This is a genomic window from Massilia aquatica, from assembly GCF_011682045.1.
Taxonomy (GTDB): Bacteria; Pseudomonadota; Gammaproteobacteria; order Burkholderiales; family Burkholderiaceae_D; genus Telluria_A; species Telluria_A aquatica.
The window spans coordinates 1-57,671 of record NZ_VVIW01000010.1 but is presented as its reverse complement, the minus strand read 5'-3'; the positions used below and the strand labels follow the sequence as shown (position 1 = coordinate 57,671).

General features: G+C 65.0%; 45 protein-coding genes and 1 tRNA gene (1 of these 46 running past the window's edge). 16 read left to right on the top strand and 30 right to left on the bottom strand.

Annotated elements, in window-relative coordinates:
- The 4 genes from F1609_RS17770 to F1609_RS17755 all read right to left on the bottom strand — a co-directional run.
- Window positions 1-95 carry the 5' portion of a diacylglycerol/lipid kinase family protein gene (locus tag F1609_RS17770; RefSeq protein ID WP_167077743.1) on the bottom strand. The gene continues 796 nt to the left of window position 1, outside the view, so the window shows 95 of its 891 coding nt (coding positions 1-95); the start codon lies at window positions 93-95; the stop codon falls past the left edge of the window.
- Window positions 92-805 (bottom strand): phosphatase PAP2 family protein, encoded by a 714-nt coding sequence (locus F1609_RS17765; protein ID WP_370661639.1) that lies wholly within the window; start codon window positions 803-805, stop codon window positions 92-94. The genes F1609_RS17770 and F1609_RS17765 overlap by 4 nt, the downstream gene beginning before the upstream one ends.
- 112 nt (window positions 806-917) lie before the next feature.
- Window positions 918-1,283 carry a response regulator gene (locus F1609_RS17760; protein ID WP_167077742.1) on the bottom strand — a complete coding sequence of 122 codons (366 nt, stop codon included), beginning with the start codon at window positions 1,281-1,283 and terminating at the stop codon, window positions 918-920.
- Between the two features lie 11 nt (window positions 1,284-1,294).
- Entirely contained in the window at window positions 1,295-1,615 is a 321-nt protein-coding gene (locus F1609_RS17755) for a hypothetical protein (RefSeq protein WP_167077741.1), read from the bottom strand.
- A 465-nt stretch (window positions 1,616-2,080) separates the two neighbouring features.
- On the opposite strand from F1609_RS17755, the gene F1609_RS17750 reads away from it, so the two are divergent.
- The 3 genes from F1609_RS17750 to F1609_RS17740 all read left to right on the top strand — a co-directional run bounded on the left by F1609_RS17750 (window position 2,081) and on the right by F1609_RS17740 (window position 4,554).
- Window positions 2,081-2,293, top strand: coding sequence for a hypothetical protein (locus F1609_RS17750; protein WP_167077740.1), 213 nt, complete (start codon window positions 2,081-2,083; stop codon window positions 2,291-2,293).
- A gap of 91 nt (window positions 2,294-2,384) precedes the next feature.
- A complete protein-coding gene (locus tag F1609_RS17745) occupies window positions 2,385-3,392 on the top strand; it encodes a sulfate ABC transporter substrate-binding protein (protein WP_167077739.1) in 1,008 nt (335 codons plus the stop codon).
- A gap of 277 nt (window positions 3,393-3,669) precedes the next feature.
- Window positions 3,670-4,554: a dienelactone hydrolase family protein gene (locus tag F1609_RS17740; RefSeq protein ID WP_167077738.1), complete on the top strand. Its 885-nt coding sequence runs from the start codon at window positions 3,670-3,672 to the stop codon at window positions 4,552-4,554.
- A gap of 142 nt (window positions 4,555-4,696) precedes the next feature.
- Here F1609_RS17740 and F1609_RS17735 read toward each other — a convergent pair whose 3' ends face one another.
- The 4 genes from F1609_RS17735 to F1609_RS17720 all read right to left on the bottom strand — a co-directional run bounded on the left by F1609_RS17735 (window position 4,697) and on the right by F1609_RS17720 (window position 9,128).
- Window positions 4,697-5,134, bottom strand: a complete 438-nt coding sequence (locus tag F1609_RS17735) for a hypothetical protein (protein WP_167077737.1) — start codon at window positions 5,132-5,134, stop codon at window positions 4,697-4,699.
- A 115-nt stretch (window positions 5,135-5,249) separates the two neighbouring features.
- Window positions 5,250-6,092 carry a response regulator gene (locus F1609_RS17730; protein ID WP_167077736.1) on the bottom strand — a complete coding sequence of 281 codons (843 nt, stop codon included), beginning with the start codon at window positions 6,090-6,092 and terminating at the stop codon, window positions 5,250-5,252.
- Window positions 6,085-8,187, bottom strand: coding sequence for a PAS domain S-box protein (locus tag F1609_RS17725; protein ID WP_229421940.1), 2,103 nt, complete (start codon window positions 8,185-8,187; stop codon window positions 6,085-6,087). Before F1609_RS17725 ends, F1609_RS17730 begins: the two co-directional genes overlap by 8 nt.
- 206 nt (window positions 8,188-8,393) lie before the next feature.
- Entirely contained in the window at window positions 8,394-9,128 is a 735-nt protein-coding gene (locus F1609_RS17720; protein WP_167077735.1) for a Crp/Fnr family transcriptional regulator, read from the bottom strand.
- Window positions 9,129-9,335: 207 nt separating this feature from the next.
- Between F1609_RS17720 and F1609_RS17715 the strand changes: the two genes are divergently transcribed.
- Entirely contained in the window at window positions 9,336-12,188 is a 2,853-nt protein-coding gene (locus F1609_RS17715) for a bifunctional diguanylate cyclase/phosphodiesterase (protein ID WP_167077734.1), read from the top strand.
- Between the two features lie 56 nt (window positions 12,189-12,244).
- Here the strand turns inward: F1609_RS17715 and F1609_RS17710 are convergent, their stop codons facing one another.
- Complete coding sequence (locus F1609_RS17710; protein ID WP_167077733.1) at window positions 12,245-13,054, bottom strand: porin; 810 nt, start codon at window positions 13,052-13,054, stop codon at window positions 12,245-12,247.
- Window positions 13,055-13,189: 135 nt separating this feature from the next.
- On the opposite strand from F1609_RS17710, the gene F1609_RS34670 reads away from it, so the two are divergent.
- Window positions 13,190-13,627 (top strand): hypothetical protein, encoded by a 438-nt coding sequence (locus F1609_RS34670; RefSeq protein ID WP_229421932.1) that lies wholly within the window; start codon window positions 13,190-13,192, stop codon window positions 13,625-13,627.
- An 11-nt stretch (window positions 13,628-13,638) separates the two neighbouring features.
- On the top strand, window positions 13,639-14,139 hold the full coding sequence (locus tag F1609_RS17700) for a protein-tyrosine phosphatase family protein (RefSeq protein WP_167077732.1): 501 nt from the start codon (window positions 13,639-13,641) through the stop codon (window positions 14,137-14,139).
- 160 nt (window positions 14,140-14,299) lie between these two features.
- Here F1609_RS17700 and F1609_RS17695 read toward each other — a convergent pair whose 3' ends face one another.
- Window positions 14,300-15,760 (bottom strand): FAD-dependent monooxygenase, encoded by a 1,461-nt coding sequence (locus F1609_RS17695; protein WP_196785454.1) that lies wholly within the window; start codon window positions 15,758-15,760, stop codon window positions 14,300-14,302.
- 103 nt (window positions 15,761-15,863) lie between these two features.
- Here F1609_RS17695 and F1609_RS17690 point away from each other — a divergent pair, with 103 nt between their 5' ends.
- A complete protein-coding gene (locus tag F1609_RS17690; RefSeq protein WP_167077731.1) occupies window positions 15,864-16,526 on the top strand; it encodes a TetR/AcrR family transcriptional regulator C-terminal domain-containing protein in 663 nt (220 codons plus the stop codon).
- On the opposite strand, the gene F1609_RS35245 is transcribed toward F1609_RS17690, so the two are convergent.
- The 3 genes from F1609_RS35245 to F1609_RS17675 form a co-directional block, all read right to left on the bottom strand.
- Window positions 16,523-18,226: a methyl-accepting chemotaxis protein gene (locus tag F1609_RS35245; RefSeq protein WP_167077871.1), complete on the bottom strand. Its 1,704-nt coding sequence runs from the start codon at window positions 18,224-18,226 to the stop codon at window positions 16,523-16,525. The two genes, F1609_RS17690 and F1609_RS35245, sit on opposite strands and share 4 nt — an antisense overlap.
- Before the next feature lie 117 nt (window positions 18,227-18,343).
- Window positions 18,344-20,131, bottom strand: a complete 1,788-nt coding sequence (locus F1609_RS17680) for a DUF885 domain-containing protein (protein ID WP_196785453.1) — start codon at window positions 20,129-20,131, stop codon at window positions 18,344-18,346.
- Between the two features lie 127 nt (window positions 20,132-20,258).
- Entirely contained in the window at window positions 20,259-21,128 is an 870-nt protein-coding gene (locus F1609_RS17675) for a TIGR02452 family protein (protein ID WP_167077730.1), read from the bottom strand.
- A gap of 139 nt (window positions 21,129-21,267) precedes the next feature.
- Between F1609_RS17675 and F1609_RS17670 the strand changes: the two genes are divergently transcribed.
- Window positions 21,268-22,005, top strand: coding sequence for an NUDIX hydrolase (locus F1609_RS17670; RefSeq protein WP_187363051.1), 738 nt, complete (start codon window positions 21,268-21,270; stop codon window positions 22,003-22,005).
- 52 nt (window positions 22,006-22,057) lie between these two features.
- On the opposite strand, the gene F1609_RS17665 is transcribed toward F1609_RS17670, so the two are convergent.
- Together F1609_RS17665 and F1609_RS17660 are read right to left on the bottom strand one after the other, a co-directional pair.
- Complete coding sequence (locus F1609_RS17665; RefSeq protein WP_167077728.1) at window positions 22,058-22,975, bottom strand: ADP-ribosylglycohydrolase family protein; 918 nt, start codon at window positions 22,973-22,975, stop codon at window positions 22,058-22,060.
- A gap of 16 nt (window positions 22,976-22,991) precedes the next feature.
- The gene (locus F1609_RS17660; protein WP_167077727.1) at window positions 22,992-23,276 is read right to left on the bottom strand and encodes a hypothetical protein; all 285 of its coding nucleotides are present in this window, start codon (window positions 23,274-23,276) and stop codon (window positions 22,992-22,994) included.
- Between the two features lie 141 nt (window positions 23,277-23,417).
- Here F1609_RS17660 and F1609_RS17655 point away from each other — a divergent pair, with 141 nt between their 5' ends.
- Both F1609_RS17655 and F1609_RS17650 read left to right on the top strand, forming a co-directional pair.
- Complete coding sequence (locus F1609_RS17655) at window positions 23,418-25,217, top strand: class I SAM-dependent methyltransferase (protein WP_308609427.1); 1,800 nt, start codon at window positions 23,418-23,420, stop codon at window positions 25,215-25,217.
- Between the two features lie 72 nt (window positions 25,218-25,289).
- Window positions 25,290-25,697, top strand: coding sequence for a YbbD-related protein (locus F1609_RS17650; RefSeq protein ID WP_167077725.1), 408 nt, complete (start codon window positions 25,290-25,292; stop codon window positions 25,695-25,697).
- Window positions 25,698-25,723: 26 nt separating this feature from the next.
- On the opposite strand, the gene F1609_RS17645 is transcribed toward F1609_RS17650, so the two are convergent.
- Complete coding sequence (locus F1609_RS17645; RefSeq protein WP_167077724.1) at window positions 25,724-26,107, bottom strand: ferredoxin; 384 nt, start codon at window positions 26,105-26,107, stop codon at window positions 25,724-25,726.
- Window positions 26,108-26,115: 8 nt separating this feature from the next.
- Window positions 26,116-26,847, bottom strand: a complete 732-nt coding sequence (locus F1609_RS17640) for a hypothetical protein (RefSeq protein ID WP_167077723.1) — start codon at window positions 26,845-26,847, stop codon at window positions 26,116-26,118.
- A gap of 146 nt (window positions 26,848-26,993) precedes the next feature.
- On the opposite strand from F1609_RS17640, the gene F1609_RS17635 reads away from it, so the two are divergent.
- From F1609_RS17635 to F1609_RS17625, 3 genes are all read left to right on the top strand, one after another.
- Window positions 26,994-28,052 carry an AI-2E family transporter gene (locus F1609_RS17635; RefSeq protein WP_167077722.1) on the top strand — a complete coding sequence of 353 codons (1,059 nt, stop codon included), beginning with the start codon at window positions 26,994-26,996 and terminating at the stop codon, window positions 28,050-28,052.
- Window positions 28,053-28,166: 114 nt separating this feature from the next.
- Window positions 28,167-28,751 (top strand): TetR/AcrR family transcriptional regulator, encoded by a 585-nt coding sequence (locus F1609_RS17630; RefSeq protein ID WP_167077721.1) that lies wholly within the window; start codon window positions 28,167-28,169, stop codon window positions 28,749-28,751.
- Window positions 28,752-28,970: 219 nt separating this feature from the next.
- Window positions 28,971-29,543 carry a DUF308 domain-containing protein gene (locus tag F1609_RS17625; RefSeq protein WP_167077720.1) on the top strand — a complete coding sequence of 191 codons (573 nt, stop codon included), beginning with the start codon at window positions 28,971-28,973 and terminating at the stop codon, window positions 29,541-29,543.
- 260 nt (window positions 29,544-29,803) lie between these two features.
- Here the strand turns inward: F1609_RS17625 and F1609_RS17620 are convergent, their stop codons facing one another.
- From F1609_RS17620 to F1609_RS17565, 12 genes are all read right to left on the bottom strand, one after another.
- Window positions 29,804-30,016, bottom strand: a complete 213-nt coding sequence (locus tag F1609_RS17620) for a hypothetical protein (protein ID WP_167077719.1) — start codon at window positions 30,014-30,016, stop codon at window positions 29,804-29,806.
- Window positions 30,017-30,282: 266 nt separating this feature from the next.
- Window positions 30,283-30,372: transfer RNA gene (locus tag F1609_RS17615), tRNA-Ser, on the bottom strand.
- Between the two features lie 48 nt (window positions 30,373-30,420).
- Complete coding sequence (locus F1609_RS17610) at window positions 30,421-32,415, bottom strand: calcium-binding protein (protein WP_167077718.1); 1,995 nt, start codon at window positions 32,413-32,415, stop codon at window positions 30,421-30,423.
- Window positions 32,416-32,482: 67 nt separating this feature from the next.
- Window positions 32,483-34,471 carry a calcium-binding protein gene (locus F1609_RS35070; protein ID WP_167077717.1) on the bottom strand — a complete coding sequence of 663 codons (1,989 nt, stop codon included), beginning with the start codon at window positions 34,469-34,471 and terminating at the stop codon, window positions 32,483-32,485.
- Between the two features lie 156 nt (window positions 34,472-34,627).
- On the bottom strand, window positions 34,628-38,488 hold the full coding sequence (locus tag F1609_RS17600) for a calcium-binding protein (protein WP_167077716.1): 3,861 nt from the start codon (window positions 38,486-38,488) through the stop codon (window positions 34,628-34,630).
- A 124-nt stretch (window positions 38,489-38,612) separates the two neighbouring features.
- Complete coding sequence (locus F1609_RS17595; protein ID WP_167077715.1) at window positions 38,613-42,413, bottom strand: calcium-binding protein; 3,801 nt, start codon at window positions 42,411-42,413, stop codon at window positions 38,613-38,615.
- Between the two features lie 149 nt (window positions 42,414-42,562).
- The gene (locus tag F1609_RS17590; protein WP_167077714.1) at window positions 42,563-46,327 is read right to left on the bottom strand and encodes a calcium-binding protein; all 3,765 of its coding nucleotides are present in this window, start codon (window positions 46,325-46,327) and stop codon (window positions 42,563-42,565) included.
- Between the two features lie 147 nt (window positions 46,328-46,474).
- The gene (locus tag F1609_RS17585; RefSeq protein WP_167077713.1) at window positions 46,475-48,262 is read right to left on the bottom strand and encodes a calcium-binding protein; all 1,788 of its coding nucleotides are present in this window, start codon (window positions 48,260-48,262) and stop codon (window positions 46,475-46,477) included.
- Between the two features lie 125 nt (window positions 48,263-48,387).
- A complete protein-coding gene (locus tag F1609_RS17580; protein WP_167077712.1) occupies window positions 48,388-50,439 on the bottom strand; it encodes a putative bifunctional diguanylate cyclase/phosphodiesterase in 2,052 nt (683 codons plus the stop codon).
- A gap of 1 nt (window position 50,440) precedes the next feature.
- Window positions 50,441-51,622 (bottom strand): HDOD domain-containing protein, encoded by a 1,182-nt coding sequence (locus F1609_RS17575; protein WP_167077711.1) that lies wholly within the window; start codon window positions 51,620-51,622, stop codon window positions 50,441-50,443.
- Between the two features lie 119 nt (window positions 51,623-51,741).
- A complete protein-coding gene (locus F1609_RS17570) occupies window positions 51,742-52,374 on the bottom strand; it encodes a response regulator transcription factor (RefSeq protein ID WP_167077710.1) in 633 nt (210 codons plus the stop codon).
- Window positions 52,371-53,744 (bottom strand): cache domain-containing protein, encoded by a 1,374-nt coding sequence (locus tag F1609_RS17565; RefSeq protein WP_167077709.1) that lies wholly within the window; start codon window positions 53,742-53,744, stop codon window positions 52,371-52,373. Before F1609_RS17565 ends, F1609_RS17570 begins: the two co-directional genes overlap by 4 nt.
- A 215-nt stretch (window positions 53,745-53,959) precedes the next feature.
- On the opposite strand from F1609_RS17565, the gene F1609_RS17560 reads away from it, so the two are divergent.
- Entirely contained in the window at window positions 53,960-56,023 is a 2,064-nt protein-coding gene (locus F1609_RS17560; RefSeq protein ID WP_167077708.1) for a carbon starvation CstA family protein, read from the top strand.
- Window positions 56,020-56,247 (top strand): YbdD/YjiX family protein, encoded by a 228-nt coding sequence (locus F1609_RS17555; protein WP_167077707.1) that lies wholly within the window; start codon window positions 56,020-56,022, stop codon window positions 56,245-56,247. Before F1609_RS17560 ends, F1609_RS17555 begins: the two co-directional genes overlap by 4 nt.
- 69 nt (window positions 56,248-56,316) lie before the next feature.
- On the opposite strand, the gene F1609_RS17550 is transcribed toward F1609_RS17555, so the two are convergent.
- The gene (locus F1609_RS17550) at window positions 56,317-56,505 is read right to left on the bottom strand and encodes a hypothetical protein (RefSeq protein ID WP_167077706.1); all 189 of its coding nucleotides are present in this window, start codon (window positions 56,503-56,505) and stop codon (window positions 56,317-56,319) included.
- A 314-nt stretch (window positions 56,506-56,819) separates the two neighbouring features.
- Between F1609_RS17550 and F1609_RS17545 the strand changes: the two genes are divergently transcribed.
- Window positions 56,820-57,596 (top strand): hypothetical protein, encoded by a 777-nt coding sequence (locus F1609_RS17545; RefSeq protein ID WP_167077705.1) that lies wholly within the window; start codon window positions 56,820-56,822, stop codon window positions 57,594-57,596.
- Window positions 57,597-57,671: the final 75 nt, after the last annotated feature.

Here is a 57,671-nt window from a genome sequence, read left to right as displayed (position 1 = left end):
CCATGGGCGGCGAACTTGTCGCGCAGCTCGGCGGCACGCTCGTCGTCGTGGCCGCTGCCGGCGCTGCCATTGATGATGACGGCGATCGGGATCATTCGCTGATCCGCGCGGAGCGCCGGCGGCGCAGGGTCGAGCAGGCGGTGATGCACACCGCCAGCCAGCCGCAGCCTTCGACCATGGCGCCGAGCACGTCGCTCAGGTAGTGGGCGCCAAGGTAGACCCGGCTCAGTGCCACCAGTGCGACCATCAGGCAGGCGAACAGCACCACCAGGATGCGCACGTTCCAGCGCGGCACCGTGCACACCACGTAGGCCGCCAGCACGCCGTAGAACACGGTCGCGCCCAGCGTATGGCCGCTGGGGAAGCTGTAGGTGGACAGGGTCAGCAGCGGCTCGTCGAAACTCGGCCGGGCGCGCTGGAAGATATATTTGAGCAGCACGTTCAGGAGTTGCCCGCCGGGCACCGCCAGCACCAGGCAGATCAGCCAGTAGCGCGCTTTTTTCAGGTAGAAATACAGGCCCAGCGCACTGGCCATGATCGACACCCCGAGCACGTCGTGGGTATGCGTGATGAACAGCATGGGATCGGTCCAGATGCTGTTCTTGTGGCCGTGGAACCAGTCGGCCAGGAACGCGTCGAGCTCGGTGATGTCGTCGTGCGAGACCACCTCGGCGGCCAGGTTGCCGAACACGGCGGCGGCGATCATCATCAGGATGGCGCCGATGGTCACATGCAGGCCGAGTTCGCCCTCCGGACTGAGACGGGCGGCGACGAAACTGCGGACACGCGGATGGACTTTGATCACGATGACGATGGACGATTGGTCTCGGCCGGCACCAGCGGCACGGCAACGTTTGCAATCTTACATGAGGCGCCCCGCTTCGTAGCGCACAGACCGCCATTGCGGCCCTGCGCGCCTATTCCAGGGTGTTGACCAGCTCCAGCAGCGCGGCATGGTCGAGCGGCTTGTTGAGGAACGCGGTCGCGCCCTGGCGCAGGGCCCAGACCCGGTCGGACTCCATATCCTTGCTGGTGAGCAGGATCACCGGAATGTGCCAGGTCGCTTCATCGGTGGTGATGGCGCGCGTGGCCTGGAAGCCGTTCAGGTTGGGCATGACCACATCCATCACGATCAGGTCCGGCAACTCGCTGCGCGCCATGGCCACCGCTTCGCGGCCGTCGGTGGCGAGGATGACGCGGTGTCCGTGCAGGGTCAGCAATTCGGAAACGATCAGGCGCTGCACCAGCGAATCGTCGACCACGAGGATTTTTTGACTAGCCATGACAAATCATTTCAGTGTGCGGAAGGGGCAGGCGCGGCCGCCTCCGCGGCTTTGTGCTCGGGAAAGTAGCGCCAGTAAAAGGCGTGCGGCTGCAAGCCGAACTGGGCCTGCAATTCCTGGCAGAGAATGGTTTCGGCCAGATAGAGGGCCTTGAGGTTGGTGGTGCGGCTGATGGTCACGTACACCCGCAGCGTCTTGGTCGAGCTCGAATGGTGCAGTTCCATTGCGGTGACGTCGAATTCCATGCTGCGCAGCTTGTGCCGGATGTGGCGCGCCACCTCCTTGCGCAAGGAGTTGTACAGCGCCGCATCGAACGCCTTTGGGTCAGGCATAAATAGAGCCCCAATCAATGAACGCGCCGCAACAGGCCTGGAGGAGCACTGCGGGCTGCATAAAAACCGTTTTCCCGGTTCCGTCTGGCATGGACGTGACAAGCTGACATCATACGCCAGATCACATGCGGCAACAGCCGGGGTGCGCGCAGTATCGCCGCGACTTGCACAGGAGTCAATCAAAATGTTGCTGCGAGCCAAATGTTATGCAGGGAGATGCCGGCGCGCGCTTGGTCGAGCCAGCGCATGCCCGCCAGTCAAGCTGCATGGGAGGAACCTGAGCACCGTGCGCAGGCACTCAACGCTGGGGGCGCCGGCTGCTGTTTCCGGGCCGAACTAAGCAGCCCCGGGCCCGATGCTCCAAAACGACAAACAACTGTTTATTCATACAGTCCTGTGGTTTTATACAGTAGTTGTGCTATTCTTGAATCACTCGATCAACGCAAACCCACAAAGGAATTTGTCATGACACCACTGAACGGTAACTTCGGCCTCGAATATGCTCCAACCCCATTCATGATGCGCCTCGGCCGCCGCGAAGTGCTGGTCACGCGCGATTTCCGCAAGCGCTTCTACGCAGTCAATCCCATCATCGAATGCGATACCGGGGTCGAACCCGGCCACATCGAAGTGCTGCTGATGCGCCGCTGGCTGCTGATCCTCTCCAAGGCACATTAAACGCATATGCAAAGCTGATTTAATTCGTGTTCTTTCCGGTGGGTGGCATTTAAGCTGAGTGCTCCCGAACTTCCCACCGAGAGAGCCCGCCATGCTGTTAAAAACAATAAGCCAGTCACTGATCGCACTGACCCTGCTGTCACAAGCTGCCATCGCCGCTGACGTCACCTTGCTCAACGTGTCGTACGACCCGACCCGCGAGCTGTACCAGGACGTCAATACCGCCTTCGCCAAGCAATGGAAAGCCAAAACCGGCGATAACGTCACGATCAAGCAATCGCACGGCGGTTCGGGCAAGCAGGCCCGCGGCGTCATCGACGGGCTGGAAGCGGACGTGGTCACGCTCGCGCTGGCCTACGACATCGACGCCATCGCCGAACGCGGCATCGTTTCGCCGCAGTGGCAAAAGCGCTTGCAGCACAACAGCGCCCCGTACACCTCGACGATCGTGTTTTTGGTGCGCAAGGGCAATCCGAAAGGCATCAAGGATTGGAACGACCTGGTCAAGCCTGGCGTTGCCGTGATCACGCCGAACCCGAAGACCTCGGGCGGCGCGCGCTGGAACCACCTGGCGGCCTGGGGCTACGCCCTGCGCCAGCCGGGCGCGACCGAAGCGACGGCCAGGGAATTCATCAGCAAGCTCTACAAGAACGTGCCGGTGCTCGATTCGGGCGCGCGCGGCGCCACCACGACCTTTGTAGAACGCGGCATTGGCGACGTGCTGATCGCCTGGGAAAACGAAGCCCTGCTGGCGATCAAGGAACTCGGCCCGGACAAGGTCGACATTGTTGCGCCATCGCTCAGCATCCTGGCGGAGCCGCCGGTGTCGGTGGTCGACAAGGTGGTGGACAAGCGCGGCACGCGCAAGGTGGCGCAGGCCTATCTGGAATTCCTGTACACCGACGAGGGGCAGGAGATCGCGGCCAAGAATTATTACCGTCCGGTGGTGCCGAAGATTGCCGCCAAATACGCCGCCCAGTTCCCCAAGGTCAAGCTGTTCACGATTGACGAAGCGGCGGGCGGCTGGACCAAGGCGCAGAAGGCCCACTTCGCCGATGGCGGTGTGTTCGATCAGGTTTATCTGACGGGCAAGAAGTAATCTCTGACAAGGGGAACACGGTGCGTGGATAGCGCGGATCGGTGCTGACGTTCGCATCATGAACGCTGCCCTGCACCGTGGTCCCTGCATCGTCCACCGTCGCCCCCGCCTTCGCGGGGGCGACGAACCTAACGGCGCTGGAGCACGCCTGAACACGCTCGCCGCATGCCTGTTTCACCATCCCGCACCCACCCTGCATCAAGCCCTCAACCAAGGTATGATCGGATTGCCATGGAACCATTCCCGGCCATACCGACACCACGAGGAGACGTCAACGATGACCCGCATGACCGCTAACGATTTCGATCCCGAAGTGCTGAAGTTATTCGACCAGTATGTCCACGGCCAGCTCGACCGCCGCGGCTTCCTGTCGCAGGCGGGCCGCTACGCGGTCGGCGGCGCCACCGCGGCCAGCATGCTGGCGGCCCTCTCCCCCAGTTTCGCGGCCCAGGTTGTCCCCCCGGCCGACCCGCGCATCAAGGCCAGCTACGTCGAATACCCCTCGCCCCAGGGTTACGGCAAACTGCGCGGCTACCTGGTCCAGCCGGTCAATCCCAAGGGCAAGCTGGCCACCATCCTGGTCGTCCACGAAAACCGGGGCTTGAATCCGCACATCGAAGACATCGCCCGCCGCGTCGCGCTTGAGAACTACATCGCCTTCGCACCCGACGCCCTGTTCCCGCTGGGCGGCTACCCTGGCGACGAAGACAAGGCGCGTGAACTGTTCGGCAAACTCGACCAGACCAAGACGCGCGCCGACTTCGTCGAAGCCACCGCCATCCTCAAGGCCATGCCGGGTGGCAGCGGCAAGGTCGGCGTGGTAGGTTTCTGCTACGGCGGCGGCATCGCCAACTACCTGCCGACCGTAGTCAAGCAGCTGGCCGCGTCAGTGCCGTTCTACGGCGCCCAGACACCGGCCGCCGAAGTGCCGAAGATCAAGACACCGCTGCTGATCCACGACGCCGAAAAGGACGAGCGCATCCTGGCCGGCTGGCCCGCGTACGAAGCGGCGCTCAAGGCCAACAAGGTCGACTACCAGCACTATATTTATCCCGGCGTCGAACACGGCTTTAACAACGACACCACGCCGCGCTACGATGAAGCGGCGGCCAAGCTGGCATGGCAGCGCACCATGGACTTCTTCAAGAAACATCTGGGATAGGAAGACCGCAGCGATTGTCCCGCGCCCTTGGCGCTACGCTGCTGCCGTGCCCTGGGCGAACGCCAGGGCCTGGTGGCGCCGGTACCAAGGCAAAGCCCGGCACGGCGCCGTCGATGCGCACCCGGCCGGGCCGGGCGTGCGTTCAGGGGTGGGTGCCCTTTTTGCTGGCTGGGGCCTGGCCCGGCGGCGCACTGGCCATGAATTCCAGGTCGTCCTCGTCGAGCGGGACCGAGGGAATCGATTCGATATGGTCGACGTCGATGTCGGCGCCGTCGCGCACCACGGTATCGCGGCCGGCGGCGGCGCGCTCGCCCGTGCCGCTGGAATCGGTATCGCTGTCGAGGTCGGGGTCGCCGATGTCCGGACCGGCGCCTGCCGCGCTGCCGGCTTCGAGGTCGGAGGTGGTGCCGCTGCCGAGGTCGAGCACGTCTTCTTGCGACATACCGGCCGCGCCGACCAGGTCGCTGCCGCTATCGGACGAATCGCTGGGGCCGAGGGCGCCCGTGCCGTGGCCGGTGCCGAGCGTACGGTCGGGGGTTTCTGGGAAATTATCGGGGTCGAGCGTGCTGGTGCCTGTCATGGTGCCTCCGGAAAGAATGGATGGTGTGTGATGACAGCGTAACCAAAATCGCAAGAAGGTGTCGCACGGACAACTCAACACCGCCTTCCAACTGACTGGGATGACGGTGTGAAGCTTAAGGGCTGACTGAAGGGGTCACCGGCGGACGCCAGTTCATGCGCTCGGTGATATCCATCCCGATCCCGCGGTAGCCGGTAAACCGGCTCGACGTATCGAACATCGGCTCGCCGCTCACTTGCAGGTACTGCACGCTGCCATCGGCGCGCGTGCGGGTGAAAATGAAATCGAGAAACGGCGTGCGGCTGGCGATGTTTTCCTGCAGCTCGGCACGTTCGTCCGGGTTCCAGCCTCCCTCGCCCTCGCCCTCGCCTTCGGCGCCGATCCCCAGCATCTCGCTGACCGGCCCCGAAAAGCGGGTCAGCTGACCCTGCGCATCCTGCTCCCAGTACCAGTCCGACGACAGCTCGGTAAAGCGCTGGAAGCGCGCTTCGCTGGCGCGCAGTTCGGCCGTGCGCTCGAGCACGGTCTGCTCCAGCTGGCGGTTGTAGTCGGCAAGGCGGCGGTACAGCAGCCGCACTTCCAGCATGTTGTGGATGCGCGTCTGCACTTCGATCAGGTCGAATGGCTTACTGACGAAATCCTTGGCGCCGGCCTTGAGCGCGCGCAGCTTGTGCCCGGGCTGGGCGGTAATCACCAGCACTGGCAGGTAGCCGCCTTTTTCGATCTCCTTGAGTCCTTCGATCACCTCGAATCCGTCCATTTCCGGCATCTGCAAGTCGAGCAGAATCAGGTCGTAGCCGTGTTCGGCGTGCGCGGCGCACACGGTGCGCGGATCCTGGGTCGTGGAAATATTGACGTAACCCGCGTTACGCAACATTTGTTCAAGCAGCATCACGTTCGCTTCCTGGTCATCGACGATCAGGATGTTGCCGCTCAGGATTTCAGAAGGGTCAAGCATGTGGTTCTTTCAAAGTAGTGCCGGGTGCGACAGGGTCGGCGAGGCTTTGTTCGGCCGCGTGCTGCATGGCCAGGTCGAGCGCATCCATGAATTCGCGTACGCGGATCGGCTTGGTGAGATACTGGAAAAATCCCGCTTCCAGTCCCTTTTCTATGTCGCGCGGCATGGCGTTGGCCGACAGCGCCACCACTGGAATGTGCGCCGTGGCCTTGTCTTCGCGCAGGATCTTGAGCGCGCCGTAACCGCTCATGCCGGGCAGGTTGATGTCCATCAGGATCACGTCCGGCTTGCAGGCGCGCGCCATTTCGACGCCGTGGTAGCCGTCCACCGCGGTCAGCAGTTGCAGGTCGCCGCGGCGCTCCATCAATTGTTCCACCAGCGCCAGGTTGGCCGGGTTGTCTTCCACGTACAGCAGGGTCGGTTGCTTGCCGGTAAGGCGCGAGGCGGCCAGGCGGTCGCGCCCCATGTCGTCGTCGTTCTCCAGCGCCAGTGCCGGTTCGGCGGCGCTGGCGAACTCGACCCAGAACACGGTACCGGAACCGACTGTGCTGTCGACGCCGATGCGCCCGTCCATCAGTTCGACCAGGCGCTTGGTGACCACCAGCCCGATGCCGGTGCCTTCCTCAAGGCTGTTTTCCTGGCCGAGGCGGTTGAACGGCTGGAACAGCTGCGCCACCTGCGACGGCGCGAGACCCGCGCCGGTGTCTTCCACGCTCACGCGCACGCGCCCGTCGGCCACCAGGTCGCAGGTGACGCTGACCGAGCCGCCTTCGCGGTTGTATTTGATGGCGTTCGAGAGCAGGTTGATCATCACCTGTTTGACGCGGGTACGGTCGGCGTGGATGAACAGCTGCTTGCTGACAACCGGGAAGTGCAGGCCCAGATTGCGGGTCGCCGCCTGCGGGCTGATCATGCCTTCGCAATCGATCAGCACGTCGCCGAGCGACATCGATTCTTGCGACATCGTGACCTTGCCCGACTCGACCATCGCCAGGTCGAGGATTTCGTTGATCAGGCGCAGCAGGTACCAGCCTCCCTTGAGGATCTGATCGATCGAGCGCTGCTGGTGCGGCGCCGGCGGCGGCACGTCGGACGCCATCAGCTGGGCAAAGCCGAGCACGGCGTTGAGCGGGGTGCGCAGTTCGTGGCTCATCGAGGACAGGAATTCGGACTTGGCGCGGTTGGCCTTGTCGGCCGTGGCGCGCGCGCTTTCGAGCTCGACATTGGTTTCCTGCAGTGCGTGTTCGAAGTGCTTGCGCTCGGTGACATCGCGGGCGGCGGCGAACACGCCCTGCAGCTTGCGGTCGCGGTCGTAAAACGTACTGGCACTGTAAGACACCACGGTCCGGTTACCGTCGCGCGCCACGGCGGTCAGTTCGACATTCGTGACCTTGCCTTCGCGCAGCACGCGCGTGACGGCCTCGTGGGCCCGTTCCGGCTCCGAAAAATAGCTCTTGAACGGTGCGCCGATCAGTTCGTCGCGGGTGCAGCCGGTCAGCGCTTCCATCTGCTGGTTGACATCGCTGATGATGCCGCGCGGATCGGTGGCGATCAGGGCGTCGGTATTCGATTCGATCAGCGAGCGCGTGTAGAACTGCTGGTCGCGCAGGCGCTGGTCGAGCAAGGCTTGCTCGACCTCGACCTGCTTGCGGGCGGTGTTGTCGCTGCCGATCAGCAGGTAGCCGATCACCGTGCCGGCGGCGTCGCGCAGGGCCGTGACCGACACCAGCGCCGGAAAGCGCGTGCCGTCCTTGCGCACATAGGTCAGCTCGTAAATGTCTTCGATGCCGCGCAGGGCCTTGTAGACCATCGACTCGAAGCCGGCGGCGATCGCCTCGCCCATCTCGTGGCTCAGGTCGGCGGCGCGCGATTCCAGTTCCTGGCGGTCGGAAATGTCGGCCGGGGTCATCTTGTCGACCACTTCGGCGGCGGCGTAGCCCAGCATGCGCTGGGCGCCGACGTTGAAAATCTGGATCACGCCCTGGGCGTCGGTGGCGATGCTGGAAAAGTTGGCGCTGTTGAAAATCGCATCCTGCAAGGCGCCGGACTTGAGCAGCGGCACCGCATGGCGCGCCCGTTCAGCCTCGGTACGCATGCTGATGGCGCGCTGGACGCGCACGAACAGCAGCGCCAGGAAGATCAGCAGCAGGATGATGCTGGTCTTGATCAGGTTGACGGCGCCTTCCGAATCGACCGCGTAGTTCAGGGCGATCCCGCCGACCAGCAGCAGCACCGTCAGGGTGGCGCCGAAGCCGATCACCATCAGCCGTTCGACCGAGGTGTTGTGCATGAAGCCGGTGCTCATTTCACATTTCCCTGGCGGTGACGCACATCCGACAGCAGGCGTCCGAATTCCTTCTTGACGACCGCGTAGCATTCGCACACGTCGTCTTCCAGCCCGGCGCGGTCGAGCACGGTGATGTGGCCGCGCCGGTAGCTGATGTAGCCGTAGCCCTGCAGGCGTCCGGCCGCTTCGGTCACGCCTTCGCGCCGCACGCCGAGCATGTTGGCGATCAGTTCCTGCGTCATGGTCAGCTCGTTGGTGGGCAAGCGGTCGAGCGTCAGCAGCAGCCAGCGGCACAGTTGCTGCTCGACCGAATGGTGCCGGTTGCACACGGCCGTTTGCGACATCTGGGTCAGCAGGGCCTGGGTGTAGCGCAACAGCAGGCGCATCACGTGGCCGCCGCGGTTGAATTCTTCCATCAGGATCGCGGCCGGCAAGCGGTAGGCGTGGCCGCGCGTCTGCACCACGGCGCGGCTGGGCGTGCTGTCGCCGCCCATGAAAATCGACACCCCGAGCACGCCTTCATTGCCGACGCCGGCAATCTCGGATGAGCCGCCGTTTTCGAGCAGATAGTGCAGGGACACGATGGCGCTGGTCGGAAAATATAAATGATGCAACTTGTCGCCCGATTCAGACAAGACGTCGCCAAGAAGCAAGGGAATCAGTTCGAGGTGCGGGGCAAGACGGTCGAATTCGGCGTCGAGAAGCGCGGCCAACAAGTGGTTCTGATTTGGGTCGTGCTTACTGGACATTGGAAACTGCCCCTTCTTCCAGTGAATACTGCGTTGAGTTAGTCCGACAGAATATCACGCAGTCATTCTTGGGCGCAATTCTATTCCAATTCGGCATATCGATCCGTACGGAACCGAACATACTTCCGCCAGTAAACCATATACTGTGATCATCCGGCCAGCCCAGATCGTCGATCACCCGGACGCGTGCACGCAGGAGGTTCGCCGATGGGAAATTTGTTACGCCGGGTACGGATATCGGTTTCGGTCTCGGCCGCGCTTGCGCTGGTGGTCGGCCTCGGCTTGACGGCGCTGCTGTTCGCCTCGGTGCGGCGCGTGGAATCGCAGGCGCACGCGCTGCAGTTCAAGCAGCATGCCACCTTGCGCATCAATGCCGTCTCGGGCGGGCTGTCGGACGCGATCGAGCAGCTGATGGTGGTCAACCAGCTGTTCAACACGGTCGGCGTGGTCAGCCGCGAACAATTCCATACCTTCACCGCGCCTCTGCTGGCGCGCTACCCCGAGCTGCACGCCCTCAGTTTCCAGCGCCTTATCAGCGACGCCGAACGCCCGGCCTACGAAGCGGCCATGCGCCGCCGCCAGCCCGGTTTTACCATCACTGAATACATCGACGAGCGCCAGGGGCCGGCACGCCGGCGTGCCTCCTACAACGTGGTCGACTACATCGAACCGGCGCAAGGCAATGAGGCCGCGCTCGGGCTCGACACGGCCGCCCTGCTGACCTACGACGACGCCCGCTCGCGTTCGCGCCGCAATGGCCGCGCCACCGCCACCGGCCTGCTGTCGCTGGTGCAGCAGCAGGGCTTTCATACGGGCTTCCTGGTGCTCGCGCCGATTTACCAGCGCCAGGCGCCGCAAGCGAGCAGCCGCCAGCGCGAGCAGGCCGTCATCGGCGAGACCGCCGCCGTGTTCCGGGTCGACCACCTGATCCACACCCTGCTCGGTGCCGCCCGCCTGCTCGACCGGCCGGGCATGTCGATCAATATCTACGCCGCCCCCTCGGCCGCGCCGGCGCAACTGGCGTTTTCGAACGGCGCGCCGCCCCCGGCCGCCAGCGCCGGCACCAGCGCCCTGCTGCCGTCCTGGCTGGTGGTCGACCATCCGGCGCCGGTGGCCACCGTGTTCTACGTGGCCGGCGAGCCCTGGTTCATCGAAGTGGCGCAGCAACCGCGCTCCTTCATCGACAACCACGCCGGCTCCTGGTACGCGCTGCTCGGCGGTGTTCTGTCGAGCCTGCTGGCGGCCGCCTATATCTACAGCCTGGTCTCGCGCCACTCGACCATCGAGCGCGTAGCCGGCGAGCGTACCGCCGCACTGCAATTCGCCAACCTGCGCTTGAGCGAAGACCTGGCCCTGCGCAAGCGCACCGAGAAAGCCCTGCGCCTGCGCGAAAAAGTCATCGAGGTATCGGCCAACTCGGTCATCATCTGCAATGCCGAGGGACCCGATTACGCCGTCGAATACGTCAATCCCGCATTCGAGGCGATTAGCGGCTACAGCGCGGCCGAGGTGATCGGCAAAGGCCTCAAAACGCTGCAGGGCGCCGGCCACGACCAGCAGAACATCGCCGAAATCAGCGCCGCCCTGCGCGAACAGCGCGAAGGCCACGCCGTGCTGCGCAGTTACCGCAAGGATGGCAGCGGCTACTGGAACGACCTGTTCATCGCCCCGGTGCGCGACGACGCCGGCCTGATCAGCCATTTCGTGGTGGCCCAGTACGACATCAGCGCGGTCATGCGCTTCGAGGCCGAGCTCCAATACCAGGCCGGCCACGACGCCCTGACCGGGCTGGCCAACCGCCACCTGCTGGCCGAACGCTTGTCGAACGCGATTGCCGACGCCGCGCGCGCCGGCGCCGGCCTGTGGGTCGTGTTCGTCGACCTCGACCGCTTCAAGTTCGTCAACGACACGCTCGGCCACGAAGCGGGCGACGCCATGCTGCGCGTGCTGGGCGAGCGCCTGAAAAGCGCGGTGGGCGAGGCCGACACGGTGGCGCGCATGGGCGGCGACGAGTTCATGGTGGTGCTGCCGGGCGACCAGGGCAATGGCGCCGGCCTGCGCGTGCTGCAGCGCATCACCGAAGCCATCGCCCAGCCGCTGCTGATCCAGGCGCACGAATTCTTTGTCACGTGCAGCCTGGGCGTGGCGGTCTATCCGGACGACGGCGCCACGGCCGAGACCCTGACCAAGCACGCCGACATCGCCATGTACCGGGCCAAGGAACTGGGCCGCAACAACTATCAGTTCTATTGCCCGGCGATGAATGCGCGCACCCTGGAGCGCCTGCAAATCGAGGCCGACCTGCGCCACGCGCTCGAACGCAACGAACTGGTGCTGCATTACCAGCCGCAGATCGACGTCATCAGCGGCAATATCGCCGGCATGGAGGCGCTGCTGCGCTGGGAGCATCCAGTGCTGGGGGTGGTCTCGCCGCTGCGCTTCATCGGCCTGGCCGAAGAAATGGGCCTGATCATCCCGATCGGCGCCTGGGTCATCCGCACCGCTTGCCTGCAAAACATGGCGTGGCAAAAGGCCGGCCTGGGCAAGCTGCGCATGGCGGTCAACCTGTCGGCGCGCCAGTTTACCGGCAAGGACTTGCTGCAATCGGTGGCCGATGCGTTGGAAGAAAGCGGACTGGCGGCGCGCTACCTGGAGCTGGAATTGACCGAAAGCATGGTCATGAACGATGTCGACAACGCCATTACCATCCTGCGCAGACTCAAGGAATTGGGCGTGCACATCGCCATCGACGATTTCGGCACCGGTTATTCGAGCCTGTCGTACCTGCGCCGTTTTCCGATCGACGTGCTGAAAGTCGACCAATCCTTCGTCGCTGACATCGCGCTGGGGGCTGACGGGGCCGCCATCGTCGTGTCGATCATTTCACTGGCGCACAGCCTGCGCCTGAAAGTCATTGCCGAAGGGGTGGAAACAGCCGAACAGCTGGCCTTCCTGCGCGAGCATGGCTGCGATGAGGTGCAAGGCTATTTCTTCAGCCGCCCGGTGGGCGCGCTGGAATTTGAACATCTGCTGGCGCACGGGACCTGCGCGATGGCCTGAACGGCCTGTGGGCGCGGCCGCCCCAAGGTGGAAGCGGCCCGCCCTTGAGGAAAGACTCAGAACGAGTGGCGCATGCCCACGTTCAGGGCCGACCAGCCCTTGCCGCCGTCGGGCGCGGTCATGGCCATGTAGCCGGGGCCGGTGCGGTGTTTTACCAGCGAATAGGCGGTGTAGAAATCGGTACGGCGCGAAATTTGATAGGTGGCGCCGAAGGCCAGCATATCGACATCGCGGTTGGCGCGGTCGCGGTCGTTCTTGCGCACGAAGGAGACCAGATAGGTCATGGCGCGCATCGGTACGGCAACGCCGACCAGGACGTCGCGGCTGTCGGTCGACGGGGTGCTGGCCATGGCGGCGCCATACGGGTTGTCGGGATTCCACAAAGGCGAATTGCCCCAGCCGCGATTGGCGCTGTAGGCGGCGTACGCCTTCATGCGGCCCAGGTCGACATTGGCGGCGGCGATGGAATTCTTGGCATCCATGCGCACGCCCAAGGCGGTCGAGGGAGCCACTTTGGCAACGCTTTTGTTCTGGTGCGCAACGCGCAGGGTGAGCGGTCCATCTGAAATGCCGACCGACAAGCCCCAAGCGCGGCTGTTCTGGCGGTCGCGCTCGAAATTACTGAGCGCAATGCCGCGCGGCTCGGTCATGTCTTGCAAGCCCATGCGCTTGCCCGGATAGCCGAACACCCTGGTGGCGGTGTCCGGACTGCCCGGTTCGAACAAGTCGCTCACATCGACCAGGGACAGGCCGTGCCTGGCCCCGGTACCGTCAATGGCGGCCCGGTACACGGAATTTTGTGTTTGAGCTTGCGCTCCTGCTGTGCAGGCGCACAAGGCAACGATGGCAAGAGAAGATGTTTTCATGGCGGCACTCCGTACAATTGATTCTACGCTGATTACGTTATCCTCTTATCGGAATATTTGTTCTGTCCGTTACCCCACATAGCGCGCTATCATCGTCAAACTCGTTTCGACCACCCGGCCCCTCAGGACGTCATAGTGACTACAAGAAGCACCAGTACCAGCAGCGCCAGCAGCAAGACATTCCGTTATCCCAAGATGCCCGGCACCCTGCGCGCCGATGTACTGGCGGTTTTGCTGGCATCGGACGACATGACAGGGATTGAGAGTATTTTCGACCAAAGAAAGCAAAGCTTGAGCACGGTGATCCGGGCGCTGATCCGCAAGTACGGCTGGCCGATCGAGCGCAGGGACTTTCCGACCAACACAGCCGATGGCCGGGCCGGCTGGGCCTCGGTGTATTGCCTGCCGCAAGAGGTGATCGACGCCGCGCTGGCCGGGTCCGGGCGCGACTGGCTGGACGGGGTGCGCGCGGCGCAAGCGGCACGGCGGCGCCGGCCCTTGCGCTCGCCCGCGGGCGCGAAAAGCAAGGCGTCCGTTGCGCCCGGCGACGGCGATGACGCGTGCCCGGAATAATCAAGGACAGCATGGGACCTGACATTTACAAAGTTGCAGCGATTGGCCAGGGAATGCTGGCCGTGATGGCAAAACCGGTTGCGGGCGAATGGATCGCGGACGAGTTTTCCGGGATCGCCAGGCATGGCATTACGGACATGGTTTCCTTGCTTGAGCGCCACGAAATCCGCGAACTGGGGCTGACCGAGGCGCCGGCGCTGTGCGCCGCCAACGGGATGGCGTTCACCTCGTTCCCGATTGCCGACCGCGGCCTGCCGGCCTCGCCGGGCGTGTTTGTACTGGTGCGGGAGATCGCTTGCCGTATCGCCGATGGCGCGCATACCGTGATTCATTGCCGCGCCGGGATCGGACGGACCGGCTTGCTGGCCGCTGCCATACTGGTGCGGCATGGATATACGCCCGAGGCGGCGTTCAAGCTGGTGTCGCGTGCGCGCGGCGTCCAGGTGCCGGACACGCCCGAGCAGGTCGACTGGGTCGTGCAGCATCGGCAGCGCCTTCAATGCACCGGGTGACGTACTTGAGACTAGGCCATCGTCGCCATCGGCTCGCTGTATGCGATCCCGCTCGCTGACGCCAAACACCTTGTTGCCGATAGCGCGCTGTAGGCAAGCGAGCATGCGCACGCATGTCATGGAAAGCTGGCATGAGCCAGCCATCCAGTCGCGCTCCACATTAAATGTTTGCAACCATAGCGCTCGCGATGGCGTGGTCCACATGGCCATCCGGCCGCACGACTAGCGCAGCCACCCCGTCGAGTTCCGCCTCCCTTCCCGGCACCGCTGCCGTGACCGTTTCCACCCAGTCGTCATCCAGCGGGCTTTGCCAACCATCCTGCGCCACCCGCAACACTACCCAGCGCCCGCCGGCCAGATGCCGGTACAGCGATGACACCGTGCCATCGGCATGCCGCAGCGGCCAGTCCGGCAAGCGCCGCCCGGTCCAGCGCGCGCACACCTCCCCGCCCTGCGCCACGGGGAGCAGCGCGGCCGCATAGCGAATGCCAAAACCCGACAAATCATGCGCCAGGGCCGCATTCAGTTCCGGGCCCTTCATCAGCTCGCTAAGCGTCGCGCGCAGGGCCTGGCCCGCAGGGTCGAACGAATTCATCATCAGCGCGCTTTGCGCCAGGGTGTTGCGGTACAGCGCCGCCCCGACCGGATGGCGCTCGGCTTCGTAACTGTCGAGCAAAGAAGCGATTCCAGATGCGCTGGCGCCACCCCGCAACACCCCGGCCAGCTTCCAGCCCAGGTTCATGGCGTCCTGCATGCCCACGTTCATGCCCTGCCCGCCGGCCGGCAAATGAATATGCGCCGCGTCGCCCGCCAAAAAAATCCGCCCTTGACGATAAGACTGCGCCAGGCAGGTTTGGTTCGAAAAGCGTGACAGCCATTGCGGCGCATGCATGCCGTAATCGTCCCCCGCCACGCGCCGCGTTGCCGCCGCCAGCCCTTCCAGCGTCAGCGGCAGCGCCACCGGCACGTCGATCTCTTGCGCATCGACCACGATTACCCGGTACAGCTCGCCACCGAGCGGCACCACCATCAAGCCACCCGCCGGATTGCCCAGGCTTAATGCACGGCCCGGCGGCGGCGAGCGCAGCAGCACGTCGCCGAGCATCGCCGTTTTGGTGGGCGGCAAGCCATCGAAGGCGATGCCGGCCTGCCGCCGCACCAGGCTGCGCGCGCCATCGGCCCCGACCAGGTAGCGCGCGTCCAGCCGGAACGGCGTGCCGTCCCGCGTGCCGGTGACCCACACGCCGTCTTCGTCCTGCCCGGTCGATTCAACCGTCGCCCCGCGCCGCACATCCACGCCCAGTTCGCCGGCCCAGGCTTCCAGCAATTGTTCCGTCACGCTCTGGGGAAGGAACAGGGTGAAGGGATAGGTGCTGTCGCAGGCGCTGAAATCGAGCCGGGTCGGCAGCCCGGCGAAGTGGCCGCTGGGAATTGGCATGCCGCGCGCCAGGAAGCGGTCGGCCACCCCGCGCAGCGCCAGCATTTCCAGGGTGCGTCCGTGCATGGTCAGCGCACGCGATTGCGGCACCGGTTCCGTACGCCGTTCAAGCACCGTCACGCGCACGCCGGCCAGCGCCAGTTCGCACGCCAGCAACAGCCCGACCGGACCCGCTCCGGACACGATTATCTCTGCATTGCTTGTCATCGTCATATAAGCTAACATCGTTAGGGAAGCTGCAAAGGTAAACCTAACAGCGTTAGATTGTCAAGAAAAAGAGGAAAACATGGGAATATCACGCGAGGTGGTGATCGCCACGGCATTGGGCTTGCTCGATGAAGTCGGACTGGAAGGGTTGACGATGCGGCGCCTGGCCGACGCCCTCGACATCAAGGCGGCGTCGCTGTACTGGCACTTCGCCAACAAACAGGTTTTGATGGATGGCATGGCCGACGCGCTGATGGCTGAGGTTGCACCGCAGACGACGGCGTTGCCGGCTGAAGGAACCGGCCCGGCCGTCTCATGGCGCGATGCGGTCGCCGGCACGGCGCGGGCGGTGCGCGCCGCCCTGCTCGCCCGGCGCGACGGCGCGCGCGTGTTTGCGGGCACCTACGTCGTCACCGACAATGTGCTGCGGGTGGCCGAGTCGATGATCGGCCCGCTGCGCAAGGCCGGCGCCAGTACCCGCATGGCGGGCTGGGGCGCGTTTTCCATTTTGTACTACGTGCTCGGCTTCGTCATGGAGGAACAGGCACTCGACCCGTCCGCCAGCGCTCCGATCGACGCCCTGGGCCGCCGTGCTCCTTTCGAAGAACTCGCGGCGCAACGTTATCCGCATGTGCTGGCGGCAATGGCAGACCTGTTCGACCTCGATTTCGACGCCCGTTTCGAAGCCGGGCTGGACCTGATCCTTACCGGCCTGGACGTCAAGATCGGCGGCGCTGTCTAGAACTCTTCCCACGCATCGGCGTCGGCGGCCGGCTTGGCGGCAGGCCTGGTGCTTGGCTTGGCGAGCCTGGTCGCCGGCTTGACGGCCGCCCTGGCGGCCGCCGCAGGCAGCGCCTTTGCGCGCACTGGCGAACGCAGCGCCGCGCCGCCCCCCTCATCGCCATGCAGCTTGAACACGCTGACCGCCTCGGCCAGGTGCACGGCCTGGCCCTGCATGCTCGCGGCGGCGGCGGCCGCCTGCTCGACCAGCGCTGCGTTTTGTTGGGTGGCATTGTCCATCGCCACGATCGCCCCGTTCACCTGGTTGATCCCGGCGCTCTGCTCGGCGCTGGCGGCGGCGATTTCGCCCATGATGTCGGCCACCTGGCGCACCGAACCCATGATCTGCTCCATCGTCGCGCCCGCCTGATTCACCAGTTCGCTGCCGGTCTCGACCTTGCCCACCGAATCGTCGATCAGCGCCTTGATTTCCTTGGCGGCGCTGGCCGAGCGCTGCGCCAGGTTGCGCACTTCGGACGCCACCACCGCAAACCCGCGTCCCTGCTCGCCGGCGCGGGCCGCCTCGACCGCCGCATTCAGGGCCAGGATATTGGTCTGGAACGCAATCCCGTCGATCACACTGATAATATCGACGATCTTGCCCGAACTTTCGCGTATCGCCCCCATCGTGCCGACCACGTCGCTGACCACCCGGCCGCCCTTGTTGGCGTGCTCGGCGGCCGATACCACCAAGGTGTTGGCCTGGCGCGCATTGTCGGCGTTCTGCTTGACAATCGAGGTCAATTCTTCCATCGAGGAAGCCGTTTCCTCCAGGCTGGCGGCCTGGTTTTCGGTGCGCGAAGCCAGGTCCATGTTGCCGGCCGCGATTTCCGACGAGGCGGTGGTGATGGTATCGGTGCCGCTGCGCACTGCGCCGACGGTGCGGGTCAGGCTCTCGACCATGTCTTTGAGCGCACTGAGCAGGCGCCCGGTTTCATCCTGGCGGGTGACGACAATGCGCGTGGTCAGGTCGCCGCGCGCAACGGTTTCGGCCAGCGCCACCGCCTCGCCGATGGGAACCGTGACCGAGCGCGTGATCAGCCAGCCCGCCAGCGCCGAGACGGCCGTTGCCAGCGCCAGCAGCAGCAACATCAACAGCGCGGCCGAGCTCGACGCGTCGGCCGCCTCCTTGCCGTCGCGCGCCATCAGGGCCGTCTGGTATTTGAGGACCGCGTCGAGGCGCCCGAAATACGCGTTCTGGATTGGAATGACTTCCTTGAACAGGAAGGCGACGGCATCCTCGCGCCCGCCCTGCCCGAAGCGCTTGACCGCTTCCGAACGCAGTACGAAATAGGCATCGAAGGCCTTGGACTGGTCCTGGAACAATTGTTTTGCTTCATCGGCGACCATCATCGCGCCCAGTTTGGACGCCGCCTCGGCGCCGGTACGGTCGGCATCGAGCATGCTGCCCAACAAGGCTTTGGACTGGGCCGGATCGGGCGCCAGCATGGCGTTGCGCAACGACTGGGCGCCACGGTTGGCGTAGCTGCGCATCACATTGGTCAGCTCGACCTGCACGTAGCGGTCGTTGACGATGTGGTCGGTCAGGGAACTGGTGTAGCGGATGCGGTTGATGCCGAGCAGCGACATCACCAGCAGGATGCAAATCGTCAAGCCGAACCCGATTGCCAGGCGCGCACCAATTCTAAGATGGGAAAACATCACGACAATCTCCTTGAGCAACGTTCACAGGGCTAACCGATGAGAACGATTGTAAGCCCGCAGCACGCATGATCGTCAAGGAGTGTTGTTAAGCGGCACATTTAGTGCCGCCGCGCTTTAACGCTGGGCCGGGACGAACTCTTGCAGCACCGCCTGGCGCAGCAGGGTCGGCGGCACCAATCCCTGCGCCAGCACGAAGTCGTTGAAGGCCTGGCGGTTGAATTTCCTGCGCAAGGCCACCTCGGCTGCCTGGCGCGTTTCCATCAGCCGCTGGTAACCGTAGAAATACGAGGTGGCCTGGCCCGGCGCGCGGAAGGTGTAGCGCTGCATTTCCTGGGTCGCCATGCCTTCCGACAAACCGACCTCGTCCATCAGAAAGGCTTTGACGCCGTCCGGCGTGATCTCGCCCAGGTTGACCATGGGATCGAGGAAGGCGCGGGCGGCGCGGTGCATGCGCGCCTGCAGCGCGAACAACTGGCCATCGAGCGGCTCGTACGGCTGCATTTCGGCTTCCGCGTACAGGGCCCAGCCCTCGACGTTGACGCTGTTAAACGCAAACACCGCGCGCGCGGTCGACACACCCGTTTCGATCATCTTGGCAAATTGCAGCTCGTGCCCGGGCCGCGCTTCGTGCGCGGTCAGGGTCCAGGTGGCAGCCTCGTGGGTAAAGTCGTCGAAGGCGAGCATTTTTCCCTTGGCGTCGGGCGGCATGCCGGCGGTCAGGACGAACTCGCCGTATTCGCCGGTATTGCCGATCAGGCGTGGGGGATTCATGTGCGGAGCCGGCTGGGCGGCGCTTTCGGCCGTGCTGGCCATGCGGATCACCGCTTTGCGCTCAGGCAGCGACACGATTTTCTGCTCGCGCACGGCCGCCTCGATCTGGTTCAAACGGTCGGCGTACAAAGGCATGACGCGCTCGGGCGCAATCTGCTGCTTTTTCAGCTCGGCCATGACGGCGCGGTAATCCGGATTGGCCAGCTTGCGTTCGCGCGCGATCAGGCCCGCCGTGATATTCATCTGGTTGCGGATTTCGGCAAACGAGGTCAGCGCCTTGGCCATCAATTCCTGCGGGCTGATATCGACGCCGAACTGGCGCAGGTTGTTCGCATACACCTCGGCCGGCAAACGGTGGTCGCTGCGGGCGCGCGGCAGGATCTGCTTTTTCACGTGCTCGTTATAGGCGGTCAGCTGCGTTTCCAGCGCGGCGAAACTCGGTTCCCAGCCTTGCAGGTCGCTTTTGGCGAGCAAGTCCCTGATACCCTTGATCAGGGTCGGGCTATCGTTGATCGCCTGCTCCACTTCATCCTTGAAAGGACCGATCAGGGTCTTGTTCGCTTTCAGGCGTTCTTGCAGGCGCTCGGCCGCCAGTTCGGTGGCCGGGCGGTATCCCTTGGCAAGGCCGGCGTATTTTTGCAGGCGCACCAGCAGGGTCTTCTGGCGCTCCTTTGGAATGCGCGGATCGAGCGTCTGGCGCACCACGCCGAACAGCTGCGCGGTCAGGTTATCGAAGGGAACAAAGTGTTTGCGGTTCAGGGCATCCGCGCGCATCTGGTCTTCGGCGCTGCCGATCAGGATATCGATATCCTGGCGGATCTTGGCGTCGGTTTCGGCCTTGCGGCGTTTTTGCAGCTCGGCGATAACGGCGCGGGTATCTTTATTGGTCTGCTCGAAGTGATCGCGCGAGAGATCGGTAATCTGCTCGTCGTAACCGTCGACGCCAAGGCCGCTGGCGCTTTCGGGCGAATACTTGGCCATCACATTGAGTACCAGCTTGGCGTTGGCATTACTTTTGGTGACCCACGCCGGCTCGGCGGCGGAAACGGCGGCGCACAGCGACAGCATGGCCAGCGCGACGGCGGCGCGCACGCTGCGAATGGTGCGAATAGGGGTTGGGGACTTCGGCATGACGCTCCTTGTTTTATACATATGCGGCGCGGTCGATAAGCGACCGGACGCGCGGAGCATACTTTTACCAGATTGCGGCCGATTGATCAAAGCTTCCCTCATCGACTATCCGCGAACAAGCTGGAAATCAACCGCTATTGCTCGCCTTTTGGATCGGGCTGCCGAATACCTCATCGAATGCGGCGAAGGTCCCGCGGTTGTTTCGGTCGAGTACCGCAAACGTCACGTGGCCGAAGGCATTCTTGTAGCGCGGGTTATGCAGCAGGTGCGCCGCAAACCAGCCGGCCATTTCTTCGGGCAGGTTGCCGAACACGCCGCAGCCCCAGGCGCCGAGAATCAGGTCGCTATGGCCATGGTGCAGGGCCAGCGCCAGCAGCTTGTCGATCCGCTGCAGCATGCATGATTCCACATCGCGCATCCGTTCCGGTTCATTGCGGGCCAGCGCGCCACGGTTGACGGCGGGCGCGGTGACGAAGCTGGCCAGATACGGCGCGTCGAGAAACCCGTAGGCATCGTCGCGAAACACCGGCACCTTGGGCGAATAAATCATGTCGTCGTTATAGATGCACGAGCGCAGTGCGCGGTTGGCGTTGTACATGTCCGTCATCTGCACAATGCACGCATACAGGCCGGACGACTTGGCCAGGTTTTCTTCCTGCGCTTCGGCGCCGCCCAGAAAACCGCCGCCGGGGTTTTTCGCGGAGGCGAAATTGAGGCACAGCGGATCCGGACGTCCCCCGCCGGCAATGCGGCGCGCGGCGGCCAGGCTCGATTCGTTGCGCACCTCGAACTGCGTGACCTTCGCCTGGCCGGGAACCAGGTCCTGGCTCAATTGCGACAGGCGGTCGGACGTATAGTGGCGCGACTGCGCCACGGCCAGCGCCAGCGCATCGGCGATCGACACGTCCTCCCCGCGCGCATTCTGGTAACTTCCCCGTTCCATGACCGCCAGGGTCTCTTGCGCAATTGATGCGCGACGATCTCGATTGATACTCATGATTGTTCCTTTTTTTTATGGTTGCCATCGGCTGACGCAGCATAAATCACTTAGTATAAAATTACAACTAACTTAGTTGTAATTTTCTACTAACGCAGCAACAGTGATAGAATCCGCGTTTGCGACAATGGGGACAACAATGGGTAACGCCGATCTCACCGAACAGGAATATCTCGCCAGCTACAACATCCACGCATTCGATGTGCCATTGACCAGCGTCGACCTGGTGATTTTCACGGTCCGCGAGCAGGCCTTGCACGTGCTGCTGGTGCGCCGTGGCGCGCACCCGGCCAAAGGGCAATGGGCGCTGCCCGGCGGGTTTATCGATATCCGCAACGACCCCGACCTGGATGGAACCGCCTTGCGCAAGCTGCGTGAAAAGACCGGCGTGACGGCGCCTTATCTGGAGCAATTGCAGGGCTTCGGCAGCAGCACGCGCGATCCGCGCGGCTGGTCGGCCACGTTTGCCTATTTCGCGCTGATCGGTTCGGACCATATCGAACTGCAGCACGGCTCGGGAGCCGATGCCGCCTCCTGGCACCCGGTCGGCGCGGCCGGGGTGGACATGGAACTGGCGTTCGATCACGGCGCGATCCTGGCCACGGCAATCCAGCGGCTGCGCAACAAGGTCGAATACACCTCGCTGCCGGCGCACCTGCTGGCGCCTGAATTCACCCTGTCCGATTTGCAGCGCGTGTATGAAATCGTGCTGGGGCGGGCCATCGATAAAAGCGCTTTTCGCAAACGCGTGAAAGAAGGCGACTTTCTGGAAGAAATCACCGGCAAGCAGCGCCATGGCAGCAATCGTCCGGCCCAGCTGTACCGCATTCGCAGCGGCCAGCCGACCGTGTTTTTCAGCAGGACAATGGGGGCGTAATGGTCATGCCGGCGGCGATTCGGTAAAAATCCTGCGCCAGTTACTGTTGCGCTCAGCGCACGCCGTGCTCCGTCCCGGTTGGCAGATGCCAGTGTGGCAGTGGCTCGCGCCGGCTTGTCCACTCCTGCGGAATGGCTGCCGCCCCGGCGCTACAGGCCACGATCCCGCCCACGATGGCGCAGATGGTGTCGCGGTCGCCGCCGGCGCTGACGGCCAGCCACAGCGCCTCTTCATAATTCCCAAGATGGTGGCTGCAACACCACAGCGCAAACGGCACGGTATCCTGCGCCGACATGCCGATGCCGTTGCCGAGAATCGACACCGCAAACTGCAGCGAGTTCACGCTGCCGATCGACTGCGCCCGCACGATGCGCGAACGCACTTCGCTTGGGGGCAGCAGCGCCACCACGCTCTCGAGAAAATCGCATGAGGCCGGCAACGTGGCGCATCCGCGCAGACGGCTCGCCTGCGCGGCGGCCAGCGCCACAGCCACGGCGCCGGCCACCCCTTCGGCGTGCGCATGCGTGACTTCGGCCGACAGCGCCGCCTGCGCAGCCGCCAGCGCCAGGTCATCGGCAAAAAACGCGCCTAGTGGCGCGGCGCGCATGGCCGCCCCATTGCCCCAGGAACCCTGCCCCTCGAAAGTGCTGGCGGCGACCTCGCGCCAATCCTCGCCCTTGCCGATGCGGGCCATTACCCGGTGCATCGACGGACCGTAGGCGCGGTCGTAATCGTAGCGTGCGGCCATGCTGCCGGCCAGCAGGTCCTGGTCGATCCGGCCGCGCCGCGCGAGCACGGCCAGGATCGACAGCGACATTTCGGTGTCGTCGGTGTAATGCCACGGCGCCGGCGGCAAGCGGCGTTCGGCCACATTGGCTTCCGGATCGACCAGCTGGAAAAAGCACTGGCCGAATGCGTCGCCGGTAGCGAGGCCGTCAAGCGATTCAAGTGCGCGGGAAAATGGACTCATCAGAGACGACCAATAACTAAACAAGGAACACGCGTACCGCCAACTGTGCGACAGGAATCCAAGTGGCGATGACAAACACCGCCACAGTAGCGGCAAACTTGCGCGTGCAGTTCGCTGCCAGGATGGCAAAAATGACTAGTTGAGGAAGACATCCATACAGAAGAACGAAGCGCAGCAGCTGACGGTAATCGAGCGCAGTGGCTTGGGCGAAAATGCCCGTCAAAATACAAAGCAACACAACTGAGCCCGTCAATATCATCGAGGCAGCGAGCGGAAATCCAGCTCGGAATGGCATTTCCATCTATTTTTATCCTGTCGCTGCGGCTAATGTAATAGTTCCATATTTTACAGTACATATTCTTCGATTAAATCCCGCAGATGCCGTCAGCCGCCACATGAAATATGCACAAACTTCCCGCTGAGCCGACCAGTTCATTGCCGCATGGCTGAGATGTTATTATCAGTAAAACGACGACAATCACCAGCGAGCCCAATGACCGAGTTCACGCACTACGAGCGAAACGCCAAGGAACTGGTCACGCAATACGAATCGCTGTCGTTCGAGGAAGTTCATGCCGGGTTGATCGACTTGCTGCCGGAACCCGGAGCGACGATTCTCGACGTCGGCGCGGGCTCCGGGCGCGATGCCGCCTGGCTGGCCAGGCGCGGATACGACGTCGTCGCCGTCGAGCCATCGGACGCCATGCGCACCCAGGCGCGCGCGCTGCACCGGGCACAAAACATTCACTGGCTGGCCGACTCGCTGCCCGACCTGCCCCAGGTCAGGCGGCTGGGACTGACGTTCGACCTGATCCTGCTGTCGGCCGTGTGGATGCATGTGCCGCCCGCAGCACGCGCGCGGGCCCTGCGCAAACTTGCCACCATGCTTGCGCCGAGCGGGCGCATTGCGATCAGCCTGCGCCTGGGCGAACCGGATAGCGAGCGCGCCATGTACCCCGTCTCGCTGCACGAATTATCTGGCCACGCCCAGCAATTCGGACTACGCCTGCTGCGCGCGACCGACAGCGCCGACCGGCTTGGACGGCCCGGCATCGCATGGACCAGCGCCGTCTTCGGCCTGCCGGACGATGGCCTCGGCGCCCTGCCCCTGCTGCGCCATCTGGTGCTGGTCGACGAAAAGTCGTCGACCTACAAAATCGCGCTGCTGCGCATTGTGGCGCGCATGGCCGATACGGCCGGCGGCTGCGCGCGCCATGAAGCCGATTATGTGGCGGTGCCGATGGGACTGGCCGCGCTGTTCTGGATGCGCATGTACAAGCCGCTGATCGAAAACGGCCTGCCGCAAATGCCGGCCTCGCGCGCCGGCACCAAACCCGGTTTTGTGACGGACAGTTTCAACGCCCTGCGCCTGATCCAGCCTGCCGAACTGCGCGTGGGCGCCCTGTTCGGTGGCGACTCGGCCAAACACCTGCACCGCAGCCTGTGGGAGATTGCCGGCACCATTCGCCGCATGCCGGCAAAGTATTTGTGCTGGCCAGCCGGCAGCGAACCGATCTTCGCTATTCATGCGCTGCGCCAGACGGCAGCGCCATCGACGCTGCTGATTGACGAACCATTCCTGTGGAGCTTCGGCGAGTTGCGCGTGCCGCTCCAGATCTGGCAAGCGCTCACCCGCTACAACGTCTGGGTCGAGCCGGTGCTGGTAGCGGAATGGGTACGGCTGATCGAGTCGTATGCGGGCAAGCGCCTGCCCGATATTCCACAACGCGCGCACGCCTTGCTGGCCTGGGCCGATCCGGAACGCGACACGCGCATTGCACGCGCCGCCGTCGCGCGTATGCGGGAAGCGGGAAAAGCCGTGTATTGCGTCTGGTCCGGCCAGCGCCTGCGCGACGATTACGATGTCGACCACTGCTTCCCGTTCGCCGCCTGGCCTTGCGGCGACGCCTGGAACCTGATGCCCGCCTCCAAAAAGATCAATAACGAGAAATCCAACCGTTTGGTAACGCAGGCCGCTCTGGAACGCGCCGGCGACTGCATCACGGCCTGGTGGCGCGATGCGTTTCTGTCCGGCGAGAGCGAGGCCAGCAAGCGTTTTTTTCTCGAAGCGGGGCAAACCCTGCCCATGCTGAGCGATAGCGCGCAAACCTCGGATATTCTCGACGCGATGAAAGTGCATCGGATTCGCCTGGCAAAAGACCAGGGCTTGCGGCCATGGGAACCGAGGCGCGTAGAATCGGCGGCACCCATTGGAATTGCGGACCCGGCATATGCGAATTGAATGACAGGGCGGCGATGGCGGCGGTAAAAACATGACAGGTTTCTGCGTATTCTACTCACGGTGATCGTCGCCTTGACGGCGCTCCTGGCGCTCTTCCTGTATATCATGCCCGGCAGTGAAGTGGGAATTCGCTATCCAACGCTGCTGGCGGCGCGTGCTGATAAACCGCTCGACCGGGGATGGTTACCCGCTATCCTGCCGCCCTCCACCACCGGTATCCGGATCATCAATAACCCTGACCTCAACACTTCAAGCGGCGACGTCGACGTTCATCCCGCCGAATACCGCCTGATCATGGCGCGCTCCGGACCATATCGGCCCATCGCCGCACCTTACGACAGCGCGGCAAAGACAGTGGAGAACATGCGCGAAGACGATGATGAGGTGCGCATACTGGAAGACGAGGAATCGCTCTGGGTCTTTTTTTGCAAGGGAGCCGCCGGACACTGCAACTACATGATGTGGTCGCGCGGGATCTGAGCAGCACGTCTTCTGCTACCGTTTGATCATATGGCGCTGCGCTTTGAAAAAAGCAGCCTGACAAGCCTGTGCAGATAGCCCGGCTTGCGGTAATCGCAGCTCGCCGCGGGCAGCTTTGCCAGGATGCGCGGGTCGCGTCCGCCGTAGCGAAGCGCCCCGACGCAGCAAGCGTCGATGGCCTCACACGCCTGCTCGATTTCTTCGGCGGTGGCTGGTTGACGCACAAAGTAGGTATTGGCGTCCTCGCCGGTCACGGGCGAGAGCAAGGTCGGCGCCGCCATTTCAGGCGTGCCGCAGAACATGCAGTCGCCGTACCATGTGCCGTCGTCGAGCTGATAGCCGGTCGTATAGAAAGGCCCGTCTGCATTACCGGGGAAGCGCTCGGGGTGACGGTAAAAGTCGCGTTCCATGACGGCTGTCAGTGCTCGGCCAGACGGGCGCGCGGCACCCAGCCCTGGACTTTGCGTCCGCTCCTGGGGTTGGTGTAATTGGCATACACGAAGGCGCCGGAAGCCAGGCTGGTGCTGACGCTGTCGCCCGGTACCACGAACACGCCGGGCATGGCGCAGACGGGGTCGGGCGCGCTCAGGAACTGCAAGCGTCCGGTGCCGGCAACATGGCTGGACAGCGGCGCGCTCAATGGCTGCGCATTTTTCTGGGCCAGGAAGCCGTTCGCGCTGCACAGGCTGGGCGACTCGAACGCCATGATCACCTCCCCCTCCTTCCACTGATAACTTTCCACGCCGGCTTGCGGGTCCGCCCGGTTGTTCAGATGAACCACCGGCGCGGCTCCGGCATTGCCAACGCCGGCAAGGTCGCGGCAGCTTCCAAATTCCTTTGACAGCATCGGCGCGGCGTCGGACAGTTCCAGCAGCAGATAGGCATTCTTGCAGCTCGTCCCGGCGCGCTGCGCCTGCACCACGACATAGTCGCGCTCGCCCACGGAGGCGATGGGAAACAGGGAGGCGCCGGCAGCGCCGAGGCTGGCGATTTTCTTGCCGGCGACGAGCAGATCGGCGCCCTGCGCGCCCGCCACCACATCCACCCTGCCATGGCGCGCGTCGATACCGGTGGCGGGCGCCGCCGCAAACGCCAGCAGCGGGGCGAACAGGAACGCGGCGGTGAGTTTTCTGATGTGTTTGTTGGTCATGTGTGGGCCCGAAAGTTGGCTATATTCTATCAGTGATGCCAACGCCGGCCCGCCGCGGGTGCGCTTGCGTATCCCAACGCACGCACCCCGGCGCCGGGATAGATTATGATGGGCCTACAATAATTATCGAATTCATATCACCAACTATGCAACAGTTCACGCTTCAGCAAAAATCGTTTCTGCTTCTTCTCGCCATGGTCACCATCGGCTTCGGCTGGATCCTGGCGCCCTATGCCGGCGCCGTGTTCTGGGGCGTGGTGCTGGCGATCCTGTTCGCGCCCCTGAACCGCTGGCTGCTCAAGAAAACCAACAACAAACCCAATCTATCCGCCTTGCTGACCTTGCTGTCGATCGTGGTGATGGTGATATTGCCGCTGGCGCTGATCACGGTGTCGCTGGTCGACCAGGCCGCCACCGTGTACGAGATGGTACGCTCCGGCGACATCAGCGTGGGCACCTATTTCAAGAAGATCATGAGCGCGCTGCCCCAGTGGGCCGTCAACCTGCTGGAACGCTTCGACCTGAGCACGCTGTCGAAGTTGCAGCAGAAAATGACCGAAGGCGCCTCGCAGGTCAGCCAGACCGTCGCGCGCCAGGCCATCCATGTGGGCAGCTATACCTTCGACCTGATGGTCAGCATGTGCATCATGCTGTACCTGCTGTATTTCCTGCTGCGTGACGGCCAGTCGCTGGCGGCGCGCATCCGCGGCGCCGTGCCGCTGAGCCGCAAATACAAGCAGCGCCTGTTCAGCAATTTCACCGCCGTCACGCGCGCTACCGTCAAGGGCAATATCCTGGTGGCGATTGCGCAAGGTGCGCTGGGCGGGCTGATTTTCTGGTTCCTCGACGTGCAGGCGCCGGTGCTGTGGGGCGTGGTGATGGCCTTCCTGTCGCTGCTGCCGGCCATCGGCGCGGCGCTGGTGTGGGCGCCGGTGGCGGTGTATTTCCTGGTCACCGGGTCGGTGTGGGAAGGCATTACCCTGATCGCCTTCGGCGTGATCGTGATCGGCCTGGTCGATAACATCCTGCGCCCGATCCTGGTGGGCAAGGACACCAAGATGCCCGATTATGTGGTGCTGCTCTCCACGGTTGGCGGCATGGCGCTGTTCGGCCTGAATGGTTTCGTGATCGGGCCTGTGGTGGCGGCGCTGTTCATCGCATCGTGGGATTTGTTTGCCTCGGCCAGCGAGTTTCATACCGATTGATCCCGGCCCTGCGAATACAAGGGGATGCACGGACGCGCAGTCGCTTGCATGCCCCTTGCTCGGCGATTGCGCCGCGACTTGACTTACCTTCCTACTAGAAGGTAATATTGGGTCATGAAAAAAATGTCCACGACTGCCGACGATATCCTGGCCTGCGCACGCGTCCTGATCGTTGCAGGCGGCTACAACGGCTTCAGCTATGCGGACATCGCCGGCGTGGTCGGCATTCGCAAACCCAGCATCCACCACCATTTTCCGAACAAGGTCGACCTGGTGCAGGCGGTGGTGTTGCAACATCGCGCCGCGACGGAAGACGGACTGCGCAATCTGGCGCAGGCGATATCGGACCCGCTGGAACAGCTGCGCGCCTACCTCAACTATTGGGAACAATGCATCGAGGACTTGAGCGCGCCGTTCTGTGTGTGCGCCTTGCTGGCCGGAGAGCTTCCCATGTTGCCGGAAGAAGTGGCGCTTGAAGTGCGCTCTTATTTCCGTTTTCTCTCCACCTGGATGGCGTCGGTGCTTGAGCGGGGCGTCGAACAAGGAACCATCGGCTTGACGAACACGCCCCGGATCGAAGCGGACATGTTGATGGCTGTCGTACACGGGGCAATGCTGTCGGCGCGGGCATACGGCGATACCAGCGTATTCGGCACGATCACCAGGGCGCACTTGGAACGGATCTCCAAGCACCGCTAGTGCCATCAGTCACGGTCCTGGTATTCACTTCACCCTGAGCATGATCTAAACAATCCCACGCCCGATCCGGACAACGCATGGCGCACTGCTGGAGAGGGTTTTTTGCTGCACCATCAACCTACCAACCAGTAGGTTGATGAAAGATTTGATCGTTCCATGCCGGTAGCTGAGGGTATGCCCCCCGCGATGCAATCGCTTATTCAATAGATGGAGAACTACATGACTGACCAAACGCCCGTTTCCGCTCGCCCCGCCCAGGAAGACTGGCTCAAAGGCTATTACTTTACCCGGGCCGGTTTTTCTTTTCTATGGCTGATTGCCGTGCTCACCGTGGCGCCGCGTTCACCCGGCGCCGCCGCCTTCCTGCTGGTTTGCTATCCGGCCTGGGATGCGTTGGCCAATGGCATCGACGGTTGGCGGCACGGGGGCCTGACGAACAATCCCACCCAATTATTCAATGCTGTTGCCAGCGGGCTGGTTGCTGTCGCGCTCGCCATAGCCCTGCCTGACATGCACCGGGTGCTTGGTGTTTTTGGTGCCTGGGCCATCGTCTCCGGGCTGCTCCAGCTGGGTAGCGCCGTGCGCCGCTGGAAGCTGTACGGTGCGCAATGGGCGATGATCCTGAGCGGCGCGCAGTCGGCGCTTGCCGGCGGATTTTTCATCTTCCAGGCACAGTTGCCAGCGGTACCGACAGTGGCCAGCCTGGCTGGCTATGCCGGCTTCGGCGGTTTCTACTTCCTTGTGTCGGGCCTGTTGCTCAGTGCCGGCGCATACCGTCGCCGCCGCGCTTAGTGCCGGGATCGATTGGTTTTGCGCGGGATGCAGGCGGCGCTCGCGCATCTCAGTCGTCGGCCCCTGGAATGCCAGCGCTGCAAGGGCGGCTCGGACGGTTGAACTTGACCGCATGCGACAGCAGATGGAGCATCACCTGCGACAAGCGCTTGCGGTCGGCCAGCACAGGCACGCCGGACGATGGCGGCGTGCGCAGCTCATGGCTGGTGCGCGAGAGGAATTCGGGTCGGCATTGACCTCATACCGGTAGTCGCACTGAACTAACGTTTCATTTCCGTGCACTCAGGACATTTTACAAGCCCTGTATGGCCGATAGTCCAGCCGCAGTCTTCCGCCAGGACCACAGCCCGTGCCGACCATTCTTCCAGCGGTTCAGTAGCCACTTCATCGCACTCGAAAAATTTACGGCAATTGCTGGTCTCACATTTGAGTAAAAATTCACAGTACAACATTTCTTGCAACAGATTTTTCATGATGGGGTCCACGTGTTAATTTCCAGCTGGTAAGGGCGCGGCTGCGCGAGGGTCGGATGTGACCAAGAAGATGAACCCAGCGGTTCTGTGCCAGTTCGGTTTCAAGCTCATCACGCGTCCATATGAAAATCAAGGACCATGATTTCTGGCGCGATGCCGCCCTGATCGTCGCAGTGTAGGCCAAGCGGGCTGGACGTTAAGAAGATCAGTCAATTCTACGAGCGGTGGAAATAGAAAAAGCCCCGTCAGGGGCTTTCAGAATACGGTGGCGGAAGCGGTGAGATTCGAACTCACGAACGGCTCACACCGTCGCCAGTTTTCAAGACTGGTGCCTTCAACCGCTCGGCCACGCTTCCTGCAAACCGCGATTATACAGAAAACCCCCGGGCTTGGGCAATTTGCCCTCAGCCCAGCGCCCATTCCACGGCCGCAACGCCAACCACCGACGGTTCCACCACCATGATCAGGTTTTCCGGCGTCAAGGTGGTCGCCACTAGGCCCTGCAACTTCATCATCGTCACAAAACCCGCCTGCGGTCCCGCCGCCCCATCGGCATCGAACTGCACCAGCGTATCGCTCCCGCTCTGCAGGTAACGCAGCACGCCGCTGGCGAACGGGTCGCCCGGCGGCACCGGCCCGTTCAAGAGCGCCGACACATCGATCCGGTCGCCGCCCGCCCCCACCGCAAAATCGCGCACGCTGAACATGCTCGTCCCCACGCTGCCCACCACGCCAAAGCGGTCGCTGCCGCCTCCGCCGATGGCTGTTATCTGGTTCGAATTCTGCGTCTCGCGCGTCAGGATGATGGTATCGTCGCCCTCGCCGCCATTGGCGAGCACCCGCCCTTGCGCCAGGTAATCGCTGGCGGTGATCTCGATCCGGTCGCGGCCGGCGCCGCCGAACGCGCCGACATCGGCATCGGTCTGTACCTTGATGATGTCGTTGCCGCTGCCGCCATTGAGCAGGCCCCCGGTGCCTTCGATGACGATCGTGTCGTCCCCCGCCCCGCCGTCGGCCACGACCTGTCCACCGAAGGCGCCGATCCGGTCGTTGCCGTTGCCGCCGTTGAACACGTCGTTGCCGCCACCGCTGCCGTACAGCTGGTCATTACCGTCGCCACCGTTGACTACGTCGTCACCAATGTGGCCATCGAGCATATCGTCGCCGCCTCCGCCGTTGAGCGTATCATTGCCGTCCTGGCCGTGCAGGTAGTCGTTGCCCGCGCCGCCGTCGAGCAAATCGTTGCCACCAGACCCGCTCAGGTCGTCGTTGCCATCGCCGCCGTACACGCTATCGTTGCCGTCGCCGGCCCACACCTGGTCGTTGCCGCCACCGCCGTCGACGGTGTCGTCAAGCACGCCGCCGTAGAGGTTGTCGTTGCCGCTGCCCGCCTGGATGGTCTTGCCGTGCTGCGAGCCATCCTGGTTGTAGCCCTCCTTGAAATTGTTGGGGATCAGGTCTTGCACCTGCACGCCAGTGAGGATGACCACTGTACGGAAACTGCCGGCAGTGCCCGCCGCGCCATCGACATCGATCTGCACCAGTGTGTCGCCGCCCTGTTGCAGCAGGCGCGCATAGCCGGGCGCGCCGAAGGGATTGAGATGGGGCAATGGCAGCATGCCCCCGAAGGCGAGCTCGTCGCCGCTGGCACCGGCGCTGAAGTCGTCGATGAAAATGGCTTCGTCGTGCGTGCCGTAGGCGAAAATAAACAGGTCGCTGCCCGCGCCGCCGCTGGCATGCACCGTTGTGGCCGTGGTACCGGGAAAGATGGCGATGCGGTCGTCGCCATCGCCGCCGGACACCAGCACATTGCTGGGAATCATGCTGCCGGCTGCCGCACCGATGTTGAAAGCATCCATGCCCGCGCCGCCGTACAGGCTGTCATGGCCGGTGCCGCCTTCCAGCATGTCGTTATCCAGGCCACCTTCGAGGCGGTCGGCACCAGGGCCCATGGCGAGCAGGTGGTCGTTGCCCGCACCGCCGGCCATGATGTTGCTGCCGATGTCATCGCTCAGATAGTCGGCGCCGTCGCCGCCGCGCAGCACGTCGTCGCCGGCGCCGCCGTCAATCTGGTCCATCCCGCCCTGGCCGTCGAGCAGGTCGTTGCCGGCGTCGCCGAACAGATAATCGTCGCCGCCACCGCCGAACACGCTGTCGGCGCCGTCGCCGCCGTACAGGCGGTCGCCCGGACCGTCTTCGTCGCCGCCGTCGATGGTGTCGTTGCCGCCGCTGCCCAAGATCAGGTCGGCGCCGCCCAGGCCGAAGATCCGGTCGTCCAGCGCACCGCCGCGCAGGACGTCATTGTTGGCGGTGCCGGTCAGGTTCAGGCCGGTCACCAAAAAATTTGCCGGCCGTAACGCGTCCTCGTCGGCGTCGGACAGCAAGAAAAATGTGGACATGGCAATTCCTTAGGAGAGGTTGAAGGGCGACAAAAGGTGCGGTGCGCAAGGCGCGGCCGGCAGCAACTCAGGCCATCGCCCAGTCGGCCGCCGCAGTCCCGACCAGCGCCGGTTGCACGGAGGTAATCAGGTTTTCCGGCGTCAAGGTCGTCGCCAGCACCCCCAGCAATTTCATCATCGTCACAAAATCCGCCTGCGCACCCGCCGCGCCATCGGCGTCAAATTGCACCAGCGTGTCGTTCGCGCTTTGCAGGTAACGCAGCACGCCAGTGGCGAACGGGTCGCCCGGCGGCACCGCGCCGTTCAAGAGGCTTGACAAGTCGATGCGGTCGCCGCCGGCGCCCACCGCAAAATCGCGCACGCTGAAGATGCTCGTACCCACGCTCCCCACCACGCCGAAACGGTCGCTGCCGCCACCGCCGATGGCCGTCACCTGGTTCGAATTCTGCGTCTGGCGCGTCAGGATGATGGTGTCGTCGCCCTCGCCGCCGTTAGCCACGACCCGCCCTTGCCCCAGGTAATCGTTGGCGTTGATCTCGATCCGGTCGTTGCCGGCGCCGCCGAAGGCACCCACGTCGGCGTCGGTCTGCACACGGATGATGTCGTTGCCGCCACCGCCGTTGAGCAGGCCATCGATGCCGCCGGTGTTGATCCGGTCGTCGCCCGCGCCGCCATCGATCACGTAGCTGCCGTAGTAGGCGGAGACGCTGTCGTTGCCGTTGCCGCCGTTGAGCGTGTCAATGCCCTCGCCGAACAGCTGGTCGTCGCCATCGCCGCCATACAGCAAGTCCTTGCCCTCCTTGCCCGACAGCAGGTCGTCGCCGGCGCCGCCATACAGGGTGTCGTTTCCTTGCGCGCCAGTCAGGTAGTCGCCGCCGGCGCCGCCGTCGAGCAGGTCGTTCCCGTAAGAGCCGTCGAGGTCGTCGACGCCGTCTTCGCCGCGCAGCACGTCATCGCCAAAATAGCCGAGCAGGCGATCGTCGCCGGCCCCGCCATAGATGGTGTCGTTGAGCACGCCGCCGAGGATAAAGTCGTTGCCGCTGCCAGCCTGCACCTGCATGCCGTTGATCGAGCCATCCTGGTTATAACCTTCGACAAAATTGTTCGGCAAGACATCCTGCGCGCGCACGCCAAGCAAGGTGGCCACCGTGCGAAATGTGGCGGCGCTGCCGGCGGCGCCGTCGGCGTCGCTCTGCAACAGGGTATCGTTGCCTTGCTGCAGCAGGCGCAAGTAGCCCGGCGCGCCGAAGGGATTGTTGTTGTAGAAGGAGTGCAGGGAGCCGAGGGCAAGCTTGTCGCCATCCGGACCCACCACGAAATCGTCGATGATGATGGTTTCGCCGTGCACGCCCCCGGAAAACGCAAACGCGTCGCTGCCGGCGCCGCCGCTGGCGTGCACCACGATCGGCGCCGCCGTTGCATGAAAGCCAAGCGTGTCGTTGCCGTCGCCCCCAAGCAGCAGCCACTCGCCGGGCGCCGTGCTGCCCGCCGCCGCCCTGACCGTCAGCGCGTCGTGGCCGGCGCCGCCATACAGGCTGTCGTTGCCGTTGCCGCCTTCGAGCGCGTCGTTGCCGCTGCCGCCGTCGAGGCGGTCGGCGCCGGCGCCGGTGGCGCTCAGGCTGTCGTCGCCGCCGTCCCCGAGGAGAATGTTGCTGCCGAGATTGTCGCTCAGGAAGTCGCGACCATCGCCGCCGCGCACGAGGTCGTCCCCGGCCCCGCCGTCGATCTGGTCGGTGCCGCCTTCGCCGTCGAGGGCGTCGTTGCCGGCGTCGCCGAACATGACGTCGTCCCCGGCGCCGCCGAACACGCTGTCGGCGCCGTCGCCGCCGTACAGGCGGTCGCCCGAGCCGTCCTCGTCGCCACCTTCGATGTAGTCGTTGCCCTCCGCGCCGCGAATCAGGTCGGCCCCACCCAGCCCGAAAATGCGGTCGTCAAACGCGCCGCCGCGCAGGATGTCATTGCTGGCGGTGCCGGTCAGGGTCAGGCCGGTCACCAGGAAATTCGCCGGACGTAACAGCTCGTCGTCAGCCGCGGACAGCATGAAAAATGTGGACATGGCAATTCCTAACAGAAGGTTGAGTCGAGGCAAGAAAGGCGTTCCGTCATGCGCGGATAGCTATGATGCGCCGTTCCCTCGCCAGTGTCGAGACGCGCGCCGCCACGTCCTTGCGCGGGGCAAGGTGCATGGCGGCGCGCTGCCGGCTTGCGCCGGTCAGCCTATGAGGAAGGCGGCGGCGGGGGCATCGGCCACGCCCACCAGTTGCACCGGTGCGGCGGCGGCCCCGATCACGTTGTCGCTGGAGATGCTGCTGGCGAGCACGTTTTGCAAGCTCATCAAGGTGGCCGCCAGTTGCGGGCCGGCGGCGCCGTCGGCGTCGAAGCGCACCAGCGTGGCGCTGCCGTTCTGCACGAATTCCAGCACGCCGGCAGGCGCTGCCAGGCCAGTCAGGTCGATGCGGTCGCCGCCGGTGCCGGCCGCAAAGTCCTTCACGCTCAGGCTGCCAAGGCGCCCTTCGCCGCGCAGCACGTAGGTGTCGATGCCGGCGCCGCCGCTGGCGTTGACGGCGGTGTTATCAAACGCGCCGCGCGTGACGACGATGGTGTCGGCGTCGTCGCCGCCGGAGGCCACCACCCTGCCGGCCACGGCCTGCTGCGTTGCGACGATCTCGATGACGTCGGCGCCGCGCCCGCCCAACAAGCCGCTGTTGCCGCTGCCGGTCAGCTTGAGCACATCGTTGCCGTTGCCACCATTCAGTTGCACGCTGCCGCTGCCGCCGTCCAGGGTGTCGTTGCCGGCGCCGCCATCGAGCACGTCATCGCCCTGGTCGGCGAACAGCGCATCGTCGCCGTTGCCGCCGTTGATGGTGTCGGTCCCGGCGCCGCCGTGCAGCACGTCGTTGCCTTCGAAGCCGCCCAGCTCGTCGTTGCCGGCGCCACCGTCGAGACTGTCGTCGCCATCGCCCGCGCGCAGGATGTCGGCATCGGCACCACCGCCCAGCGTGTCGTGGCCGTCGCCGCCGTCGAGCAGGTCGGCGCCGTCCCCGCCTTGCAGCAGGTCGGTGCCCTGCCCGCCTTCGAGCACATCGGCGCCGGCGCCGCCGTCGAGATTGTCGTTGCCGTCGCCACCTTGCAGGCTGTCGGTGCCGGCATCCCCCAGCAGCGTGTCGTTGTCGTTGCCGCCTTGCAGCAGGTCATCGCCTTCGCCACCGTGCAGGGTGTCGTTGTGGCTGCCGCCGAGCAGGGTGTCGTTGCCCTGGTAACCGACCAGCACGTCAATGCCATCCGCGCCATCGAGCACATCGTTGCTGCGCCCGCCCTTGAAAACATCCTGCTCCTGGCGCGAGCCGGTCAGGTGGATGCCGTCCTCGGAGCCGTTCGGATTCATGCCGCCGACAATGTAGTTGGCGGTCAGCTGGGCGGGCGTGATGGCGTTGATGGTCAGAATGGTGCGAAAGAGCGCCGCGCTGCCGGCCGCGCCGTCTTCGTCGAACTGAATCTGTGTGCCGCTGCCGCTGGCTTGCACGCGCAGGTAGCCGAGCGCGCCGAAGGGATTGCTGACGTAGTTGGAGGCAACCTGCGGAATCAGCGCATCCAGGTCGAGCACGTCGTTGAGGTAGTCGAGGTTGAAGTCGGTAATGGTGACCTGCCCGGCGTGGGCGCCGGATGCGAACCGAAAGGTATCGTTGCTGGAGCCGCCGCTCGCCACCACATCCTGGAACGCGAGCGACGGGCCGAAGGTGAGCAGGTCGCTGCCGCTGTCGCCGGCCATGTGCAGCGAGCCTTTGGCGCCGCCCGTAAAATCGGCGGACAGGTGGTCTTCATCCCAGCCGCCGGTGAGCGTATCGCCGGCGCCGCCGATGAGGGTATCGTCGTCGTCGCCGCCGTCGACCTTGTCGCTGCCGGCGCCGGTGGTGACGATCACGTCGTTGCCGTAGCCACCCGTGAGCACGTTGTTGCCTTCGACATCGGTGAGCATGTCGTCGTTGTCGTCGCCGGCGAGGACGTCGTCGCCCGCGCCGCCGCTCAGGACATCCTTGCCCAACCCGCCCACCAGGCTGTCGTTGCCCTGTTCGCCGGCCAGGCTGTCGTCGCTCGCGCCGCCATACAGGCTGTCGTTACCGCTGCCGCCTTGCAGCAGATCGGCGTCCTCGCCGCCCTCAAGCAGGTCGTCTCCGCCGCCGCCGAGCAGGGTGTCGCTGCCGCCCAGGCCGATGAAATGCTCGGCGCGTTCGTCGCCGTTCAGGCTGTCCGCGCCGGCCGTGCCGGTCAGCACCCGGCCAAAGAAGCCGGCCGCGGGATCGTAGCCCTGCTTGAAGTTGGCGCTGGTCATGCTGGTCGCGGTGACGTTACGCAAGGTCAGCACATCGGCCATGGCGTAGTTAGCCCCGGCCGCCCCGTCCCGGTCGTAGCGCATGACCGTGTCGGCGCCGCGCTGCTCCAGGCGCAGGTAGCCGTCGGCGCCGAAGGGATTACCGGTGTAATTCGACGAGAGGCCACGCAGGGCCAGGCTGAGCTGGTCGCTCTCGGCGCCTGTCGAAAAATCGGTCAGGGTCGCGTTCGGGGTCTTCTCCGGCCTCCCATCCACCCACAGCTGGTACAGGTCTTGCCCACTGCCGCCGCTCGCGGTCACGCTCACCGTCGACGGCGCCTCGGAGATCTCGAAGTAGTCGTTGCCATCGCCGCCGGACAGTTGCACAGAGCCGAACATGACAGTGTCGTAATTGCCCGCCCTTAAGGTGTCGTTGCCTTCGCCGCCGGTGAGCAGGCTGTCGCCGCCGTAGCCAACCGTCAGCCGGTCGTTGCCCGCGCCGCCGGACAAGGTATCCGAGCCGGCGTCGCCATACACCGTATCGTCGCCCGCGCCAGCGTCGACGATGTCGTCGCCGTTTCCGGCAAACAGCAGATCGGCGCCGTCGCCGCCGAGCAGGGTGTCGCGGCCTTCATCCCCATGGATGGTGTCGTTGCCGCCGTTACCTTCGTAGCGGTCGTTCAGGTGGGTGCCGAAAATTTCGTCGTTGCGGCTGCCGGTGATGAGGGTCTCGCCGTTCTCGATGCCGGCCGGGGTGAGCACGCTGGTCGAGATGTTCGCCGCGACCGACTCGGCGGCCACGCCTTCGAGCCGCAGCACCGTCTTGAAGGCGGACGCCGTTCCCTTGGCGCCGTCGGCGTCGAATTGCAGCAGCGTGTCGGCCCCGTCCTGCACCAGTTTCAGGTAGCCGCGCGCGCTGGAAAACGGGTCGCCCAGGGACAGGTCGATTCCGGCCAGCAACTTGCTGAGGTCGATCCGGTCGCCTTCGGGGCCGGTGGTGAAATCGGTGACCACGTAGCCGGCCGGGCCGCTCTCGCGTTCCAGCAGGTACACGTCGCTGCCGGCGCCGCCGGTCACGCGCGCGGTGCCCTTGTTCAGGAACGATACGCTGAACAGGTCGTTGCCGGCGCCGCCGTCGGCCAAGGTGGTGGCGACCGCTTCGGCGGCGCGGCTGCGGAGCGTGATGCGGTCGGCGCCGCCGCCGCCGATGAAGGTGTCTTGGCCGTCGCCCAGCAACACGTCGTTGTCGTCACCGCCGTCGAGCACGGCGCTGCCACCCCGCTCGGAATACAGGAAATCGACTCCGGCGCCGCCCAGTAGCAAGTCGCGCCCTTCGTAATCGTTGAGCGTGTCGTGGCCGGCGCCACCCTGCAGGGTGTCGTTGCCCAGTTCACCCCTGAGCCGGTCGCTGCCGCCACCGCCATCGACGAAGTCATTGCCCCCATTGCCGTTCAGGTCGTCGTTGCCGCGCGCGCCGAGGAGGGTGTCGTTGCCGTCGAAGCCGAAAATCTCGTCGTAGCCGGCGGGCGTGTCGTCGTCCGGGTCGTTGCTGGTAATGTAGTCGTCGCCGCCATAGCCCCACAGCTTGTCCCCGCCGCCATTGCCCGAAATAGTGTCGTTGAGCTCCGAACCATACAGAAAATCGGCGCCGCCACCGCCCTGCATATTGCGGCCGGGGGCGGCGCTGGTGACGCGGCTGGCCTGGAGAGGCGTGCTGCTGGCCGGCTCGGCATGGTGCTCGGTGATGGCGTTGGAAATGGTCATGGGGGTCCCGTGAATGGTAAACATGTACAGAAGTTAAAATGAAAGAATATGGCGTCGTTTGCGGCAAGGTCAGCAAGGCGCCTTGCGCTTTGCCGCCCCCTTGCGCGGGTTCCCGAGCACCGCTTTAGCCGATGAGCTGCGCGGCGACAGGCAAGCCGACCAGTTCCACCGGCGCGGCGCCGGCATCAAGGGCGACCACGTTGTCGCTCGTCATGCTGGTGGCCAGCACGTTTTGCAAGGTCATCAGGGTGGCCGCCAGTTGCGGGCCGGCGGCGCCGTCGGCGTCGAAGCGCACCAGGGTGGCGCTGCCGCTCTGCACGAATTCGAGCAAGCCGGCGGGCGCTGCCAGGCCAGTCAGGTCGATGCGGTCGCCCCCGGCGCCGGCCGCAAAGTCCTTCACGCTCAGGCTGCCAAGGCGCCCTTCGCCGCGCAGCACGTAGGTGTCGATGCCGGCGCCGCCACTGGCGTTGACGGCGGTGTTATCAAACGCGCCGCGCGTGACGACGATGGTGTCGGCGTCGTCGCCGCCGGAGGCCACCAACCTGCCGGCCACGGCCTGCTGCGTTGCGACGATCTCGATGACGTCGGCGCCGCGCCCGCCGAACAGGCCGCTGTTGCCGCTGCCGGCAAGCTTGAGCACATCGTTGCCGTTGCCGCCGTTGAGCTGCACGCTGCCGCTGCCGCCGTCCAGCGTGTCGTTGCCGGCGCCGCCCTCGAGCACGTCGTCGCCCTGGTCGGCGAACAGCGCGTCGTCGCCGTTGCCGCCGTTGACGGTGTCGCTCCCGGCGCCGCCGTGCAGCACGTCGTTGCCCTCGCCACCATTCAGTTCATCGTTGCCGGCGCCGCCGTCGAAGCTGTCGTCGCCTTCGCCAGCCTTGAGGAGGTCGGCGCCATCGCCGCCGGCCAGCGTGTCGTGGCCGGCGCCGCCGTCGAGCACGTCGTTGCCGGCGCCGCCGTCGAGCACGTCGTCGCCGTCGCCGCCGAGCAGGCTGTCGGCGCCGTCTTCGCCGAACAAGGTGTCGTTATCTTCCTCGCCGTCGAGCAGGTCGTTGCCCACGCCACCGTACAAGGTGTCGTTCTCGGTGTCGCCCTTGAGCACATCGTTACCCTGGAAACCGTACACCTTGTCATCGCCCTGGGCGCCGTCGAGCGTGTCGTTGCTGCGCCCGCCGTTGATGGTCTCGCTGTAGTGCGTACCCCACATGTGGATGCCGTTTTCCGACCCGTTCGGATTCATGCCGCCGGCGATGTGGCTGGCATTGAGCTGCGCGGGCAGCACGGCGTTGATGGTGAGAATGGTGCGGAAGGTCGCCGCGCTGCCGGCGGCGCCGTCTTCGTCGAGCTGGACCAGGGTGCTGTTGCCGTTGGCTAGCAGGCGCAGGTAGCCGAGCGCGCCGAACGGGTTGCCGGTGTAATTGGCCACGACCTGCGGCACCAGGGCGTCCAGGTCGATCACCTCGCTGGTGTTGTCCAGGTCGAAATCGTTGATGGTGACCTGTCCGCGGTGGCTGCCGGGCGCGAATACGTAGGTGTTGCCGCCGTAACCGTCGTCGTTGGTGATCACGTCCTGGAATGGCAGCGAGGGGCCGAAGGTGAACACGTCGTCGCCCGAGCTGGCCAGCATGTGCACGGTCCCCGTGGCGCCGCCCGTGAAATCGGCGAACAGGCGGTTCCAGCCCGAGCCGCCGTCGAGCGTGTCGCCGGCGCCGCCGGTGAGGGTGTCGTCGCCGTGGCCGCCGTCGACCTTGTCGCTGCCGCTACCGGTCGTGACGATTGCGTCGTTGCCGTCGCCACCCGCCAGCACGTTGTTGCCTTCGACATCGGTGAGGATGTCGTCGTCGAAGTCGCCGCTGAGGATGTCGTCGCCGGCGCCGCCGGTCAGCACATCCTTGCCGGCCCCGCCCACCACGCTGTCGTTGCCCGCTTCGCCGGCCAGCGTGTCGTCGCCCGTGGCGCCGAACAGGCTGTCGTTGCCGCTGCCGCCTTGCAGCAGGTCGGCGCCATCGCCGCCTTCGCCCAGGTCGTCGCCGCCGCCGCCGGCAAGGGTGTCGCTGCCGCCCAGGCCGATGAGGTGTTCGGCGCGCGCGTCGCCCTGGATGTTGTCTGCGCCGGCCGTGCCGGTCAGCACCCGGCTGAAGAAGGAGGCCGCGGGATCGTAGCCCTGCTTGAAGTTGGCGCTGGTCAGGCTGGTTGCCGTGACGTTGCGCAGGGTCAGCATGTCGATCAGTGTGTGGGCGCTGCCGGTAGCGCCGTCGTTGTCGTAGCGCAGTACCGTGTCGGCGCCGCGCTGTTCCAGGCGCAGATAGCCATCGGCGCCGAACGGGTTGCCGGTGTAATTCCAGCTCGGGCCCGCCAGGGACAGGTCAAGCAGGTCGCCGCCGGCGCCCGCCGAAAAATCGGTCAGGGTCACGTTGGCGATGTTGTCAGGCCGGCCGTACAGCGACAGGCGGAAGCTGTCCTGTCCGCTGCCGCCGGCCGCGCTCACCGTCACCTCCGGTGGCGCCTGGGCGATGTCGATCTTGTCGTCGCCGGCGCCGCCGGACAGCTGCACCGTGCCGAACTTGACGCTCGCCCAACCGCCCGCCTCCAGGGTGTCGTTGCCGTCACCGGCGTCGAGCACGCTGTCGCCGTCGTAGTCGGTCGACAGCATGTCGTTGCCTGCGCCGCCGAGCAGGATGTTCGAGCCTGCGCCGCCGCCCAGGTGGTCGTCGCCCTCGCCACCCTCCATGCGGTCGTCGCCGCTCTCTCCGAACAGCCGGTCGGCGCCGTCGCCGCCGAGCACGGTATCGTTGCCCGCGCCGGATTGCACGGTGTCGGCGCCGCCGTTGCCTTCGTAGCGGTCGTTCAGGTGGGAGCCGAAGATGTTGTCGTTGCGCCCGTCGGCGCTGAAGGTCTCGCCATCGTTGATGCCGTCCGGCGTGAGCGCGCTGGCCGAGATGTTCGGGGCCACCGATGGCGCCGCCACGCCTTCCAGGCGCAGCACGGTCTTGAAGGCCGACGCCGTGCCCTGCGCGCCGTCGGCGTCGAATTGCAGCAGCGTGTCGGCGCCGTCCTGCACCAGTTTCAGGTAGCCAGGCGCGAACGGGTCGCCCAGCGACAGGTCGACGCCGGCCAGCAACTTGCTGACGTCGATCCGGTCGCCCTCGGGGCCGCTGGCGAAATCGGTCACCACGTAGCCATTGGCGCCGCTCTCGCGTTCCAGCAGGTACACGTCGCGCCCGCCGCCGCCGGTCACGCGCGCCGTGCCCTGGTTGAGAAAGCCCACGCTGAACAGGTCGTTGCCATCGCCGCCGTCGGCCAGCGTGGTGGCGGCCGCTTCATTGGCGCGGGTGCGGATCGTGATGCGGTCGTTGCCGCCGCCGCCGATGAAGGTGTCCTGGCCGTCGCCCAGCAACACGTCGTTATCGAGACCGCCGTCGAGCAGGGCGCTGCCGCCGCGCTCGGAGTACAGCAGGTCAACCCCGGCGCCGCCCGCCAGCGAATCGCGTCCTTCGTAATCGTTGAGCGTGTCGTGGCCGGCGCCGCCGCGCAGGGTGTCGTTGCCCAGTTCGCCCTTGAGCTGGTCGTTGCCGGCCCCGCCATCGGCAAAGTCGTTGCCCAATTGGCCATTCAGGTTGTCGCTGCCGCGCCCGCCGAGGAGCGTGTCGTTACCGTCGAAGCCGAACAGGTCGTCATAGCCGGCGTCCGAGTCGTCGTCGGGGTCGTTGCTGGTAATGTAATCGTCGCCGCCATAGCCCCACATCCGGTCCGAGCCGCCATTGCCCGAAATAGTATCGTTGAGCTCCGAGGCATATAGCGAGTCGCCGCCGCGCCCGCCCTGCAGATTCTGGCCGGGTGCGGCCAGGAGGCTGACAGGACTGGCCTGGAGGTTAGCGTTGCTGGCGAGGTCGGCGTGCTGCTCAGTGACGGCGCTGGAAGTGCTCATGAGGGTCCCGGGAATGATGTTGGTTGAAGGTGTTCAACATCAATCATGCCCGTACCCGATTGGAATGTACAGAAGATAAAATTAAAGAAAATGTAACAGTTTGCGACAAGGGCGGCAAGCTGCATTGCACCGCGCCGCCGCCCGCCGCTTTAGCCGATCAGCTGCGCCGCGACAGGCACGCCGACCAGTTCCACCGGCGCGCCGCCGGCGCCGAGGTCGACCACGTTGTCGCTGGTCATGCTGGTGGCGACCACGTTTTGCAAGGTCATCAGGGTGGCGGAGGCCAGCGGGCCGGCGGCGCCGTCGGCGTCGAAGCGCACCAGGGTGGCGCTGCCGCTCTGCACGAACTCCAGCAGGCCGTTTGGCGCCGCCAGGCCGGTCAGGTCGATGCGGTCGCCGCCGGCGCCGGCCGTGAAATCCTTCACCGTCAGGCTGCCCAGGCGCCCTTCTCCGCGCAGCACGTAGGTGTCGATGCCGGCGCCGCCGCTGGCGGTGACAGCGGTGTTATCCAGCGCGCCACGCGTGACGGCGATGGTGTCGGCTTCCTCGCCGCCGGACACCACCACGCGCCCCGCCAGCGCCTGCTGCGTCGCGGCGATCTCGATCAGGTCGGCGCCACGCCCGCCGAACAGGCCGCTGTTGCCGCTGCCGGCCACTTTCAGCACATCGTTGCCGGTGCCGCCGTTCAGCTGCACGCTGCCGCTGCCGCCATCCAAGGTATCGTTGCCGGCGCCGCCCTCGAGCACGTCGTCGCCGATATCCGCATACAACACATCGTCGCCGTTGCCGCCATTGACCGTGTCGTCGCCGGCGCCGCCGCGCAGCACGTCGTTGCCATCGCCGCCGATCAGCTCGTCGTTGCCGGCGTCGCCGCGGGCGTTGTCGTCGCCATCGCCGGCCTTGAGGATGTCGGCGCCCTCGCCGCCGCCGAGCACATCGTGGCCGATGCCGCCGTCGAGCAGGTCATCGCCGGCGCCGCCGTCGAGCAGGTCGGCGCCCTCGCCGCCCACCAGGCCGTCGGCGCCCTGTTCACCGAACAGCGCGTCGTTTCCGGGCGCGCCGTCGAGGCTGTCGTTGCCCGCCCCGCCGAACAGCGAATCGTCGCCGCCGTGTCCACTAAGCACATCGTTGCCCTGGAAACCGGACAGCTTGTCGTTGCCATAGCCGCCGTTGAGGGTATCGTTGGCGCGCGCGCCGTCGATGGTGCCGCTTCCCCACACCAGCAGGCCATCTTCGGAACCGTTCGGATGCATGCCGCCGACGATGTGCCCGGCGCTCAGCTGGGAAGGCGTGACGCCATCGATGGTGAGAATGGTGCGAAAGAGCGCCGCGCTGCCGGCGGCGCCGTCTTCGTCGAACTGGAGCTGGGTGCTGTTGCCGCTGGCTTGCACGCGCAGGTAGCCGAGCGCACCGAACGGGTTGCCGCTGTAATTGGCCACGACCTGCGGAATCAGGGCGTCCAGGTCGATCCGGTCATTGAGATAGTCGAGATCGAAGCCGGTGATCGTGACCTGCCCGGCGTGGACACCGGGTGCGAACGTGTAGAGGTTGTTGCCGAACTCGCCGCTGCTGGCGAGCACGTCCTGGAACGCCAGCGACGGGCCGAAGGTGAGCACGCCCCAGCCCGCGCTCAACATGCGCACGGAACCTGTGGCGCCGCCCGTGAAATCGGCAAACAGGTGGTTTTCGCCGTAGCTGCCGTCGAGCGTATCGCCGGCGCCGCCGGTGAGGGTGTCGTCGCCGCTACCGCCGTCGACCTTGTCGCTGCCGGCACCGGTGGTGACGATCACGTCGTTGCCCCAGCCGCCCGCCAGCACGTTGTTGCCTTCGACATCGGTGAGGATGTCGTCGTCGTTGTCGCCATTGAGGACGTCGTCGCCCGCGCCGCCGTTGAGCACATCCTTGCCGTTCCCGCCAAAAGAGGTGTCGTTGCCCGCGTCGCCGGCCAGCGCGTCGTCGCCATCGCCGCCGTAGATGCTGTCGTTGCCGGCGCCGCCATGCAGCAGGTCGCCGTCAATGCCGCCTTCGAGCAGGTCGTCGCCGGCGCCGCCGAGCAAGGTGTCGCTGCCCGCCAGGCCGATCAGGTGTTCGGCGCGTTGGTCGCCTTCGATGCTGTCGGCGCCGGCGGTGCCGGTCAGCACCCGGCCGAAGTAAGCGACCGAGGGATCGTAACCCTGCACGAAATGGGCTTTGGTCAGGCTGGCGGCGCTCACGCCGCTTAAGGTCATCAGGTCCATCAGGGCGTAGTCGGCGCCGGCCGCCCCGTCCCTGTCGTAGCGCACCACCGTGTCGGCGCCGCGCTGCTCCAGGCGCAGGTAGCCATCGGCGCCGAAGGGGTTGCCGGGTCCGCCGCCGAACCACACATTGAACTTGAGCAGGTCCGCTTCCGCGCCCACCGAAAAATCGGTCACCGTCACCTTCGGACTGCTGTCGGCGTAGCCGTACGACGACAGGAAGAAGGTGTCGCGCCCGCTGCCGCCGGTGGCGATCGCCGTCACCTCCGGCGAGGCCGATGCGATGTCAAAGCTGTCGTCGCCGGCGCCGCCGAACAGTTGCGTCGTGCTGAACTTGACAAAACCGTAACCACGCACTGCCAGGTCGTCATTGCCATCGCCGCCGTCGAACAGGTTGTCGCCCTGGTATTCCGCCGTCATCTGGTCATTACCGGCGCCGCCGAGCACGGTGTTCGAGCCGGCATGGCCGCCCAGGTAGTCATTGCCCTCGCCACCCTCGATCAGGTCGTCGCCCGCGCCGCCGAACATCATATCGTTGCCGGCGCCGCCGACCAGGGTGTCGTTGCCGGCACCCGAAAAGATCGTGTCGGCCCCGCCGTTGCCTTCGTAGCGGTCGTTCAGCTCGGAGCCCTCGATGCTGTCGTTGCGCTCGTCGCCGATGATGGTTTCGCCCTCATCGATGCCGTCCGGACTGAGCTGGCTGGCCGAGATGTTCGCCGCCACCGCTTGCGCGGCCACGCCGTCGAGCCGCAGCACGGTCTTGAAGGCGGACGCCGTGCCCTGGGCGCCGTCGGCATCGAACTGCAGCACCGTGTCGGCGCCGGCCTGCACCAGTTTCAGGTAGCCGCGCGCGCTGGAAAACGGGTCGCCCAGCGACAGGTCGACGCCGGCCAGCAAACGGCTGACGTCGATCCGGTCGCCCTCGGGGCCGCTGGCGAAATCGGTCACCACGTAGCCGGCCGCGCCGCTCTCGCGTTCCAGCAGGTACACGTCGCGCCCGGCGCCGCCGCTCACGCGCGCGCTGCCCTGGTTGAGGAAGGCCACGCTGAACAGGTCGTTGCCATCGCCGCCGCCGGCCAGGGTGACGGCCGCCGCTTCATTGGCGCGGGTGCGGATCGTAATGCGGTCGTTGCCGCCGCCGCCGATGAAGGTGTCCTGGCCGTCGCCCAGCAACACGTCGTTGTCATCGCCGCCATCGAGCACGCTGTTGCCGCCGCGTTCCGAGTACAGCAGGTCGACCCCGGCGCCGCCCATGAGCGAGTCGCGTCCTTCGTAATCGTTGAGCGTGTCGTGGCCCGCGCCACCCTGCAGGGTGTCGTTGCCCAGTTCGCCCACGAGCCGGTCGTTGCCGGCGCCGCCATCGGCGAAGTCGTTGCCGAGGTTGCCGTTCAGGTAGTCATTGGCCCGGCCACCAAACAGGGTGTCGTTGCCCTCGTAGCCGAACAGGTCGTCGCCCACGGCGAGCGTGTCCTCAGGGTCGTTGCTGAGAATGTAGTCGTCGCCGCCGTAGCCGAAGATGATGTCCTTGCCGCCATTGCCCGAGATGGTGTCATTGAACGCCGAGCCGGTCAGCCCTTCACCGCCCGGCCCGCCCTGCAGGTTCAGGCCGGTACCGGCTGGCGCGGGGCTGGCCTGGAGCAGCTTGGCGGGCGTGAGGATGTCGGCGTTGTGGGTAGTCATGTCGGTCCCTGGAATGATCGGCTGAATTTCTTGGCAATATTGCCAACCGAAAGCATGCCCACGCCCGCCAGGAATGTACAGAAGTTAAAATTAAATAATATGTAACAAAATATGTCGGGGCGGCGCTGCCTGGCCGCCCCTGTCCTGTTAGCCGGCGTATGCCTCGGCCGGCGCCACGCCGACCAGTTGCACCGGCGCCACGACGACGCCGGCCGCCGCCGGGGTATAGATGAAGTTGTCGACCGTCAGCGTGCTGGCCACCACGTTTTGCAGGGTCATCAAGGTTTCGAGCCACGCGTTGCCGCCGGAGCCGTCGAAGTCGATCTTGACCACGGTGGCCGTACCGTCTTGCACCAGGCGCAGCGCGCCCGATGCCAGCGGGTCGCCCGCCGGCATCCACGCAATGAGCGCCGCGGTCACGTCGATCAGGTCGCCGCCGGGTCCGGCGCTGAAGTCCTTGATAGTGAAGCTGGTGGTGTACGGCAGGAGGCCGACCCGGTAGGTGTCGACCCCGCCGCCGCCGATGGCCGTCACCTTGGTGCCCCAGCCGCTGCGGAAAATAATCGTATCGTCGTCCGCGCCGCCCGAGGCTAGCACGCGTCCGTCCCCGGACTGGATCTCGATCACGTCGCGTCCGTTGCCGCCGAACAGGCCGTTATCCCCATTCGCTTTCACGGTCAGGTAATCGTTGCCGCTGCCGCCGTTCAACTGGCTCCCGCCATAGCCGCCATCCAGGGTATCGTCGCCGGCCCCGCCGTCGAGCACACTGCTGCCCCGGAATACTTCGAGCTTGTCGTTGCCGTTGCCGCCCATCAGCACATCGTTGCCCTGGTAGCCCATGAGGTGGTCGTCGCCATCGCCGCCGCTGACGACGTCGTCGCCGTCGTGGCCATCCAGAAGGTCGTTGCCGGCGCCGCCGTTGAGGGTGTCGTTGCCTTCGCCGCCGTTCAGGACGTCCGCACCGCTGCCCCCGTCGAGCAGATCGTTGCCGGTGTCGCCGAGCAGCATGTCGTCGCCCTCGCCGCCATACAGTGCGTCGTTGTCGATGCCGCCGTCCAGGTTGTCCTTGCCCAGGCCGCCGAAGAGCGTGTCGTCCCCTTTGCCGCCGCTGATATAGTTATCGCCATCGTTACCCTGCAGGTAGCGGCCGTTGTCCGAGCCGTCGGGTTTGTATCCGCTGGTGAAATTGGCGGGGTGCAGGCTGCTGGCCATGATGCCGGACAGGACGGCCAGGGTTTGAAAGCCGTGCCCGGTGCCGGCGGCGCCATCTTCATCGAGCTGGAACAAGGTATCGCTGCCGCTTTGCACGAGGCGCAGATACCCGTTCGCGAACGGGTTGCCGGCGTACGTCGGCAGCCCGTCATACATCAGCCGGTCGCCGCCGATGCCGGCCTGGAAATCGTGGATCAGGTTCGTTTCAGCGTGCTGGAAAGGACTGAATTCAAAGATATCGCTACCGCTGCCGCCCCACGCGTCGACGCTGGTGGTCGCCGTGTTTTCGACGAAAAACAAGGTATCGTTGCCGGCCCCGCCAAGCAGGATGCAGGTGAACGGCGTCGCCGAATAGCCGTGGCCGGAAGAGAGGCGGTCGTCGCCCGCGCCGCCGTCGAGCGTGTCGTTGCCTTCCCCACCGTGCAGCATGTCGTTGCCATCGCCACCGTCGAGCAGATTGTCGCCGCCTTGCGCCAGCAGGATATCGTCGCCGCTGCCGCCGTGCAGGGTGTTGTTGCCTTGGCCGCCGTACAGGGTATCGTTGCCGCTGCCGCCATCGAGCACATCATTGCCAGCCATGCCGCGCAATTCGTCGGCGCCGCCCAGGCCGGCGATGTGGTCGTCCAGCGCAGCGCCGGTCAATGTGTCGGCGCCGTCGGTGCCGTTCAGGGTCAGGCCGGTAGTGTCTTGCTCGACGCCGGTGGCGAAGATGGAAAGGGTCATGATCATCCTTGAAAGTGATAAAAAGCTGTAAGGCCAGCGTGTAGGTCGCGGCAATATTTACAACTTGTTATCATGCCTTCACAGCACAATCATGTCCAGAAGGAAATCTTACATTTGCAGAACAATCAGCCCGGATCGGCCCATCCGGCGCGCAGCGCGGCCTCAAAAGCGGCCTCCGGCAACGGGCGCGAAAACAGGTAGCCCTGCACTTCGTCGCAGCCGGCGTCGCGCAAAAACTCCAATTGCTGGCGCGTTTCCACGCCTTCCGCAATGACCTTGTGGCGCAGCTGGCGGCCGATGCTGATGATGGTGCTGGCAATGGCGCAGTCGTTGCTGTCGAACGGCAGGCCGGTGGTGAAGGAACGGTCGATTTTCAGGGTGTCGATCGGGAAGCGCTTCAGGTACGACAGACTCGAGTAGCCGGTGCCGAAGTCGTCCAGCGACAGGCTCACGCCGAGCGCGGTGATGCGGTCCATGATGGCGATCACGCGTTCGATGTCGTGCATCAGGGTGCTTTCGGTGATTTCCAGTTCCAGCCAGGACGGATCGAGCCGGTAGCGCGCCAGGGTCTCGCTCACGCGCGCCGGCAAGGCCGCCGAAAACTCGCGCGCCGAGACATTCACGGCCAGGCGGAATGGCGGCAGTCCGGCCGCCTGCCAGCGCGCCGCCTGGGCGCAGGCCGCCTCCAGCACCCATTCGCCCAGCTGGACGATCAGGCCGGTCGCTTCGGCCAGCGGAATGAATTCGGCCGGCGGCACCAGCCCGCGCTGGGGATGGAGCCAGCGCACCAGCGCTTCGGCGCCGACCATGGTGCGGGTGCGGATCTCGAACTTGGGCTGGTAGTGCAACAGCAGTTCGCCGTTGGCCAGCGCCTGGCGCAGGCCCGATTCGAGGCGCATGCGTTCCTGCATGCCCTGGTTCATGTCGCGGCTGTAGAAGGTGACGCTGTCGCCGCTATCGTCATTGCCCAGCTTGGCGCGCGCCATGGCGATGTCGGCCACGCGCAGCAGGGCTTCGGCGTCGCTGCCATCCTGCGGATAGACGCTGATGCCGACGCTGGCGCCCACGCGCAGGTCGTGCCCGCCGATCAGGAACGGTTCGACCAGCGCCGCCTGCAGCTTGTGCGCCACCGTGGTCGCTTCGAAATGCTCGCGGATGTCGAACAGGCCGACCGCGAATTCGTCGCCCGACAGGCGCCCCACCACGTCCTGCTCGCGCAGCACCTGCTTGAAGCGCTGCGCCACCTGCTTGAGCAGTTCGTCGCCGGTGGCGCGCCCGAGGGTGTCGTTGAACATCTTGAAGCGGTTCAGGTCGACGAACAGGATGCAGGCGGTGGCGCCCTTGCGCTGGGCCGAGCTCAAGGCCTGGTCGACCAGCTTGGCCATCAGGCTGCGGTTGGGCAGGCCGGTCAGCGCGTCGTAGTAGGCCAGGTGGTGCAGGCGTTCTTCGGCGTGCTTGCGCTCGGTGATGTCGGTCAGGTAGGCGATCAGGCCGACCGGGCGCTGCTCGCGGTCGTGCAGCGGCGAGAGCGACAGGCTGGCCCAGAATACTTCGCCCGATTTCTTGCGGCGCCGCACTTCCATCATGCGCCCGCCCTGCTCCACGAAGGCATCGTGAAAGGCCGGATCTTCATCGGCGTACAGGAACAGGATGTTACGTCCCACCGCTTCCTGGGCGCTGTAGCCGAACAGGCGCTCGGCGCCCTTGTTCCAGCTGGTGATGTAGCCGGTCTGGTCCATCGTGAGGACCGACTCGTGGATCTGGTCGAGGATCTGGGCCTGGTGCGACAGCTCCGCTTCGAGGTCGAGGTAAGCCTGGGTCGAGCGCAGCGCGAAGTCGTTGACCTTGAGCAGGCTGGCGGCCAGCGCGGCCAGGCCGGCCAGCAGGCGCGCGTCGTCCTCGCCGTAGGCGGCGCGCCCGCTCACCACCAGGCGGCCGTAGTCAGTGGCGCCGCTGGCGACCTGGCACGCCAGCTGGGCAGCAGCACCATCGGCGGCCGGCCCGGGCACCAGTGCGCTGGCCTGGCCGGCCGCGACGAAGCTGCCGTGCGGGCTGGCCAGCAGCTCGCGCGCAATGCGCCCGAGTTCGGCCGCAAGCTGCTCGCCGCGCAGGTTGAGCACGGCGGCGCACAAGGCGGCACTGCTGGAAAGGAAGTCAGTCGCGAGGCTGTCGTGCATCCTACAAATTCCTGCCGACCTGGATCGCCCAGTGGTAGGCGTGCAGCTGGCTTTGCCACCATTGGGTATGGTCGATGCCGAGCGCGGCCAGGTGCTCCGGCGCCGCCAGGCCTTGCTCCACCAGGCGCAGCTGTTGGCCGAGGCGCCCTTCGCGCAGCAGCAGCGCTTCGGCCGCGGCCGGCGCCAGGCCGAGCGCGCCGACGATGTCTTCCATCGGCATGCCGAACAGCACGTCGAGCAGCGAGAACACGCCGGTCATGAAAGCGAGATCCTGGTCTTCGCGCTCGCCGCCCTGCAATTTGCACAGGCATTCGAGCTGGGCCGCGCGCAAGGCGGCCAGCGGCAGCAGCGGATTGGCCATGCCGTCGGGCTGCTGGCGCGCGTACAGCAGCAGTTGCAGCCAGCGCTGCAACTGGCGCCGCCCGAGCAGGTTGATGGCCTGGCCGAAGCTGGTGATCTGGGTGCTCAGCGCAAACGCGGCCGAGTTGACCAGCTTGAGCAAATGGTAGGACAGCGCCGGGTCCTGCTTGAGCAATTGTTCGAGCTCGCGCGATTCGGCGTCGCGCGCCAGCAGGCCCAGCAAGGCCAGCAGGCGCTTGCGCGAGGTGCCGTCGTGCGGCTTGGCGCTCGGCGCGGGATGCAGCGGCCAGTCGCCGGCCAGCCATTCGAAACCGGCCCCGGCGCAGTCGGCAAAGCGCGCCGCGCTGTTCACGCCGTACGCCAGGTGCGGGCCGAACAGGGACAGGACCTGGTATTGACCGCCGCGCACCACCGGCAAGCCGGCGCCGCAATCGAGCGCGACCGCGCGCAAGGCGGGCGGCAGCTTGAGGCCCTCGCCGGCCTGGCCGTCGAGCAGCACGCGGTAGCCTTCGTCGTGCAGCGCCAGCGTTTGCTTGAGCAGGGCCGGGTCGGCCAGCACGCCGGCGTCGATCGCGAAGATCACGCGGCTGGGCGGCGTCAAGGCCAGCAGCGCCGGGGTCAGGAGTGCGGGCGAGGCGAGCGGGACGATGCAGTCGAGCGGCGCGATGGCGGTGAGCAGGTCGGGCGCGCCGAACACCTGGTGCAAGGCCGTGCCGTGGGCAGCGCCGCCGACGCGCACGATCAGCGCCAGCCACTCGTTTTGCGCATTGGCGACCGCTTGCATCTCTACCAACGGGAACGGTGTTGTATCGGAGGCAGCCATCGGCATCTTTGAATTAGTGGGTTCGGTAATCTTAGTTGAGATAATGATCGGAAGCAACCACTTCATGGGTCGCACGATAGCAGTTCGTCATCATTATCCGTAAGGAAAGCAGAAGGATACTAGCTTCCTTCAAAACGTGCGTGCTGCACGGCATATCTGATCAGTTCGGCCTGCCCTTCGATGCCGAGTTTGCGCTTGATATTGAGGCGGTGCGTTTCCACCGTACGTACCGACAGGTCGAGCGTGCGCGCGATCTGCTTGTTGGAATGCCCCCCGGCCAGCTGCTGCAGCACTTCCTGCTCGCGCGCCGACAACTGGTTGTCTTGCACACTGGGGCGGGCCAGCTGGCGCGCCAGCGCGGCGCTGTAGTAAATACCGCCCGCCATCACGGTCTCGATGGCGAGCACGATATCCTTGCCCGGCGCATCTTTCAGCACATAGCCGCGCGCGCCGGCCTGCATCGCCTGGCTGACGTACTCGACCTTGTCGTGCATCGACAGGATCAGCACCGCGATGGCCGGGAACTGCTGGCGGAAGCGGGCGCTGGCCTCGATGCCGCTGATGCCGCGCATGTTGATGTCCATCAGCACCAGGTCGATGGCGTGCTCACCGGCCTGGCGCAGCGCGTCCTCGGCGCCGTCGGCCTCGGCCACCACGCGAAAATGCGGCACCGCTTCGAGGCGCGCGCGCAAGCCGTCGCGTACCAGGGGGTGGTCGTCGACCAGCAGGATGTGGATGAGTTTATCGGTCATGAGCGCGAGGTGGTGGGGGGAAGCGGGGCCGAGGCGTGCACCGAAGTGCCGGCCGCGGACGAGGTAATGGCCAGCTGGCCGCCGATGGCGTCCAGCCGTTCCAGCATGTTGCGCAGGCCGATGCCGCGCTTGGGGTGGATGTCCACGCTGGCGGCGTCGAAACCGGCGCCGTCGTCGGCAATCGTCAGGGTGACGCTGTTGTGCTCGCGGGCCAGGGTGATCTCGACCTGGCGCGCGCCGGCATGGCGTTCGATATTGGTCAGCGCTTCCTGGGCGATGCGGAACAGCACCGTGTTGGCGACGTCCGGCAAGCCGTCGGTGCTGCCGCGCGCCAGAAAGCGCACCGGCAGCGCGCTGTTCTGGGTCGCTTCGTGCGCCAGGTGGTCGAGCGCGGCGGCAAGACCGAGGTCGTCGAGGATGGCCGGGCGCAGGTTGTGCGAGATGCGCCGCACCTCGCCCAGCACATCGTTGAGCTGGGCGGCGGTGTGCTCGAAACTGGCGCGCGCCTTGATCTGCTGGGCCGCGTCGCCGCCGAGGCGGATCACGCCCGCTTCGATCTGCAGCTTGATCGACACCAGCCACTGGCTGATGCCGTCGTGCAGGTCGCGCGACAGGCGCGCCCGCTCCTGCTCCTGCGACTCGACCACGCGCTGGGTCAGCACCTTGAGCTTGGCATCGGCCACGCGCAGCTCGCTGATATTGAGCGCCAGCCCGGAGCTGGCCACCACCAGCGCACTGACGATCGCCAGCACCGCGATCCACAGCATGGTGCCCTGGATATTGCGCGACTGCTGGGCGTCGATCTTGGCCAGCGCGGCGTCCACGTCGTCGAGGTAAATGCCGGTGCCGAGCATCCAGCCCCAGTTCTCCATCGGCACCACATAGCCGAGCTTGGGCGCCGATTTATTGGTGGACGGCTTGGCCCAGATGTAGCGCTGCAGCCCGCCGCCGCTCCTGGCACGCGCCAGCAGGCGCTGGATGGTCGGCTCGCCATTGACGTCGCGCATCTCCCACAGGTTGCGCCCCACCAGTTCCGGCTGGCGCGGATGCATCAGGCTGTTGCCCTGAAAATCGTAGACGAAGAAATAGCCATCGTCGCCGTAGCTCAGGGTCGACAGGATGCGCTTGGCCTCATCCAGGGTGGCCTGGTCGCGCTTGCCGGAATCGGCCAGGTGCGCGACCGCGCGCGTGGCCAGGTCCACATAGTGTTTCAGTTCGGCTTCCTTGCTGGCCAAATAGGCTTGCTGGATGGTGTCGCGCTGCTGCTGGGCCAGGGTGATGGCCTGGTGGCGCACGAACAGCGCGATCGTGCACAGCGCCAGGATCAGCGGCGTGATCGCGAGAAAGATGACCTTTTGCCTTAACTTCATACAGCGCCCGGCCTGCCGCGTGCGGCTTTGTGAATGAGCCACGATTCTACGACGGCCGGGCCCGCCACGCCTACGTAGTACCACGTAAAGCGCTGCGTAGTGCTGCGCTTGCCGCGTGGTGCGGCCCGTTCGATACTGGTTCACGCTGTGCGGAATTGAACCGGCTTTGACCGGTCCAACCAGCACGGAAGATAAAACACCTTGGAGGAGTCACCATGAAACGTCTGTCAAGCCAGCTCGGCTGGGCTGCGCTATCGATTTTCGGCGCCTGCGCGCTCGGCTACATCGCGCTCAAGCGCGGCGAAGCCATCAATGCCATCTGGATCATCGCCGCCGCCGTCTGCGTCTACCTGATCGCTTACCGCTTCTACAGCTCTTTTCTGGCCGACAAGGTGCTCGGACTCGACCCGCGCCGCCAGACCCCGGCCGAGAAGTTCAACGATGGCCTCGACTTCGTTCCCACCAATAAGTATGTGCTGTTCGGCCACCATTTCGCGGCGATTGCCGGCGCCGGTCCCCTGGTCGGCCCGGTGCTGGCCGCGCAGATGGGCTACCTGCCCGGCATGATGTGGATCCTGGCCGGCGTGGTGCTGGCCGGCGCGGTGCAGGACTTCATCATCCTGTTCATCTCGACGCGCCGCGACGGCCGCTCGCTGGGCGACCTGATCAAATCCGAACTGGGCGACATTCCGGGCGTGATCGCCCTGCTCGGCACCTTCATGATCATGGTCATCATCCTGGCCGTGCTGGCGCTGATCGTGGTCAAGGCCCTGACCGGCTCGCCGTGGGGCAGCTTCACCGTCATGGCCACCATTCCGATCGCCCTGTTCATGGGCGTGTACTCGCGCTTCGTGCGCGTGGGCCGCATCGGCGAAGTGTCGCTGATCGGCTTCGTGCTGCTGATGCTGGCCATTATCGGCGGCCAGTATGTGCAGGAACACGCCGTGCTGGGACCGATGTTCACCTTCACCGGCACCGAACTGACCTGGATGCTGATCGGCTACGGTTTTGTCGCTTCCGTGATTCCCGTCTGGCTGCTGCTGGCGCCGCGCGACTACCTGTCGACCTTTTTAAAGATCGGCACCATCGTCGGCCTGGCGATCGGCATCCTGATCGTCGCGCCCGACCTCAAAATGCCGGCCGTGACCAAGTTCATCGACGGCAGCGGCCCGGTCTGGTCGGGCAGCCTGTTCCCCTTCCTGTTCATTACCATCGCCTGCGGCGCGGTATCGGGCTTCCATGCGCTCATCTCGTCCGGCACCACCCCGAAGATGATCGAAAACGAACAGCACGCGCGCTTCATCGGCTACGGCGCGATGCTGATGGAATCGTTCGTCGCCATCATGGCGCTGGTGGCCGCCTCGACCATCGAGCCGGGCATCTACTTCGCCATGAACAGCCCGGCCGCGATCCTCGGCACCACGGCCGAGTCGGCCGCCGCCGCAGTCACGCAAATGGGCTTTTACATCACCCCCGAGATGCTGACCCAGACCGCGAAAGATGTCGGCGAAAGCACCATCATCTCGCGCGCCGGCGGTGCCCCGACGCTGGCGGTGGGCATGGCGAACATTTTGTCGAACGTCATCGGCGGCAAGACCATGATGGCCTTCTGGTACCACTTCGCGATCCTGTTCGAAGCCCTGTTCATCCTGACGGCGGTGGACGCCGGCACCCGCGCCGGGCGCTTCATGCTGCAAGACTTGCTGGGCACCTTTGCGCCATCGCTCAAGCGCACCGAATCGATTCCGGCCAACCTGATCGCCACCTCGCTGTGCGTGGCGGCCTGGGGCTACTTCCTGTACCAGGGCGTGGTCGATCCGCTGGGCGGCATCAACACCCTGTGGCCGCTGTTCGGCATCGCCAACCAGATGCTGGCCGGGATTGCCCTGATCCTTGCCACCTGCGTGCTGTTCAAGATGAAACGCGCAAAGTATGCGTGGGTGACCATGGTGCCGACCGCCTGGCTGCTGGCCTGCACCCTGACCGCCGGCTGGCAGAAGATTTTCCACGACAACGTGCGCATCGGTTTCGTGGCGCACGCACACAAGTTCCAGGCCGCGATCGAGCAGGGCGTGGTGCTCGCGCCCGCCAAGTCGATGGCGCAGATGCACCAGATCGTCTTCAACGATTACCTGGACGCGTCGCTGGCGGGCTTTTTCATGTTCGTGGTTCTGTCGGTGCTGGTGTTCGGCGCGCGCACGGTGTTCAGGGCGCGTGCAAACGCCGCGCCGAGTTCGATGGAAACCCCGTTCGTCGCCAACGCGGCCAAGCCGGCATGAGCTTGTTCGACAACCTGGCGGATGCCGGGCGCGGGCTGGCCCTGGCCGGCCGCTATCTCGGGCAAAGCATGCGCCTGATGGTGGGCTTGCCCGAGTACGACACCTACGTGGCGCATATGGAGGCGACTCATCCGGGCGCGCCGATGATGAGCTACGAAGAGTTCTTTCGCGAGCGCCAGGAAGCGCGCTACGGCGGCGCGGGCAAGCGTGGCGGGTGTTGCTGAGCGCTTGCGCACGGTACAGGAAAGGGGACGCTGCGGCGTCCCCTTTTTGATTGCGGCACCAGACAGTCGCTATGAAGGGATGGCCGATTCGAATGCGGCCGGCACGGGCGACGGCGAGCCCGGTTGCGCGGCGCGCTGCGCCAGGATGCGGTCCTGCGTGGCGCGCGATTGCAGGCTCTGGATGCGCGCGGAGAGGTCGATGTTCGTATCGGCTTTGGCGCGCGCCGCCACGGCCATGCGCGCGACCAGCGCCTGCAAGCAGCGCCGGTACCTGACTGTAATCGTCGTGGGATTTTAGTTGGTACAGTGCGCGGCCGACTTGCGTGTAGTCGGTGTCGAAGGTCGGATGGCCGTGCGCATCATGCCCGGTGAGCGTGGAATGGGTGCTGTGGCGATCAAGCACGAAGCCGCCATCCCACAGTCCATGAATTTCCAGAACGTCGACTTGCATCCCGCTCTCCCCTTGAGCCTATGCCCGCCCCTTTTTATTATCGCCCTCCTTATCCACAATGTATCTGCAGAATTGCGTAAAATGCAACACAGCTAATACAACACGAATTTGGATTACACTCATGATCGTTATCTCGGGCAGAAAAAACGTCTATCGCCAGCTCGGCTATGTTGCCGACTTCTGTCCCATTTGCAGGTCGGTGCAAACCTTCCTGGTCAGGCGCATCGGCCGCGCCAGCCATGTGTACTTCATTTCGGTCGGCAAGGGTGAGCTGGCCGGTTACGATCGCATCTGCCAGTCTTGCCTGACGCCGTTTCCGACCGAGGAGAAAAAATACAAACAGATCTTGAAGGATCCGGTTCCCCTGCCCGAACTGCAAGCGAGCACCTTCCCGGACCTGGAGACGGTGTGGCAAGAACGCATGGCTCAGGAAGCGCACATCGTGCATGCCCCCTTGTTGCTTTCAGCCGAAAAGCGGAGCGAACTGATCCTGCACCAATTCATGTTGCTGGTGCCGAAGATGGAACGGTGCTATAGCTCGGCCGTGATCGATAAGCCAGCCGCCCTTGCGGGTATTGCCGGGCTGGTCGTGATGGTGGCTGGCTGGAAGCTGTCGCCAATATTGTTTCCGAACGTTAGGTTTTTCCCCGAGTACGGCTCGTTCTCGCCCGAGTTCGGTTTCTTTTTTCTCGGGATTGCCCTGTTTGCATGGCAAGGAAGGGCAGCAAAAGGCCGCTTGATCCGGCGCGAAGTCATTCCGGCCCTGGCCACGGCGCTACGTCCGCTTTCACCGACCGAGGCCGAACTGCAGGCCGCATTCGCCCAGGTGCGTAGCGCGGGGCATATGCTAGGAGTCTGCGCGGCAGAAACTGATGCAATCCGAATGGTGACGAGGTAAACTTGTCAAATGACGACGAGCTACCTTCCATACGATCAGCATCAGCAAATGCTGCTTCCCCATGCTTTGCAAGAC

Coding starts and splice junctions, on each gene's coding strand:
- F1609_RS17760 (WP_167077742.1), bottom strand. CDS start 1,283: ATGGCTAGTCAAAAAATCCTCGTGGTCGACGATTCGCTGGTGCAGCGC.
- F1609_RS17755 (WP_167077741.1), bottom strand. CDS start 1,615: ATGCCTGACCCAAAGGCGTTCGATGCGGCGCTGTACAACTCCTTGCGC.
- F1609_RS17750 (WP_167077740.1), top strand. CDS start 2,081: ATGACACCACTGAACGGTAACTTCGGCCTCGAATATGCTCCAACCCCA.
- F1609_RS17745 (WP_167077739.1), top strand. CDS start 2,385: ATGCTGTTAAAAACAATAAGCCAGTCACTGATCGCACTGACCCTGCTG.
- F1609_RS17740 (WP_167077738.1), top strand. CDS start 3,670: ATGACCCGCATGACCGCTAACGATTTCGATCCCGAAGTGCTGAAGTTA.
- F1609_RS17735 (WP_167077737.1), bottom strand. CDS start 5,134: ATGACAGGCACCAGCACGCTCGACCCCGATAATTTCCCAGAAACCCCC.
- F1609_RS17730 (WP_167077736.1), bottom strand. CDS start 6,092: ATGCTTGACCCTTCTGAAATCCTGAGCGGCAACATCCTGATCGTCGAT.
- F1609_RS17725 (WP_229421940.1), bottom strand. CDS start 8,187: ATGCGTACCGAGGCTGAACGGGCGCGCCATGCGGTGCCGCTGCTCAAG.
- F1609_RS17720 (WP_167077735.1), bottom strand. CDS start 9,128: ATGTCCAGTAAGCACGACCCAAATCAGAACCACTTGTTGGCCGCGCTT.
- F1609_RS17715 (WP_167077734.1), top strand. CDS start 9,336: ATGGGAAATTTGTTACGCCGGGTACGGATATCGGTTTCGGTCTCGGCC.
- F1609_RS17710 (WP_167077733.1), bottom strand. CDS start 13,054: ATGAAAACATCTTCTCTTGCCATCGTTGCCTTGTGCGCCTGCACAGCA.
- F1609_RS17700 (WP_167077732.1), top strand. CDS start 13,639: ATGGGACCTGACATTTACAAAGTTGCAGCGATTGGCCAGGGAATGCTG.
- F1609_RS17690 (WP_167077731.1), top strand. CDS start 15,864: ATGGGAATATCACGCGAGGTGGTGATCGCCACGGCATTGGGCTTGCTC.
- F1609_RS35245 (WP_167077871.1), bottom strand. CDS start 18,226: ATGTTTTCCCATCTTAGAATTGGTGCGCGCCTGGCAATCGGGTTCGGC.
- F1609_RS17680 (WP_196785453.1), bottom strand. CDS start 20,131: ATGCCGAAGTCCCCAACCCCTATTCGCACCATTCGCAGCGTGCGCGCC.
- F1609_RS17675 (WP_167077730.1), bottom strand. CDS start 21,128: ATGAGTATCAATCGAGATCGTCGCGCATCAATTGCGCAAGAGACCCTG.
- F1609_RS17670 (WP_187363051.1), top strand. CDS start 21,268: ATGGGTAACGCCGATCTCACCGAACAGGAATATCTCGCCAGCTACAAC.
- F1609_RS17665 (WP_167077728.1), bottom strand. CDS start 22,975: ATGAGTCCATTTTCCCGCGCACTTGAATCGCTTGACGGCCTCGCTACC.
- F1609_RS17660 (WP_167077727.1), bottom strand. CDS start 23,276: ATGGAAATGCCATTCCGAGCTGGATTTCCGCTCGCTGCCTCGATGATA.
- F1609_RS17655 (WP_308609427.1), top strand. CDS start 23,418: ATGGCTGAGATGTTATTATCAGTAAAACGACGACAATCACCAGCGAGC.
- F1609_RS17645 (WP_167077724.1), bottom strand. CDS start 26,107: ATGGAACGCGACTTTTACCGTCACCCCGAGCGCTTCCCCGGTAATGCA.
- F1609_RS17640 (WP_167077723.1), bottom strand. CDS start 26,847: ATGACCAACAAACACATCAGAAAACTCACCGCCGCGTTCCTGTTCGCC.
- F1609_RS17635 (WP_167077722.1), top strand. CDS start 26,994: ATGCAACAGTTCACGCTTCAGCAAAAATCGTTTCTGCTTCTTCTCGCC.
- F1609_RS17630 (WP_167077721.1), top strand. CDS start 28,167: ATGAAAAAAATGTCCACGACTGCCGACGATATCCTGGCCTGCGCACGC.
- F1609_RS17625 (WP_167077720.1), top strand. CDS start 28,971: ATGACTGACCAAACGCCCGTTTCCGCTCGCCCCGCCCAGGAAGACTGG.
- F1609_RS17620 (WP_167077719.1), bottom strand. CDS start 30,016: ATGAAAAATCTGTTGCAAGAAATGTTGTACTGTGAATTTTTACTCAAA.
- F1609_RS17610 (WP_167077718.1), bottom strand. CDS start 32,415: ATGTCCACATTTTTCTTGCTGTCCGACGCCGACGAGGACGCGTTACGG.
- F1609_RS35070 (WP_167077717.1), bottom strand. CDS start 34,471: ATGTCCACATTTTTCATGCTGTCCGCGGCTGACGACGAGCTGTTACGT.
- F1609_RS17600 (WP_167077716.1), bottom strand. CDS start 38,488: ATGACCATTTCCAACGCCATCACCGAGCACCATGCCGAGCCGGCCAGC.
- F1609_RS17595 (WP_167077715.1), bottom strand. CDS start 42,413: ATGAGCACTTCCAGCGCCGTCACTGAGCAGCACGCCGACCTCGCCAGC.
- F1609_RS17590 (WP_167077714.1), bottom strand. CDS start 46,327: ATGACTACCCACAACGCCGACATCCTCACGCCCGCCAAGCTGCTCCAG.
- F1609_RS17585 (WP_167077713.1), bottom strand. CDS start 48,262: ATGACCCTTTCCATCTTCGCCACCGGCGTCGAGCAAGACACTACCGGC.
- F1609_RS17580 (WP_167077712.1), bottom strand. CDS start 50,439: ATGCACGACAGCCTCGCGACTGACTTCCTTTCCAGCAGTGCCGCCTTG.
- F1609_RS17575 (WP_167077711.1), bottom strand. CDS start 51,622: ATGGCTGCCTCCGATACAACACCGTTCCCGTTGGTAGAGATGCAAGCG.
- F1609_RS17570 (WP_167077710.1), bottom strand. CDS start 52,374: ATGACCGATAAACTCATCCACATCCTGCTGGTCGACGACCACCCCCTG.
- F1609_RS17565 (WP_167077709.1), bottom strand. CDS start 53,744: ATGAAGTTAAGGCAAAAGGTCATCTTTCTCGCGATCACGCCGCTGATC.
- F1609_RS17560 (WP_167077708.1), top strand. CDS start 53,960: ATGAAACGTCTGTCAAGCCAGCTCGGCTGGGCTGCGCTATCGATTTTC.
- F1609_RS17555 (WP_167077707.1), top strand. CDS start 56,020: ATGAGCTTGTTCGACAACCTGGCGGATGCCGGGCGCGGGCTGGCCCTG.
- F1609_RS17545 (WP_167077705.1), top strand. CDS start 56,820: ATGATCGTTATCTCGGGCAGAAAAAACGTCTATCGCCAGCTCGGCTAT.